We start from the raw sequence: 54949 nt of genomic DNA, 5'->3' as shown, positions 1-54949 counted from the left end.
CGCGCCGAGGATCGCGTTGAACAGCACCGCACCCAGCGGCACGGCAGCGAAGGCCAGCGCAGTGCCGGCCATCAGCATCGCCATGATCGTCCAGACCAGCAGCCGTTGCTCGGGCGAGGCAAACGGCGACATCACGAGGATCGGCAGCACCCAGACGATCGCCGCTGCCACCGTGCAGGTGGTGTGGCGGTAGGTTTCCTGCCGCGTCATCCGGCGGCGGTCGGCATCTTCCAGCGTGTGGTCGAAGTTGGCGCCCCACGCCAGCACCGCGGCCAGCACTGTGGCCCAGCCGAACAGAATGGCAAGATGGACCGCCCCCCACAGCGCCTGCACGACGAGTATCGCAGCCAGGCCATGGGCGGTGAGCCGCGGCCGGGTCAGGCGGGCAAGGCCGGAATATTGCAGGCCGCGCAGTCGGACCCAATCGCCTTCAGCCGAATCACTGAGGCCCAGCACAGCCATCGCCGGCAGGTCCCGCGGCAGCGCGGGCAAACTTTGGTCAGTCGTTCGGGTCACACCCTACGGCTTAGTGAAGAAACCTTGCGCAAAGGTAAGCGCTTGGAAATTTCCGCCCCGGAAAACACGTATTTTCCACTCCCACAAGATACTGATAAAAATAGCCAAATTGGCCCTATCAAGGACCTGTTTACCAAGTTGTTCCCGCGCTTGCCCTGCGGCCGTTGATCTGCTCCTCTAACGCTGCGCCGCGCACCGTGCTAGCGCAGCGAAAAGCCCTGCAAAGCGAGTTCAAGACTGACCATGAGCGCCCCTCTTCTGATCCTCGATGGCGGCACCGGCCGCGAACTCGCTCGCAGCGGTGCCCCTTTTCGCCAGCCCGAATGGTCGGCGCTTGCCCTGATCGAGGGGCCGCAATTCGTCAGCGCCGTTCACCGCGCCTATGTCGAGGCTGGGGCCGACGTGATCACCACCAATTCCTACGCCGTTGTCCCCTTCCATATCGGTGAGGCGCGCTTTGCCGATCAGGGCGGCGCGCTGGCCGCGCTTGCGGGCCGCCTCGCGCGCGAAGTGGCCGATGCGGCCCACGCAGCCTCGGGCCGCACGGTCCACGTCGCCGGCTCGCTCCCTCCGGTCTGCGGCTCCTACCGCCCGGACCTCGTCGATCTGGACCGCGCGCGCCCGGTGCTCGAAGTCCTCGTCGGCGCGCTTGCGCCCAGCGTGGATCACTGGCTTGCCGAAACCCTGTCCTCGCTGGCCGAGGCGCGCCTCGCCGCTGCGCTCACCGCGCCCACGGGCAAGCCGCTGTGGCTCTCCTTCACCCTGGAGGACGAACAGCCGACGGCAGAACCGGCCCTCCGCTCGGGCGAAAGCGTGGCCGAAGCGGTCCGGCTCGCGCACGAACTCGGTGCCGCGGCGCTGCTGTTCAATTGTAGCCAGCCTGAAGTGATGGAGGCCGCCGTCCGCGCGGCCGGGGCCGAACTGGGACCGGGCAGCGCGATCCGCATTGGCGTCTACGCCAATGCCTTCCCGCCCATGGCCGCCGATGCCGAAGCCAACTCCGCACTCTGCCCGATCCGCGAAGACCTGACGCCCGAAGGCTATGGCCGCTTCGCCGCCGCGTGGCACGGTGCAGGAGCCTCGATCCTCGGCGGGTGCTGCGGGATCGGGCCGGAGCATATCGCGGCGCTGCGCGAAGAAGCCTTGCATGCCTGAAGTCGGGGGCCGCGCCCAGCCTGCCACCACCAAACCGCCGGGCTGGCCCGACGAGGTGGCGCTGGGCGCGCTTCCGCCGGGCGAGAAGCTGATCGTCCACGCCCGCCATCTCGGCACCCGGATCGATACGCGCGGGCTCGCCGGCGATATCGTGCTGCGCGAACTGGCCGCCGCCGCCGGCCTCACGTTCGCCTTCCGCTACGGGGTCGCGGTCACCTTCTGCACCGCGGCGGAACGCATCCCTGCGCTCGACATCGCGCTGCGCGCCCATGTGCAGGAACCGGCCGAACATCAGGAAATCGAAACCGCCAGCGTGCTGCTGACAGGCGGCGGTAAGGAGCGCGTCGACGATGACGGGGTGATCCACCTCGCCGACGAGGCGGAGCCACGCCTGCTCCTCGTCGCCACCGTGCTGGCGCATTCGGTCATGCTCTCGCGTGACGAATTGCTCGTCTCCGAGGTGTTCGACACCAGCGTCCCCCTCGTCGCCGATCTCCAGATCAACGGCAAGGCGCGGCTCTCGATCCCCGAAGTGATGCGCATGGTCGGCGGCGTGCTGGCAGCGCGCCACCGCGTGATGGGCACCGCGCAGGCCGGCGAGCGGCCCGACCTCCTGTGGGACCACCCCGATCTTGACCGGCTCTACACCCGGCTCGAGGCCGAATACGAACTCGGCGAACGCGCCGAAGTGCTTGAGCGCAAGTTCGGCGCGCTGGGCGATTTCACCGAAGTCCTCCTCGATATCGCGCAGGACAAGCGCGCCGTCCGCCTCGAAGTCGCCATCATCGCGCTGATCGCGGTCGAACTGCTGCTCTCGATCGGCAAGGCCGTGATGGGATAAGGCTTTTCAGCATTTCGGGGCCCTCGCCGATCGGCGGCGCGAAACAAGGCTAGGTTCATCTGGCCTGCCGCATGAGAGCCTCGTCGCGGACCGCCATAGGGCGCTTGCGCGGATCACCCGATCACCGGGGCACCACAAAGAGTATCACCATGAAACGATCCATGCTGTCGGCAGGCATCTGCCTGACCATCGCCGGCGCTGGCCTGGCGACCGAGGCGCAGGCGCGCCACTATCGCCATCACAGCCACCAGTCTTCACAGTATCGCGATGCGCGCAGCGACCATGGCAATTGCCTGCGGTTCAACAAGACCACCGGCACCGTGGCCGGCGCGGTGGGTGGCGGTCTGCTGGGCAGGGCGATTTTCGGCGGCGCCGGCGGCACGCTGGGCGGCGCTGCGGTGGGCGGCATCGCCGGGCATGAACTGGCCAACAATCGCCGCAAGCGCTGCTGATCGCGGTTGAGCGCCGGTGCCGGGATGGCGCCGGTTGATCGCGCCGGTTCGATCAAGAGCGAACCGGCGCCGTCGTCCCCCGGGCGGGGATCACCCGCAGGCCCGCACCAGATACGTTACCGTCTTCCCGCGCCCTTCGAGCACCGCGCGGCCCACTTCGGCAAAGCCCAGCGCCTGGTGGAAGGCCTCGGAGGCCGGATTGGGCGGCTCGGCATTGACCTCGCAGGCAACCACGGTGTGCCTCGCCGCTGCGGCGGCCTCGAACAGCGCGGTGTAGAACCGCCGCCCCCAGCCCTTCTGCCGCTGCGCCGGGGCCACGATCACCCGGTCGATATAGACGAAGCGCGGATAGCGCGCGCGGAACCACTGGAAGTTGGGGCTTGCATAGTCCGCGTCCTGATCCACCGCGAGGAGGAAGGCCTCCGACCCGCCTGCCGCGCAGGTGCCGAGGTAGAACGCCTGATCGATCAGCGCCTGCATCCCCGCCAGATCGAGCGAAGAGGTCTCCAGCACATGCGCCAGGTTGAGCGCCAGCATGGCTCGCGCATCTGGCAAGCTCACTCCACCGTCACCGATTTCGCCAGATTGCGCGGCTGGTCCACGTCCGTGCCCTTGGCCACGGCCACGTGATAGGCAAGGAGCTGCACCGGCACGGCATAGACGAGCGGCGCGATCAGCGGGTGGACCTTGGGCATTTCGATGGTGGCGAGGCACCCCTCGCCCGCTTCCTCGATCCCCGCCGCGTCCGAGATCAGCACGACCTTGCCGCCGCGCGCCCGCACTTCCTGCATGTTGCTGACGGTCTTCTCGAACAGCGGCCCCGAAGGCGCGAGCACGATCACCGGCACCGCCTCGTCGATCAGCGCGATGGGGCCGTGCTTCATTTCGCCCGAGGCATAGCCCTCGGCATGGATGTAGCTGATTTCCTTCAGCTTCAGCGCGCCTTCCAGCGCCAGCGGATAGTCGGGCCCGCGCCCCAGATAGAGCACGTCGCGCGCCGGCGCGATAAGGTGCGCCATGGCCGCGATTTCCTCGTCATGGCTAAGCGCGGCGTTCAAGGCAGCCGGCGTCTCGGCCAGCTGGTTGACGATATCGGCCTCTTCCTCGCGATTGAGACGCCCGCGCTTGACGGCCAGATGCGCGGCAAGCGCCGCCAGCACGGCCAGCTGGCAGGTAAATGCCTTGGTCGAGGCGACGCCGATTTCCGGCCCGGCGTGGGTGGGCAGCAGCAGGTCCGCCTCGCGCGCCATCGAGCTGGTCGGCACGTTGACGACGACCGCGATGGTCTGCCCCGCCGCCTTGCAGTGGCGCAGCGCGGCCAGCGTGTCCGCCGTCTCGCCGCTCTGCGAGATGAACAGCGCAAGGCCGCCCGGCTCGAGCACGGGATCGCGATAGCGGAACTCGCTCGCCACATCGATGTCGACGGGCAGGCGCGCGAACTGTTCGAACCAGTACTTGGCGACCATGCCCGCATAGAAGCTGGTGCCGCAGGCGACGATGGTGACGCGGCTGATGCTGGAAAGGTCGAAATCGATCTGCGGCAGCGCCACGGTCTGGTCGATCCGGCGCAGATAGCTGCGCAAGGTCTGCGCCACCACGGTCGGCTGCTCGAAGATTTCCTTCTGCATGAAGTGGCGGAACTCGCCCTTCTCGATCGCCGCCGCCGTCGCGCCCGAGGCGACGATGGGCCGCGTGACGGGCTGGTTGTTCACGTCGAAGATCGCCGCGCCCTCGCGCGTGATCACCACCCAATCACCTTCCTCGAGGTAGGTGATCCGCTGCGTCAGCGGCGCCAGCGCCAGCGCGTCCGAGCCGAGGTAGGTCTCGCCCTCGCCATAGCCCACCACCAGCGGCGAGCCGAGCCGCGCGCCGATCAGCATGTCGTCGTGCTGGCGGAAGGCAATGGCTAGCGCAAACGCGCCGCGCAGCGTGGGCAGCACGGCCTTTACCGCATCCTGCGGGCTGAGGCCGGCCTCGACCTGTTCGGACACGAGATGCGCGACGACTTCGGTGTCGGTCTCGCTCTCGAAGGTGCGGCCCCGTGCGATCAGGGCATCGCGCAGCGGCTTGAAGTTTTCGATGATGCCGTTGTGGACGAGCGCCACTTCTTCCGTCGCATGCGGGTGCGCGTTGCTGGTGGTCGGCGCGCCGTGCGTGGCCCAGCGGGTGTGGGCGATGCCGATCAGCCCTTCGGCGGGATGGCGCACCAGTTCGAGCACGAGGTTATTGAGCTTGCCCTCCGCGCGCCGCCGCACCAGCTGACCATCCGCCACGAGGCAGATGCCCGCGCTGTCATAGCCGCGGTATTCCATGCGGCGCAGGCCATCGACCAGCCTGTCCGCCACCTGTTCCTTGCCGACAATTCCGATGATTCCGCACATGGGAGGCTGGGCTTTCTCTTAGAGAGTATAGGGGACGCGGATGCCCGGCATTTCGGCCGGAAAATCGCGGGTATTGCGGGTTACCAGGATCGCCCCGTTGATCTGCGCGGTCGCCAGGATCAGCGCATCGAGCAGCTTCATGCGGGTGCGGTGCCGGATATCCGCCGCCGCCTGCGCAATACGCCCGTCCACCTCGACGATTTCGAACGGGGCGATTAATTCGCGGACATGATCGCGGGTCTCGAGCGGCTCGCCCGCGAGGACTTCGGTCCAGGCGATGCGGCTGATGCGGTGGCGGTTGTAGCGCGCAAGCTCGGCGCGCGCCGGGGCCTTCCGGTTGAGCCAGTCGATGACGATATTGGTATCGAAGAAGGGGTCGGACATCAGGCCGCGGACGCCAGGGTCAGATGTCGTCGTAGGGGCGGCGATCCTCGCGGATGGCCTGCTGGTATTCCACCCCGTCGCCGATATCGGTGCGATCCTTCCAATAGCCGAAGCCGCGCTCGATCCAGTCCTTGTTGCCACCGCCGGGGCTCTGCGTCCGGTAGGTCGCCACCGCATCGCGCAGCACGGCCGCGCGCGATTTGCCCTGCTCCGCCGCACGGGCATCGAGCCAGCGGATATCGTCTTCAGGCAGATCGGCAAGAATGCGTGTCATGATGATATCGCGATATCATATCATGATATCATGTCAAGAGGAATGGTCGGGCCTTGCTACAACCAGAGCCCGCGATAGTCTCAAGGCGTAAACAAGTCCGTACAGCCGATGCGGAAAACTGGGGGCGTCCGATATGGCGAGCACACTCAAGGTCTATCACCTGCCTGGAGCATGGGGGCTGCCCACGGTCAGCCCTTTCTGCCTCAAGCTCGATGCCTGGCTGCGAATGACCGGGATCGAGCACGAAAGCGTGACCGTCGCCACGCCTTTCGCAGGGCCCAAGGGCAAGGCACCGTGGATCGAACAAGACGGACAGAAACTCGGCGATTCGACCTTCATCATCGCGCACCTTGCCGAGCGGTTCGGCGTCGATCCCGATGCACACCTCACGCCGGCGCAGCGCGGCCTGGCGGTGGCGATCCAGCGGCTGATCGACGAGAACCTCTACTGGACGATGGTCCATGATCGCTGGATGAACGATGCCAATTGGCAGCAATTCCGCGATGTCGTGCTCGGCGGCCTTGCCGTGCCGCTGCGCCGGGTGCTTGGCCCCATCGCCCGGCGCGGCGTGAAGAAGCAGCTCGAAGGCCACGGCATGGGCATCCACGGCGCCGCGGAAATTGCCGCCATCGGCCGCCGCGACGTGAACGCGCTGTCCGATATCCTCGGCGAGCAGGACTGGTTCTTCGGCGCCGAGCCCAGCTCGACCGATGCCGTCGTCTATGCCCAGCTCGTCAACATCTGGCGGGCGCCGTTCGAAAGCGAGGTCCGCCGCGCCATCGGCCAGACACCGAACCTCGTCGCCTTCATCGACCGGTTTGCGGCGCGGTACTATCCCTGACGGTTCTCGCGCCACCAGCGGAAGGTGAAGACAGCCGCGCTCGGCCCGTCGCGGCCCAGCTGCGCCAGCTTGTCGAGCGCCTCGACCACGCTCGGGATATGGCCCTCGGGCACTTCCCACAGCGCCAGCGAAGGCTCAATCGGCGCAAACCACTCGCCCCGCCGCGCGAGCACCGCGCGGTGATCGGCCTGCCGATAGGCGAAGGCTTCCAGCGCAGGCACATCGCGCCAGACCGAGAGGTTGACGATGAACTCGGCGTCCCCTGCCACCGCTTGAATCGCGGTGGCATCGTTGGCATCGCCCTCGCCCACCAGCCGCCAGATGAAGCCATCCGCCAGGTCGGCCTTGGCGTTCACATGGTCCAGCGCATCCATGAAGGGCTGGTTGGCGGGATCGGCCTTCGCGCGGCGAAAGCGGGCGACGTTGATCTGGGCGATAGGCATCGTCAGAGTTCCTGCCGGAAATAGACGACCCGCTCGGTCTCGGCAAACCCGGCGGCCAGATGGAAGGCGTGGCTGTCCCGGTCGTCGTGCCATGCGTCGGAGGCAAACTCGCGGCATCCCCGCGCCCGGCCCCAATCCGCCACCGCCGCCACCAGCCGCCGCGCAAGGCCCTGTCGCCGCACCTCGGGGGCGACGAAAATGCCCTCGAGGAAGAGTACCGGAGAGTCCTCGCAGCCGTTCACGTATTCGTGGCGGATCGAGGCCTCGGCAAACCCAACGACCGCGCCGTCGTGCAGCGCCACCAGATTGAGAAACCGCTCCGGAACGGTCAGCTGCTCCTCTGCCTCTTCCCGGTGTGCCACCACCGGCTCCTCATCCCACAAGGCATGGCGCAGCTTGGCCCAGCCATCGAGATGTTCGGGTCCGGCGAGGACGATCAGGGTCATTTCCGCTCGGCCTTCTTGCGCTTCATCGCATCGTGGAAGCGGTCGGCCCAGCCCGGCTTGACCAACTGCTCGGCGCGCACCAGCCGCAGTTCGCCATCCGCCACGTCGCGGCTGACCGCGCTGCCCGCCGCGACGATGGCGTCCGCGCCGATCTTGACCGGGGCGATCAGCGCAGAGTTCGAACCGATGAAGGCGCGCTCGCCGATCACGGTGCGATACTTGAAGTAGCCGTCATAGTTGCAGGTGATCGTGCCCGCGCCGATGTTCGCGCCCGCGCCCACGTCGGCATCGCCGAGGTAGGTGAGGTGGTTGGCCTTGGCCCCGGCATGGAGCACCGCGTTCTTCACCTCGACGAAATTGCCGACCCGCGCCTTCTCTTCCAGCACCGCGCCCGGCCGCAGGCGGGCGAAGGGGCCTACCGAAGTGCCGCTTTCCAGCCGCGCACCCTCGATGTGGCAGAAGGCGTGAATCACCACATTGTCCGCCACCGTCACGCCAGGGCCGAACACCACGTTCTGCTCAACGGTCACATCGCGGCCCAGCACGGTATCCCACGCGAACCACACCGTCTCCGGCGCGACGAGGCTGGCGCCGTCCGCCATCGCCTGAAGTCGGCGCTTTTTCTGCCAGCGGCTTTCCGCTTCGGCGAGTTCGGCGCGGCTGTTGATGCCGGCCACTTCGTCCGGATCGTCCGTCACCACCACGGCGCAGACGCGGCCATCGCCGTTCGCCACGTTGACGATATCGGTGAGGTAGTATTCGCCTTGCGCGTTGTCGTTGCCCACCCGCGCGAGCAGGCCGAACAGGTCATCACCGCGCACCGCCATGAGGCCCGAATTGCACAGGCGGCAGGCGCGCTCCTCGGGGCTGGCATCCTTGTGCTCGACCATCTTCGTCACGACGCCGCCCTGCGCGATCACCCGGCCATATTGCAGCGCGTCCTCGGGTTCGAAGCCCAGCACGACCACCGCCGGCCGGTCATCCCCGTGCAGCCGCTCCAGCATCGCGCGCATCGTCTCGGTGCGCACGAAGGGCACGTCGCCATAGAGGATCAGCACATCCCCCTTGAACCCGGCCAGCGAAGTCTCGGCCTGCTGCACCGCATGGCCCGTGCCCAGCTGCGGGTCCTGCACTGCCAGCTCCGCACTATCGCCCAGCGCCGCCGCCAGCTGTTCGCGCCCCGCGCCGACCACGACCACCTTGCGCTGCGGCTCCAGCGCATCGGCGCTGGCCAGCAAGTGCATTAGCATCGGCCGCCCGGCGATGGGATGCAGCACCTTGTGCAGATCACTTTTCATGCGGGTGCCCTTGCCGGCGGCAAGGACGACGAGAGCGAGCGGAGTGGCTGTTTCAGTCATGATGCGCGCTCCTTGCCAGCATTTCCTTGCAGTTTCCAGAATGCGCCGCCACGGAGCGGGGCATGACGGACTTTCCCTTCCAGATCGTCGGCTTCGACCTCGACGGCACCCTGCTCGATACCGCGACCGACCTTGCCCACGCCCTGAACCACGCGCTCACCCACATCGGCCGCCCTGTCGTCTCGATCGAGCGCGCCCGCACCTTCATCGGCGGTGGCACCGGCCAGATGCTTCGCGCGGCGCTGGCGGACAGCGGCGGGGATGCGGGCATCGACGTGGCCGCCCTGCAGGATGTGCTGGTGGGCTACTACGCCGAGAACATCGCCCGCCATACCGCGCTGTTCCCCGGGGGCGAAGCCATGCTGGAAGCGCTCGCGGCGCGCGGCGTCCACCTCGCCATCGCCACCAACAAGCGCGAGGATCTGGCCCGCCGCCTGTTTGGCGAACTCGGCCTCACGCCGCGCTTCGCCACGATCATCGGCGGCGACACCCTGGGCCCCGGCCGCACCAAGCCGGCGCCCGACATGCTCCACGAAATGGTGGCGCGCTGCGGCGGCGGAGCGGCAGCCTTTGTCGGCGATACCACCTTCGATGTCGGCGCGGCCCGCGCCGCCGGCCTGCCCGTGGTCGCCGTGCGCTTCGGCTTCAACGATCTGCCGGCAGAAGACCTCGGCGCAGACGCGGTGATCGGCCACTTCGACGAACTGGTCCCGGCATTGCAGGCACTCGCCGGGCGATAGAAAAACGTTAACCTGACGAACAAAATGTGCACCCCCTCGCCGCCTTGCCAACCGCGTCCGGCAGCGCCACTCTCAGACCAAACCCAACCTTCCCCAAGGAGAGTCTCATGTCCGAAGAATACGTGCCCCCCAAGGTCTGGGTCTGGGACAAAGCCAATGGCGGGGCCTTTGCGGGCGTCAACCGCCCCACCGCCGGCGCGCAGAAGGACGTGGAGCTTCCGGTCGGCGAGCATCCCTTCCAGCTCTATTCGCTCGGCACGCCCAACGGCCAGAAGGTCACCATCATGCTCGAGGAGCTGCTCGAGCTCGGCATCAAGGAAGCCGAATATGACGCCTGGCTGATCAAGATCTTCGAAGGCGACCAGTTCGGCAGCGGCTTTGTCGATCTCAACCCGAATTCCAAGATCCCCGCGATGCTCGACAAGAGCGGGCCCGAGCCGTTCCGCCTGTTCGAATCGGGCGCGATGCTGGTCCACCTTGCGGAGAAGTTCGGCCAGTTCCTGCCCGCCTCCGGCCCGGCGCGCGCCGAGGTGCTCTCGTGGCTGTTCTGGCAGGTCGGCTCGGCCCCCTTCATGGGCGGCGGCTTCGGCCACTTCTACGCCTATGCGCCGTTCAAGATCGAATACGCGATCGATCGCTATTCCATGGAAACCAAGCGCCTGTTCGATGTCGCCAACAACCAGCTGAAGAAGACCCGCTTCCTCGCCGGTGACGACTACACGATCGCCGATATGGCGGCCTATCCGTGGCTGGGGAACATCTACCGCGGCGAAGCCTATGGCGATGCGGCGACGTTCCTTTCGATGCACGAATACGAGGCTGTCGGCCGCTGGGTGGCGGAGATCGACGCGCGCCCGGGTGCGAAGCGCGGCCGGCTCGTCAACACCAACAAGGGCATCCTCGAACGCCACAGCGCCGCCGATTTTGCGGCGCTGCCCGAAGGCACGCTTTAAGTTTTAAAGCGGATGGGGCGAAATCCTGCCCCATCCGCCCCTTTTCATTCATGCACTCGCCGCTATAAGCGCGCGTTCCCGCTGGGGCGTCGCCAAGTGGTAAGGCACCGGTTTTTGGTACCGGCATCCGCAGGTTCGAATCCTGCCGCCCCAGCCAGCATTCTTTTGTTGCCGTGCAGGCCCTGCTGTTCAGGCCTTGCAGTTCAGGGCCACGCGCCGCTTCAGCAGCGCGATGTTCGCCTTGGCGTCGAGCCCGGTGATCAGCCCGCGCGCGGCAAGATCGTCATAGCGTCGCAGCGTCTCGCGGTCGGCCACGCAGGCCTCGGTCTTGCGCCCCGCCACGTCGAGCGTCTCGCCCAGCAGCGCATGATCGAACACCAGATCGCGCGAATGGAGCGGGCTGGGCTCGGCCTGAAGCAGCGCCTCGTCCTCGGCCCTGACCTGCGCGAGGAGCGCCAGCGCCGCATCGGTCTGCCCCGTCAGGCCCAGCGCCTGGGCATGGGCATTGCGCACGACACGCAGGCGGCGGCGTGCCTCATGATCGGCCGGATCGAGGCGCAGGGCCTCGCGCGCAGCCGCCTCCGCGCCGTCCAGCACCGCCAGCGCCTCGGCCGGACGTTTCAGTTCGGTCAGCGTCACGCCCAGGCTCCACGCCGCCACGCTTTCCGCGCCGGGCAGATAGGGGTGCGCGGGATAAAGTCGGCGCAGCGCCCGCAGTTCTCCGAGCGCGGCGCTATAGAGCGGCAGCGCCTCGGCAGGCTTGTCCTGATAATAGAGCGCCTCCGCCTTGCTGGCCATGAGGCGGTTGCGATCAAGGCTGTCGTCCCAGCGCGTGCCGGGCGGGATCAGCGCCAGCGCGGCGTCGGCCAGTTGCGCCTCCTCGGCAAAGCGGCCCTGCCAGCCGCGCAGTTCCGCCAGCACGGCCGCCCGGCTGCGCGCGAGCATCTGGTCCGGCGGCAGCGCAGCAATCAGCGCATCAGCCTCTTTGGCCAATGCCTCTGCCGCCGTGATGTCGGCCTGCATGAACGCGGCCAGCCGCACCCGCTCGAGCAGCACCCGCGCCCGCAACTGCCGCGCGCGGGCTGAGGCGATCGGCGCCAGCAGCGCATCGGCACGCCTGAGGTCGGCATCGGCTCGGTCCGGCTGGCCCAGATTGGGCCGTCCTGCGCCGGCCAGATGCTGTGCCAGGAGAAGCAGGCCTCCCGCCGCCTCGATCCGCACCGCCTCGGAACTTTCGGGGCTCGCCACCAGCCGGTCGAGATAGGCCTGCGCGGCCGCGGCGGTTTCGGCGCGCAAGGGCAGCGTGCCGGGCATGCTTTCCAGCCGGGGCAAGGTAGTGTGGAGCATCGTGTTCGCTGCGCCGCGCGCATCGGCGAAGCGCGCCTCTGCCTCGGCCCGCACCCGCTCCGCGCGCCACCACGAAAGGCTCGCCACCACGCTCGTCGCGGCCAGCATCGCAAACGCCGCCCCCGCCAGGGCCAGCCCGCGCCGATGCCGCCGGGCAAACCGCCCCGCGACATAGCCCCAGGGCGCGTTCTGCCAGGGCCCGGAAAGACGTGCCAGCACCGGCAGGCTGGCGCGGTGCCGCCGCAGGTCCGAAAGCAGCGCCGCCACATCGGGGTAGCGGTCCGCCAGATCCACCGCGAGGGCCTTGGCCGCGATCGCCGCAAGGTCGCCCTCCAGCCAGCCGGCGGGCAGCACAGAACCGGGCAGGACCGGCGCTGTCCCGTCGGCCAGCCGGCTTGTCAGCATCTGCACGAGCAGCATACCGAGCGAGAACACGTCGCTGGCCACGGTCGGCGCGGCGCCCCCGGTGCGCTCGGGCGCGGCATAGCCCTTGGTCAGCGGGGACGGAGCCGAAACACCGGCCCCGTCCGCCAGATCGCCGACAAGCCGCGCGATCCCGAAGTCGAGCAGATGGACCGCCCCGTCCGCGCCCATCAGGATATTGCTGGGCTTGAGATCGGCGTGGATCACCAGATTGCGGTGGGCGTGTGCCACGGCTTCGCAGATCGCCTCGAACGCATCGAGCCTCGTATCCCGCCCCGCCTTCGCCTGCTCCAGCGCCTCGGTCACCGGCAGGCCCTCGATCAGGTCCATCGCCAGCCAGGGCCGGTCCTCGTATTCGCCGCCATCAAGGATGCGCACGATCCCCGGATGCCGCAGCCGCGCCAGAAACCGCCGCTCCTCGGCAAAGCGCGCAAGGCCTGCCGCGCTTGCCAGGTCCGCGCGGATCAGCTTGATCGCCACCGTCTGGGCAAAGCGTCCGTCGTCGCGCTCGGCGCGCAGCACCTGCCCCATGCCGCCGCGCGCGATCTCGCCCGTCACGCGCCAGGGGCCGATCCGCTCGGCAATCACGTCCGTCAGGCCGAAGGCGCGGGCAAAGCTGGTGGTCTGCAGGAACGGGGCATCGCCGCCCTCCAGCGCGAGCAGTTCCGCCACCCGCGCGCGCAAGGCCGCGTCCTCGCCGCACGCCGCTGCCACAAACGCCGCGCGCGCGGCCGAATCTTCGATTCCCAGCGCCTCCTCGACCACGGCAAGCGCGCGGGCGTCCTGGGCGCTCACGCCATCAGTCCTTGAGTTCGGCCGCCAGCCAAAGCCGGGCCGCCTTCCACCGCCGCTTCACCGTACTTTCGGATTCCTGCCACAGCGCCGCGATTTCGGGCACTGAAAGCCCGGCGAAGAAGCGCAGTTCGACCAGCCGTGCCAGCTCGGGCGAGGCCGCCTCCAGCCGCACCAGCGCCGCATCGAGCGCCTCGATATCGATCGCCGCTTCGCCGTGCGCCGTGATCGCCACATCCGGTGCCTGCCGCTTGCGCGCCCGGCGCGCGCGGATCGCATCGATCATCGCCTGCCGCAGCACCCGCGCGCCCGTCGCGAAGAAGTGCTGCCGGTCGGCGAAGCTCATCCGCTCCAGCTTCATCAGCCGCAGCGCCGCCTCGTTGACCAGTTCGGTCGGCTGCAGGGTGAGATAGGGCGCATCGCGCCGCAGCAGCCGCGCCGCCGCCTGCCGCAACTCGTCGTAGACCGAGGCGAGCAGGGCATCGCGCGCGCCGGATGAAGTTGGACCAGCGGCCGCCAGGCCAGCAGCCATCGGGCCAGCACCCGTCGGTCCAGCTCCGGTCGGCTCCGCTTCCTCGTGCCCGCTGTTCCCGTCGCCCACGCCCCGCCGCTCCTTGCCGCAGCAAGAGGTGACGTGCGGGGGCCGCGATGGCAACCATGTTTACCGCCGGTCCGGCGCGGGCCACCGCTCAGATCATCACGATATCGCCGGCATCGAGCACCGGATTGCCCTGCAGATGGGCCAAGGCGATCTTCGCGCCTGCCCCGCTGCCGTCGGCGTCGTAATAGAGCACGCCTTCGCTCTGGTTGTAGATGAAGCGGTGGTCCGCCGTCGTCGCGGCCGTGCCCACGGTGAACTCGGCCACGCCCAGCGCCCCCGCCTCCGTCTTGACCGCGCCGTAGTAGTAGCGCTGGATCTCGATCCGATCAGTGCCGTGCACGAAGTCGACGATCTGGTCGAACCCGCCATCCTGCGCGCCCCAGTCGGCAAAGCGGAAAGCGTCCGCGCCCGCACCGCCGATCAGCGTATCGCGGCCCGCACCGCCCGACAGCACATCGTCCCCGCCGCCGCCCGCGAGCCGGTCGTTGCCGGCCATGCCTTCCAGCCGATTCGCGCCCGCGTTGCCGGCAATGCTGTTGACCAGCTCGTTGCCCTTGCCGTTGATCGCAGCCGATCCGGCCAGCACCATGCGCTCGACCTGCCCCGGCAGGGTGTAGGTGACCTTCGTCACGACGACGTCGTTCCCCTCGCCCGCGCTCTCGCCGATCTGATCATCGGCATTGTCGATGTAGTAGGCATCGTTGCCGGTGCCGCCATAGAGCACGTCGGCCCCGGTCCCGCCGATGAGGATGTCGTTCCCGCCCATGCCATAGAGCACATGGGTGCCGCCGGTCGCCGCACGCAGGATGTTCGCCTCGGCATTGCCCGTCGCGGTATAGGCCGTGCCCGTCAGCACCACCTGCTCCAGCCCCGCCGCCATCACATAGTTGTTGGCCGCGACATAAGCGACATCCTTGCCCCCGCCGGGTGCCTCGATCACCGTGTCGCCGGCATCGTCGATCAGGTAGCGGTCGTTGCCGCTGCCGCCGATCAGTGTATCCACACCGCCGCGTCCGTCGAGCCGGTCGTTGCCCGCACCGCCGGTCAGCGTGTTGGCACCGCCGTCCCCGGTCAGCGTGTCGGCATAGGCGGTTCCGGTGAGATTCTCGATGCCATTGAATGTGTCACCGCCAGCATCGCCGCCGCTGGCGCCGTGCACTGCAAGGCTTGCTGCCACGCCGCGTCCGCTGCCCTCATAGCTGACCGTGTCGGTGCCGTTGCCGCCAAAGAACCGGTCCGCCCCGGCGCCGCCCAGCAGCGTGTCGTTGCCCTCGCCCCCGGCGAGGACGTCTGCGCCATTCCCGCCAGAGAGCGTATCGTCACCGCGCCCGCCTTCGATCCGGTCGTTGCCGCCCGCGCCGCCCAGCACGTCATTGCCGTCCCACCCCGTGATGAGATCGTCGCCCGCCGTGCCGTTGTGGCTATCGTCGCCGGCCGTGCCGCCAAAGGTCTCGCCGGTCACGCCCGTGCCCAGCGAGAAGCGCTCGATCACGGTGTGGTTGAGGTTGAAGCCCGATCCATCGTCCCGCGGCCGTGCGTCGGTATAGGCCACGTCGAAGGTGCCGTCGCTGCGCACGGCGAGGTCGTAAATGCTGAAAGTCTGCGTGGCCACGGCCGCATCGGGATTGATCCGCTGGTGCTCGGCAAAGGTCGCCCCGCCCGCGCTCAGCACCCCGGCATAGGCATCGACCGCCGACGTGCCGTTCACCCCGGCGAGGCCGTCCTGCCAGGCCACTGCGATCCGTCCGTCGGGCAGTGCCTCGGCCCAGATGTACTTGGTGACATTGCCGAGGTCGGTGCCGCGCGTCAGGAACGTCAGCGCGTCCGTGGTGGCGTTGCCAGCCGCATCGAAATAGCGGATCTTGACGTCCCAGCCATCGAACGCATTGCCCGGCCCGCCGTAGCTGCTTTCCGACCAGATCACCGCAAAGCCGCCGGCCGGCAGCTTGACGACATTGGCGGCCGTCCCGCTGTCCAGCGTGTTGACCCCGGGGTCGCCGCCACCATTGCCTGTGTAGAAGGGAATCTGGTCGACCCGGATCGGCGTGCCCGGTGCGCCGCTCCCGGTCGAGACCTGCACGGTGAGCGTATCCTGCCCATGGATGCCGCCACCCACCGCCGCATCCTGCCCGACCTGCACGCGGTCGTAGTAGACGTAGGCGACCTGCCCACCGGTCAGCGTGTCGCTATCGTGGATATACTGGTTGTCGGCCTGCCGGTTGGTCGAAGCGCCGTTGATCGTGACGCTGTCGGTCGAAGCGATGCTGGATGGTCCCAACGCCTTCCCGGTCGCATCATAATAGCGGATGCGTACATCGCTCGCCTCATTGAGCTGGTAGGTCTGCGGCACACCGCCTTGTGAATAATGGAGCGCCACTTGCGTGCTCGAGGACGCGTCCGAGCTGTAGGTCACTGCAAACCCGCCGTTCGCGGTCGGCGTGACGGTGTAACCCGTGCCCGAAAGCGGATCGTCGCCCTGCTCCCGCATCGGCTGGATATCGGTGCCAATGGGCTTGCCGGATGCATCGTACATCTGGATCATCAACCCGCGGCCGCCGCCGCTGTAAATCGTGCCGTAGACCGCCCAGCCGCCACCGGTGAGCTGCTGGATCCCGCCGTAATTGTAGTTGCCCTGGGTGTAGTTCGCCGCAAGCGTGGTGCGCACGCCCTCGTCGGACAGGCGCGAGAGGAAGTTGCCGCCCTCGGCCGCGCGCACCAGCAGATCGCTGTTCGTCCCTGCATCGAACTGCACGTCGTATCCGCCGCCCAGGTCGAGGGCATTCATCCGCACCAGTGTCATCGCGCAAGGCTCCTTCGCTCCCGCAGGCCCGTGCGGCCTGTTCAGAAAGCAAAGGCGTCAGCGCGGCGGAAACCGGGTCAGCCGCGCAGGAAAAATTTTTTGCGTGCGGGCAGCGCCGGGCGCGCTAGCGTGTCGCGCGATGACCCAGCTTCACCTCAATCCGATCTACGCCGAAATGCCCGTCACCGTGTTCGAGCACATGTCGGGCCTCGCCCGCAGCCTCGGCGCGATCAATCTGGGGCAAGGCTTTCCCGACAGCCCGCCGCCCGCCGCGCTCACTGCCGCCGCCCTGCGCGCGATGGAAACGCGCTCGCAGCAATACCCGCCGAGCATGGGCGTGCCTGAACTGCGCGACGCGGTCTCGGCCTTCTACGCCCGCGAACAGGGCCTTGCCCTCACCCGCGATCAGGTTGTCGTCACCTCGGGCGCGACCGAGGCGATCGCCGCCGCGATCCTCGCCGTCGTCGGCGGCGGCGATGAAGTGCTCCTGTTCGCTCCGGCTTACGATGCCTATGCCCCGCTGGTCCGCCGCGCCGGCGGCGTGCCGGTCTTCGTGCCGCTCGCCCCGCCCGGCTGGCACTATGACGAAACCGCGATCCGCACCGCGATCACGCCCCGCACCCGCGCGCTGATCCTCAACGATCCGCTCAATCCCACCGGCTCGGTCGCCAGCCCCGAAGAGCTTGCCCTCCTCGCGGCCATCGCCTGCGAGCACGATCTTGTCGCCATCTGCGACGAGGTGTGGGAAGCCGTGCGCTTCGATGGCCGCGTCCACCGCTCGCTCATGGCGCAGCCGGGAATGGCGGAGCGCACTATCAAGATCGGCTCGGCGGGCAAGATCTTCGGCGCGACGGGCTGGAAGGTCGGCTGGATGATCGGCGATGCCGCACTCGCGGCGGTGCTCGCCAAGGCGCACCAGTTCCTCACCTTCACCACGCCGCCGATGCTGCAATGGGCCGCCGCCGAGGGCCTCGCCGACCCGGCGATCACCCAGGGGCTCCACGCCGAATGGTCCGCCTCGCGCATCGTGCTGATAGAGGGCCTTGCGGCGGCCGGTTTCGCCGTGCTCGAGAGCAACGCCACGTGGTTCGCCTGCATCGACCTCGCCGCGAGCGGTATCGCGCTTGATGATCGCACCTTCAGCGAACGCGCCGTGCGCGAGGCGGGCGTCGCCTCGATCCCGCTATCCGCGCTCTGGGAAGGTGATCGCGGCCCCACCACCATCGTGCGCCTGTGCCACTGCAAGCCGCCCGCAATGCTGGAAGACGCCGTCCTGCGCCTCAGCCGATGGCGCGCGGGGCTCTAGGCCGCGAGCCCAGCCAGCCACTCGGCGATCATCGCCCGCCCTGCCGCCACTGCTCCCGGCCCATGCGCCGCATGATCCGAACGCAGCGCATCCGGGCAGCGCCCGGCGGCGGCCAGATAGTCGCTGTCCTGCGCAATCCAGTCCTCGAAGCGCTCGTCCTCGCCCATTTCGGCATGGAACTGCAGCGCCAGCACGTTGTGCCCGCGCCGAAAGGCCTGGTGCGCGTAGAGCGAACTCGAAGCCAGCAGCTCCGCGCCTTCGGGCAAGGTGAAAGTATCGCCGTGCCAGTGCAGCACCGGCACCTCGGCCAGATGGCGCAGCGGCCCCGCCGCATCATGCACCGTCACCGGGCCGAAGCCGATCTCCTTCTCCGGCCCCGCAAAGACTTCGGCCCCCAGCGCCGCCGCGATCATCTGCGCGCCGAAACACACACCCAGCGTCGGCCGGTCCGCCGCCAACCGCCGCGCGAGCAATTTTAGCTGGCACGAAATCCACGGATGCGCCTCGCGTTCGTAGACCCCCATCGGCCCGCCCATCATCACGACGAGATCGGGCGCGACGAGGTCGAGCGCGTGGAAGTCCTGATCATCCACGTCGACCCGGTCGATCACATAGCCCGCCGCCTCGATCGGCGCGCGGAACCCCGCAACGCCTTCGCGCGGCACATGGCGAATGATCAGGGCAGTCTTCATGAACAAGCAGGCTCCCGAGTCGGCGAAGATATTCTACCAAAATGATAGACTATCGCCAGCGAGACGATCTTGGCCATGCCAAAGCGTGGCTTGGCCACTGCGTCAGAGGCCCAGCTTCTGCCAGAAGTCTTCGGCCGAAAGGGTGGCGCCGGCCGCCTCGGCCTCGCCGGAAAGCCGCCACGAAGGATGCGGCAAGCGCAGGTTGGCCGCAGCACGGCGCGGCGCTGGCTTGCGGGTACGGCGGGGTGGATTTGAAAGTCCGGACATATTCGCATCTCCATCATGGGAACACGAATCTGGCGAGGTCGCCCCGGTCCGTGCGCTTTAGCCGTTGGTGACGCGGAGCAAGCTGACATCCATCAAAAGCCGCGGTGCGCCGGGGACTTGGGAGAGGGGAGAGGATGCATCCCCGGCGCACGCAATTTCTCTACTAAATGAGTTGAGTATTGTCACATCAGGATTTCTGAAGCCCGCCCAAGTTTTCCTTGAACCGCCGACGAAAAAGGCCCGCCGCACGATCCGGTCGCACGGCGGGCCAGCTTTCCTCCCCAGGAAAGTGTCGTGTGGGGCGCGGGATGGGCCTTACCGGCCCATTGCGCTCCCGAGCCGGTGGTAGAGGTGCGAGAACTTCACCGATTCCGGCTGGTCCTCGATCACCTTGAGGTAGTGCAGCACCGCCTCGCGGATCAGCTTGAAATCTTCGGTGGAAAGGACCGCACGGGCCCGCGTCGGTTCAGCCATTGTCCTTGCTCCTCTCTAACTCTTACGCAGCGAACTGGTTCATGGTGTTATGCGCGCCGCCCGCCTTCAGGGCTGCCTCGCCGGCGAAGTATTCCTTGTGGTCGTCGCCGATGTCCGAACCGGCCATGTTCTGGTGCTTCACGCAGGCGATGCCCTGGCGGATTTCGGCGCGCTGGACGTTCTTGACGTAACCCAGCATGCCCGCCTCGCCGAAATATTCGCGAGCCAGATTGTCGGTGCTGAGCGCCGCGGTGTGATAGGTCGGCAGCGTGATCAGGTGGTGGAAGATACCCGCCTCACGCGCCGCATCGCGCTGGAAGGTGCGGATGCGCTCGTCGGCCTCGTCGGCCAGCGCGGTGCCGTCATAGTCCACGCTCATCAGGCGGGCGCGGTCATAGGCGCTCAGGTCCTTGCCTTCGGCGGCCCAGGCATCGAACACCTGCTGGCGGAAGTTGAGCGTCCAGTTGAAGCTCGGCGAGTTGTTGTAGACGAGCTTGGCGTTCGGGATCACTTCGCGGATGCGGCGGACCATGCCGCCGATCTGGCCGATGTGAGGCTTCTCGGTCTCGATCCAGAGCAGATCCGCGCCGTGCTGCAGGCTGGTGATGCCGTCGAGCACGCAGCGATCCTCACCCGTACCGGGGCGGAACTGAAAGAGGTTTGAAGGCAGGCGCTTGGGGGACATCAGCTTGCCGTCGCGGGTGATCAGCACCTGGCCGTGGCCCAGGTTCGCCGGATCGACTTCGTCGCAATCAAGGAAGCTGTTGTACTGGTCGCCGAGGTCGCCCGGCTCCTTCACGAAGGCGATCTGCTTGGTGAGGCCGGCGCCAAGGCTGTCGGTACGCGCCACGATAACGCCGTCGTCAACGCCCAGTTCCATGAACGCGTAACGGACCGCGCGGATCTTTGCGAGGAAGTCCTCGTGCGGCACGGTGACCTTGCCGTCCTGGTGCCCGCACTGTTTTTCGTCCGAGACCTGGTTCTCGATCTGGATGCAGCAGGCGCCCGCCTCGATGAACTTCTTGGCGAGGAGATAGGTCGCCTCGGCATTGCCGAAGCCGGCATCGATATCGGCGATGATCGGCACGATGTGGGTTTGGTAGTCGTCGATCTTGTGCAGGGTGCGGTGAATGCCGACCGCATCGCCGGCAGCCTTGGCGGTGTCGAGCTCGCGGAACAGCATGCCCAGCTCGCGCGCATCGGCCTGACGCAGGAACGTGTAGAGCTCCTCGATCAGCGCCGGAACGCTGGTCTTCTCGTGCATCGACTGGTCGGGCAGCGGGCCGAACTCGCTGCGCAGGGCGGCAACCATCCAGCCTGAAAGGTAGAGGTAGCGGCCCTTGGTCGTGCCGAAGTGCTTCTTGATGGAGATCATCTTCTGCTGACCGATGAACCCGTGCCAGCAGCCCAGCGACTGCGTGTACTTGGCCGGATCGGCATCATAGGCGGCCATGTCGGCGCGCATGATCTTGGCGGTGTACTTCGCGATGTCGAGACCGGTCTGGAAGCGGTTCTGCAGACGCATGCGCGCCACCGAAGCCGCGTCGATCCCGTCCCAGGGCTTGCCATTGGGCGCGATCGCCTTGGCGGCTTCGTTGATGGTCTGGGAGTAGGTCATGTCAGTCTCGCTTCCGTTGGGGGATAGGCTTGATGACCTCCAGCTAGACCCGCCATCGCACCTGCGAAACCCGCGGCGCAGTCATGTTGTCAAACTTTACAGAATATGCTTGTAAAGTTGTACAGGCCTTACTCCGGCTGCACTGGACCACACAGACCCATGGAATCGCGCCCGCTCTACCTCGGCCCTCGCCTGAAGCGCCTGCGCCGCGAACTCGGCCTCACCCAGGCCGTCATGGCAGATGATCTCGCGATCTCGCCCAGTTACATCGCGCTGCTGGAGCGCAACCAGCGCCCGCTCACCGCCGATCTCCTCCTCCGCCTCGCCAAGGCGTACAAGCTCGACGTCGGCGACCTCGCGGCGGACGAGCGCGACGATTATGCCCGCCGCCTTGCCGATGTACTGAGGGACCCGATCTTCGCGGAAATCGACTTGCCCGCGCTCGAAGTCGCCGACGTCGCCACCAGCTACCCGGGAATCACCGAGGCCATGCTGCGCCTCCACACCGCCTACATGCGCGAACAGCAGGCGCTGGCGTCTTTTCGCGGCACCGGCAGTACCGAGGCCGATCCACTAGCCGAAGCACGCCGCTTCGTCGCCCAGCGCCGCAACTACTTCCCCGCGCTCGACAGCAAGGCGGAGGCGCTGGCCGAAGAGATCGAAAAGCTCGGCGGCTTGCAGGAAGGGGGCCTCGCCGAATACTTGCGCAGTCAGGGCCTGCGCGTCCGCCTCATGCCGGCCGAGATCATGATGGACGCGCTCAGGCGCTATGACCGCCACGCCGAACAGCTCCTGATCGACGAGACGCTGGGCCCCCAGGCCCGCCGCTGGCAGATGGCGCTCCACATCGCCTACACCGCGCTGCGCCCCGAAATCGCCGCCCTCGTGCGCGGGGCCAGCTTCGCCAGCGAGACCGCCGCGCAGCTCGTCCGCCGCGCCGCTGCCGCCTATGGTGCTGCGGCCCTCATCATGCCCTACGACCGCTTCGCGCGCGCAGTCGAGGCCCGCGCCTATGACATCGAGGCGCTCTCCGGCCAGTTCGGCGCGAGCTTCGAACAGGTCGCGCACCGTCTCACCACTCTGAACCGCCCCGGGCAGGAACGCGTGCCCTTCTTCTTCATCCGCGTCGATGCGGCGGGCAACGTCTCCAAACGGCTCGACGGCGCGGGCTTCCCCTTCGCCGCCCACGGTGGCGGCTGCCCCTTGTGGAGCCTGCACGATTGCTTCCGCCGCCCCGGCGAAGTCCTCACCCAGTGGCTCGAACTCCCGGGCGGCGAGCGCTTCTTCAGCGTCGCCCGCTCCGTCACCTCGGGCGGCGGGGGCCACGGCAAGCCCGCCGTGCTGCGCGCCATAGCGCTGGGCTGCACCGCCGAACACGCACCCAAGCTCGTCTACGCGCGCGGCGAACAGCCGGCGGCCACCCCCATCGGCGTCACCTGCCGCCTGTGCAACCGCGCCACCTGCACGGCCCGCGCCGAACCGCCGCTCGGCCGCGAGATCCTGCCGGACGACTACCGCAAGACACCCGAGCCCTTCACGTTCGCGGAGAGTTGAGCGCTCCCTCCCTATCCAGCCGGATCGCCACCGGCATCGCGGCAAAGATCGCCAGCGCGCAGATCACCCCGCCGACCGGCCCGATCAGCGTATAGGCACCAAAGCCCTGCGCCATCGCCCCTGCGGCAAGGCTGCCAAGGCTCTGCGCCAGCAGCCAGGTGCCCGATGTCATCACAGCCAGCCGCTCGCCGGAGGCTTGCGCGTAGGCCAGCCGGATCAGCAGCGGGTACGTCAGGAACCAGCTGACCATGAACGCCACGAACGCCGCGCCGAATGCCGCCGCGCTGCCCACGGTCGTCAGCAGGCCGCACATCAGCGCGCAGACGCCGAGCGCCGCCGCCAGCGGCCACGCGCGGGGCAGGCGGCCGATCACCATGGCAAGGCCCGCATTGCCCACCGCGCTCGCGAGGACCGCGGCGCTCTGGTAGAGGCCAAACTGCGTCGCCGGAACGCCGATGGCGTGCGCGGTCCGCTCAATGAACGGCCAGATCGCCAGCGATCCGAATGCGAACAGTGCCATTGCGGCCAGCACGCGCCAGCCGTCCGCCCCGATGCGCGTCGGGCCGGCCGCCACAGCGTCCACAGCGCCCCTGCCCCCCGGCAGCAGCAGCGCACAGAGCCCGAACAGCACGGAAACGCCGGCAAGCGCGAGGAACATGCCCGCCGCGCCGTGATCGCGCCCGATCAGCGGCACGAAGACCGCGATCCCGGTGTAGAGCAGGGTCTGCACCGCGATGCCGAGCGAGATCCACCGCGCCGGATTGCCGGTGCGCCCCGCCGCCAGATTGAGCGCGCTGTTCATCAGGCCGAAGCCCAGCCCCGTGCCGATCCGCCCGGCAAAGAGCAGCGCATAGGCCCCGGTCAGCGCCGATCCGGCCTGCGCCGCGATCACCAGCGCGCTGGCCAGCATCGCCAGCACCCGCGCATCGAGCCCGCGCGCACGCGGCGCGACCAGGAACATCGCCGCTGCATAGCTCAAGGTCTCGGCCATGTTCCACGCGCCCATCGCAAAGGGCGTGAAGCCGAACCGGTCCATCAGACCGCCGACAAGGTAGGTGGTGAAATTGTTGCCGATATGCGCTGCTGCCGTCGCCGCGCCAATGCCGATCAGGGTGGGGAGAAAGGGGGCGGTATCCGCCTGCTGGCTGCCAGCCGTGCCGTGCGCTTGATCCATCAGGCGCAGGGGTGGCACGCCGTGCGGCAGGAGGCAATGCAGGCGGTGCCGGTTTTGTGCTTGTTGGCGCGGGGCCTCGGGCATAGTCTGCCGCCCCATGACCTTCTTCTGCCTCGATCTTGTCCATGGCCGGCGCCCCGCGTCGTTCCGCTATGGCAAGGTGCAGGACTGGCGCCCGCCGCCGCAGGCCTGATTCGCCCCACCAGCGATCACTCTTGCGATACGACGGGATTTTTCGATGAACCTGACTGGACTCGAGGTCCGGGCCGACGCCCTCCTCGCCACCTGGGCCGATGATGGTGCCCCGGTCACCTACCCCACGCTCTGGCTGCGCGACAATTGCCCCAGCGCCTTCCACCCGCAGACGGAGGAGCGCGTGCTCGATCTGCTCAGCCTCGCTGCGCAACCGGTCCTCACGCATGCCGAGCAAGGCCGGGAGACGGTGGTCCTGCACTACGCCGATGGCCATGTCAGCCACATCGCGCTGGCGCTGCTCGCCGCGCATCGCCCGGGCCGCCCTGTCAGCGATCCCGCCGCGATCCCACCCCGTCTGTGGCGCGGCGATCTTGCGCCGGGCGGCATTCCCCGCTTCGCCGCGGCAAGGCTTGCCGGCGATGATGCCGCGTTGGAGACATGGATGCGGCAGACCGCAGCCCTCGGCCTTTCAATCGTCGACGGCCTGGCCGACCGCGTCGATGCCGGGGTCGAGATCGCTTGCAAGATCGGCTTCCTGCGCGAAACCAACTTCGGGATGACCTTCGAGGTCGTCAGCAAGCCAGATCCCAACAACCTCGCCTATACCGCCGTCACCCTGCCGCTGCACACCGACCTGCCCAACCAGGAAGTGCCGCCGGGCTTCCAGTTCCTCCACTGCCTAGCCAACGAAGCGCAAGGCGGCGGTTCGCTTTTCGCCGACGGGTTTGCCCTTGCCGAGGATCTGCGCGCACGCGATCCCGAGGCGTTCCGCCTGCTCAGCGAAGTGGCCATCCCGTTCCGCTTCCACGATCGGCACGCTGATATCCGCACCCACGCCCCGGTGATCACGCTGGACCGGGTCGGCGCGGTCCGCGAAATCCGCTGGAATGCCCATATCGCCGCCACGTTCGACATGCCGGCCGATGTCATGCCCGCCTACTACCGCGCCTACCGCACCTTCATGGCGATGACGCGCGACCCGGCGTACCAGATCACCTTCAAGCTCGCGGCAGGCGAGATGATCGTGTTCGACAACCGCCGCGTGCTCCACGGGCGCGAGGCCTTCGATCCCTCGACCGGCTTCCGCCACCTCCACGGCTGCTATGTCGATCGCGGCGAGTTCAACTCGCGGCTGCGGTTGCTGGCACGGACTCCGGGCTGAAGGGGAAGGCGTGGCGGCTCGTCAGTCCACGGTGTTCGCCAGGAAGGGTGGTGGTTGGACACCGTCCCGCCCTTCGCATCCGCCATCCTTCACCGGCATCCAAGGTGTTGTGCCGGATGCCGGTCGAAGTGGTCGTCTGAACGCCGGGGCTTGCCCAGCCGCTTGCCCCCACCCCTCTCGCCCGCTATCGGCGCGCGTTCCTGCCCGCCACTGAAAGCCAGTCCGCCTTGGCCACGCTCATCCCGCTTGCCGATATCGACCCCGCGCTGATCGAGGATGTGCTCGATGCCGCCTTCGGGCCGGACCGCTTCGGCCGCACGGCCTACATGGTCCGCCAGGGCACCGAATGGCTCCCCGGCCTCAGCTTCGCCGCGCTCGATGAAGGCGAGCATATCGCCGGCACGATCCAGTGCTGGCCGGTCGCCCTGAATGATACCGGTGGCCGCGCCCATCCGATGATCATGGTTGGCCCTGTCGCCGTGCTGCCGGGCCTGCAAGGCAAGGGCTATGGCAAGGCACTCGTCACGGCCAGCCTCACCGCGATTGATCCGCGCGCACCGCTGCCGCAAGTGATGATCGGCGATGCGGACTATTACGGCCGCTTCTTCGGCTTCTCCGCCGCCCACACCGGCGGGTGGAAGCTGCCCGGACCTTGGGAGCCCGCGCGCCTGCTCTGCCGCACCGCGAATCCCGCTGTCTTGCCCCATGAGGGCATGCTCGGCCCTTGGCGCGGCTGATCCGATCTGGCATCGGCGATTTGTGCCTTATGAACCGCCTGCCGAACTCGCCGCGCTGACCCTTGCCGAACTGGCAGAGGCCGTTGCCGCGCGCCGTCTGCCTGCGGTCGATACCTGGTCTCCCGCCCGCACCGGCACAAGCCACATGCGCATCGCGGCGGACGGCACATGGTTCCACGAGGGCGGCAGGATCACCCGCCCGGCCATGGTCCGCGCGTTCTCCTCGCTGCTCACGCGCGACGCGGCGGGTCAGCACTGGCTGGTCACCCCCGCCGAAAAGCTCGCCATCGAAGTCGAAGATGCCGCCTTCATCGCGACCGACCTCGAAGTCCGCGCGGACAGCGCAGGCAGCCCGGTCATCGCCTTGCGCCTCAACACTGACGACGTGGTCCTCGCCGGTCCCGATCACCCGCTGATCGCGCGCGGCACGGCTGAAGTCCCCGCCTTCTACCTCGCCGTGCGCCACGGCACCGAAGCGCGGCTCAACCGCAGCACCTATGGCCAGCTGATCGACCACGCGCTGGCGGTCTCCCCCCCTGATGCGCTCGCGGTGGAAAGCCTCGGCGCTTCCTTCCCGCTGCTCCCTGCATGAGCCTGCGCGCACGCCTCGCCGATCTGTTCACGATAGGCCACGCCGATCCCGCCGCGCCCGCCTATGAAGACTGGCGCCCCCTCCCCGATACCCCGTTGCGCCCCGCCGCCGTGCTGATCGCCGTCACCGATCGTCCGGATCATCCCGAAGGTCCCGGCGTCCTTCTCATCCACCGCCCCTCGCACATGCGCGCGCACCCCGGGCAGGCCGCGTTCCCCGGCGGCAAGCTCGACGCAGGCGAAACACCCATCGAGGCCGCACTGCGCGAGGCGAACGAGGAGCTCGGCATCGACCCGGCCCTCGTCGACGTGATCGGCGCGACCGACCAGTACCGCACCGGCACCGGCTACGATATCACCCCCGTCCTCGCGATGGTCCCGCCCGATCTCCCGATCCAGCCCAATCCCGCCGAAGTGGCCGCCTGGTTCGAGCCGCCGCTTGCCTTCGTGCTCGATCCCGCAAACCACGTCCGGCGGGATGGTGAATGGTCAGGCCGCCGCGGCAGTTACATCGACATCCAGTGGAACGAGCACCGCATCTGGGGCGTCACCGCCGGGATCATCGCCAATCTGGCGCAGCGGATCCGCTGGCATGGCTGATACGCACCTCCCCGGCGCGCTCTGGACGCAGCGCGCAGACCTCGCCGCGCTCGTCGCCGCGCTTGACCCTGCGGGTGCGGGCCTCGTCCGCTATGTCGGCGGCGCGGTGCGCGATACGCTGCTCGGCATCGCCGTGAAGGACATCGACATGGCGACCCCGCTCGAGCCGCCTGCGGTGATCGAGCAGCTGGCGGCGGCAGGCATCCGCAGCGTGCCCACCGGCCTTGCCCACGGCACCGTGACCGCCCTCCTGGCAGGCGGCCCGGTCGAGATCACCACCCTGCGCCGCGACGTCTCGACCGATGGCCGCCACGCCACGGTCGCCTTCTCGCAAAGCTGGCAGGAAGACGCAGCGCGCCGCGATTTCACGATCAACGCGCTCTATGCCGATCCGCGGGACCTTGCCGTCCACGATTACTTCGGCGGTCTCGCTGATCTGGATGCCCGCCGCCTGCGCTTCATCGGTGATGCCGAGCAGCGCATCCGCGAGGATTACCTGCGCATCCTGAGGTACTTCCGCTTCCAGGCCCGGTTCGGCTCGCTGCCTGCCGATCCCGTGGCAGAAGCTGCCTGCAGCGCGCTTGCCCCCGGCCTCAAGGGCCTCTCGCGCGAACGCATAGCCAGCGAACTGCTGCTGCTCCTCGCCTTGCCCGATCCCGCGCCGACCGTGGCCCGCATGGCTGATCTGGGCGTGCTGGCGGTGATCCTGCCCGAAGCCGATCCTGCCACGCTCCCGCCGCTCATCGCGGCCGAAGCCGCGCACGGCATCGCGCCCGCTCCGCTTCGCCGCCTTGCCGCGCTGCTGCCTGCCGATCCGCCGCTCGCCGAACAGATCGCCGCGCGCCTGCGCCTCAGCATCGCCCAGCGCAAGCACCTCGCGCTCGTCGCCGCACGCACCATCCCCGAGGAAGCCGCCCGCCCGCTCGCCTACCGGGTCGGCCGCGAAGCCGCGCTGGATCGCCTGCTGATCGGCGGCGCGAGCATGGCTCCGCTGCAAGGCTGGGACATCCCGCAGTTTCCCTTGAAAGGCGGCATGATCGTCGCGCGCGGGGTCAGCGCCGGGCCGGAGGTTGCCCGCCTGCTCCGCGCGGTGGAGGCACGCTGGGTTGCGGAAGGCTTCCCCGATGAAGCGCGCGTGATGGTCCTGCTCGATGCCGAACTGGCAGGCCGGTCAGACCCCGTCTGAACCCTTCCACTCGCGCCGCTCCTCTGCCGCGCGCAGCACTTCATAGGCGGTCTGCAGCTTGAGGAACTCCGCCGCTGCGGCGGCATCCCCGGGGCGGACGTCGGGGTGGACTTCCTTGGCCCGGCTGCGCCACGCCTTGCGCACCGCCTCGAAATCGGCGTCGACGTCGAGGCCAAGCGCCTCCAGCGCCCGCATTTCGTCGCGGCTGCGGCTGCCGTCACCGGGCCCGGCCCAGGACTGGTAGGCCGATTGGGCATAACCCGAAGCCTCGCCGCGCTCGGCCTTCTCGCGCAGTTCGGCCTCTTCCTTGTCGAGCCCCTCGAAGTAGTTCCAGCCCTGATTGTATTCAGCGGCATGGGCCACGCAGAAATACCAGCGCTCCGGGCTGTTGGGCGATTTGGGGGCGGGGCATTCCCCCTTTTCGCTGCACCCGGCCCGGTCGCACAGGCGCACGGGCGCGGCCTCGCGCGCGCTTTCATAGCCGCGCCATCTGGGGAAACCCCAGTCTGCCGATCTGCCCTGCCGTGCCATGCTGCCTGTTCCTAAGCCCTCACTGCACCGTGATCGTCACGGCGCGGCGGTTCTTGGCCCAGCTTGCCTCGTCCGAACCCAGCGCCACCGGGCGCTCCTTGCCATAGCTCACCGTGGTGATGCGCGCGGCATCGACGCCTAGGCTCACGAGATAGTTCTTCACCGCATTGGCGCGGCGCTCGCCGAGAGCAAGGTTGTAGTCGCGGGTGCCGCGCTCGTCGCAGTGGCCCTCGATGGTCACCCGCGCCGCCGGATAGCGCGCCAGCCACTGCGCCTGGCTCTGCAGGATACCCTGATCCTCGCTGTCGATGTTGTAGCGGTCGGTGTCGAACAGGATGGTGTCCGCCAGCACGGAGGCCATGAAGTCGGCGCGCGTCCCGGGTGCCGGCCCCGCGGGCTGGCCCACCGGCGGCGGATTGATCGTGGTGGTGGAGGTCGTCACACCGCTCGGCTGCGGCGGCAGATCCTTTTCCTTCGGCACGGTGCCAGCGCAGCCGGCCAAAGCGAGGCCCGCGGAGAGCAGCAGGGCTGTGGTGATCTTGCGGTTCACGGAAACGGTCTCCTTGGTCATTTGGAACCAGACTGCCTTCTGCAGTCCGAATCGGCAAATTGTTTCATCCCTCCGGTCCGGACCAGCGCGGCCCGGCAAGGCGGGACCAGTCGGCGGCCCGAAGGGGCTTGGGCGCATTCAAGGCAGGATCAGGGCAGCACCGGTCCCCAGGCCGGGTCCGATGCGTCGACCGGGGTGTTCAGACGCCGCTCGTTGCGTCCGGTCAGGTCCACTTGCCAGATCGAGGTCTTGCCGGTGGTCTTCGCCGTGCGGAAGAACTGGACGATGCGGCCGTTGGGCGACCATGTCGGCGCCTCATCCTGCCAGCTGTCGGTCAGATAGCGCATGTCGCCGCCCGATGGGTTCATCACCGCGATGCGCAGGTTGCCGGCAATGTGGGTGAAGGCGATCTGGTCGCCGCGCGGGCTCCATTCCGGCGTCGCCGCGCGGCCGCCGAAGAAGCTGATGCGCTTCTGGTTCGTGCCGTCCGCGTTCATCACGTAGACCTGCTGGCTGCCTGATCGGTCGCTTTCGAACACGATCCGCTGCCCGTCGGGCGAATAGCTGCCGCCAACATCGATCCCTGGCGAATCCGTCAGCTTCACCGAATCGCCGCCGGTCGCCGGCACACGGTAGATGTCGGTGTTGCCCGCAATCGCCATCGAATACAGAATGTACTTCCCATCGGGCGACCAGCGCGGCGCGAAGGTCGGTCCCTTGCCCTCGGTCACCAGCCGCTGCTGCCCGGTGCCGATATCATAGACATAGATGCGCGGGGTACCGTTGAGAAAGCTGAGATAGGCGATCTTGGAATAGTCGGGCGAATAGCGCGGTGTCAGCGCGGTCGATTGACCGTTGGTGATGAAGCGGTGGTTCGCGCCATCGGAATCCATGATGGCCAGCTGTTTGCGGCGGTTCCCCTTGGGACCCGTTTCGGCGATATAGGCGATCTTGCTGTCGAAGAACGGGCTTTCGCCCGATAGCCGCGCATAGACCATGTCGGCGCACTTGTGCGCGGCGCGGCGCCATTCCTCGGGCTTCACCACATAGCCCTGCCGCGCCAGCTCGCTGCCCAGCGCCACGTCGTAGAGATAGCACCCGACTGTCAGCCGCCCGTCCGGCGCCGCCCTGACAAAGCCCTGCACCAGCATCTCCGCCGAACGCGCGCGCCAGTTCGGGAAGGTTGGCGCGGTCACCTCGCCATAGGCGATGCGCGGCAGCGCATCCGGCCCGACCGGGCGGAACAGCCCGTTGTTCTTGAGATCGCCGAAGATCACCCGCGCCAGATTGCGGCCCAGGGCTTCGGTGTTGCCGCCCTCGGCCGCCGTCGGCAACATCTCGTCGGTGGGGAACACCGGGATCGCGATGGCCGCGTCGTTGTTGATCGTGCCGACCACGTCCTCCTCGGGCGAGGAATCCACTGCGGGCGCGGGGGTTGCGGCGGGTTGCGGCCCCTTCGGCGCGGCCTGCTGCGCATGAACGGGCGGCGCGGAGAGGGCCAGGGGCGCGCACAGCAGCGCCGCGCAAAGCCCGGTAACGCGAAGTCCGGTAACTGGGGTGCTACGCACGGCTCTACTCTTTCCTGAAATTGAGCTTGTAGGTCTTCCAGAATTCGTATGATTCCGGCGGAAGGTTGAAGGGCGCCGCCGTCCTGATCGCGCGGACCGCACATTCGGTGAAGCGGCTGACCTGCGGCGTGTTGGCCGGAGTCTGGCCGGAAAGCACCGGCGGTGCAATGCTCGTGATATTGCCGCCGCGATCGAGCTGGAAGGTCACGCTGGCGCGCAGCTTCTCGATCTCCACGCCGTTCACCGGGCAGCTGTTCCACGGCGGCAGCACCTTGCGGTTGATCGTCACGCGGATCGCGGCCTTGACCTGCTCGCTCGCCGCATCGGCCGGATTGCCGGTGGCGCCGGGGCGCGTGCCGGTGTTGATGCCCTTCAGGAAGTCCGGACCCAGCTGGCTGGCCCCGCCCGGCGCATCGGATCGCCGGCGCTGCCGGGGGTCCGCCGGCGGCGATGCGGCTGCGGGCCTTGCCGCGGGCTTCGGCGGCGCTGCGGGCGCGGCGCGCGGCGGCGGCAGCGGAGCCGCCTTCGGTGCGGGCCTCGGCTGCGGTGCCGGCTTTGCCTGCGGCTGCTGCGCGGGCGCCGGCTTGGGCAGCGGCTGCGGCGGTGCCATCTGCGGCACCGGCTCGGCAGCCACGGGCTCGGGCGCCGGCTCGCCGATCACGGGGGCAACATCGGCCGCAGCCGCCTCGTTGGGATCGGGCGACGTCGAGGTATCGGCGGTCTCGTCGGCAAAGGTCACCGTCATCCGCTCGGGCGGCGACATGATCGTCCGCCCCGGCGGAGCCAGCGTCAGCGCCGCGATCAGCCCCGCATGGGCCGCCAGCGCGATGATGAGCGCACCAAACGGTAAGGGCGCTTCGTCGCGCGTGAGGCCTGGGGGGGAGGAAGTGGCACTCATCGCCATGGCGCTTAGGGGGCCGTGACTGAACCGTTGGTGACCAGCGAGATCGACTTGAAGCCCGCCGCGTTCAGCGCGCCCATCACCGCCACAACGCGGCCATAATCAAGGCCGCGGTCCGCGCGCAGCGTCACCAGCGGGGGCTTCCCGTCAGGCCCTGCCGCCGCAAGGCCTGTCAGCCGGTCCGAAAGTTCGCCGGGCGCGAGTTCCTGATCATCGAGGAAAATCCGCCCCTCGCCGTCCATGCTCACCGTCACCGTCTTGCGCTCGGTCTTGAGCGCTTCGGCGCGGCTGTCGGGCAGATCGATCGGCACGCCCGCCGTCAGCATCGGCGCTGTCACCATGAAGATGATGAGCAGCACCAGCATCACGTCGACCAGCGGCGTCACGTTGATCTCGCTCATCGCGCCGCTGCGCCGTCCCCGCCGCCCGCGCCGCCCGCCTCCGCCGGATGCCATGTTCATCGCCACGGCCCTACTGCTCCAGCTCGCGGCTCAACGTCGCGTGGAAGCGGTCGGCAAAGCGGAACAGACGCGTCTCAAAGCGGTTCACCCGGTGCGAGAAGCGGTTGTAGGCAATCACCGCCGGGATCGCGGCAAACAGGCCGATGGCCGTGGCGAACAGCGCCTCCGAAATGCCCGGTGCCACCACCGCGAGCGAGGAATTCTGCTGCGCGCCGATGTTGAAGAAGCTGTCCATGATGCCCCAGACCGTGCCGAACAGACCGACGAAGGGCGCGACCGCACCCACCGTGGCAAGGAAATTGAGGCGGCCGGCCAGCCGGTCGGTCTCAGCCGTCACCACGCTTTCCATCGCCGAGTTGAGCCGCTGGCGCGTGCCTTCGCGGTCGATCGTCTTGCCCGAGGTGGAGCGCCGCCATTCGCTGAGCGCCGCCGTCACCACGCGCGCGCTCGGCACGTCCTTGTCGCCATTCTCTTTGTGGTAGGCGTCGATATCGCGCGCTTCCCAGAAGCCCGTTTCGTAGCGGTTGCATCCCCGCTGCATGCTGCCCATCCGCAGCGAAAAGGCGAAGATGATCGTCCACACCCAGACCGAGGCAAGCACCAGCGCGCCCATCACCACCTGCACCACGATATCGGCATGGAGGAACAGCGCGACGGGGTTGAGCCGGGTCGGCATGCCGGCGGTCACACCGCCAACGACACCGGGGGCAGCGGCAGCAGCAAGAACGGAAAGCATCATGATCGAACGGGACCTTCCTGAGGCGGCACAAGCAGCGAAGTGAAAGCGGTGATGAAGGGCGCTGGCAGGCGCATCGCGCGCCCAGCGGGTGAAACAAACGCGACGCGGACCTGCGCCTCGGCAAGGAGCTCATCCCCGCGCAGGGCCTTCTGGACGAGCGTGCACGTCACGCGTGTCACCGCAGAGACGGTGCTGACGATCAGCACATCGTCGTCGAGCCGGGCCGGCCGCTGGTACTTCAGCGCAAGGTCGGTCACCGCAAAGGCGCCCTGCCCCGCTTCGTGCGCCCCGCGCTGGTCGATGCCCAGCAGTCGCAGCATGTCGGACCGCGCACGCTCGAACCAGCGTAAGTAGTTGGCGTGATAGACCACGCCTGAAAGATCCGTGTCCTCAAAGTAAACACGTACCGAATAAAAGTGGCGATCGGCGTCGAAACAGCCGGAGGGAGGACACGGAACAGGAAACGGGGGGCTTGGCATGCGGGGCCTGTCCTAGCCTTGCCGCGACTCGCGAGGCAAGGCCAAACACGGCCATCGCGGGCGGCAGCGCCGGGGTTTCAGTCCACCCGCGCCAGCAGCGGGCCAAGCTGACGCCCGGCAAACACGTGCACATGCAGATGCGGCACTTCCTGGTGGCTGTTGGTGCCGGTGTTGGCGAGCAGCCGGTACCCCGGTGCCACCAGCCCCGCCTCGCGCGCGACATGGCCCACCGCGCGGACGAACCCGGTGATCTCGGCGTCCGAAGCCTTCGCAGAAAAGTCGTCCCAGCTCACATAGGCACCCTTGGGGATCACCAGAATATGCGTCGGCGACTGCGGGTTGATATCGTGGAAGGCGAGGCTCCACTCGTCTTCGTAGACGCGCCGGCAGGGGATTTCCCCGCGCAGGATCTTTGCGAAGACGTTCTGGTCATCATAGGGCTGGGTGGCATCGACCGCCATGGCTCAACTGCTCCTGCTGGCTTTCTCGGCAATTCCGGAGATGCCCTCGCGCCGCTCCAGTTCCGCGGTCACATCGGCCAGCGAAACCCCGCAATCGCCTATGAGAACTAGCAGATGGAACAGGAGGTCCGCCGCCTCGCCGACCAGCGCCTCAGGCGCGCCGGTCAACGCCGCGATCACCACTTCGGTCGCTTCCTCGCCTACTTTCTGCGCGATCTTGCCGCGCCCCTTGGCATGGAGCCGGGCGACATAGCTGCTTTCAGGACCAGAAACGGAAGCACCCGCGCGGCGCGCCGCAATCGTGGCTTCCAGCCGGGACAGGATGGTGGTCGGGTCTGTCGGGTTTGGCATCGCAGCGGGCATGGCGCGCCGCCGGTGCGAGGTCAAGCGGGCAAGGCGCCCCTCAGGCCCTCAGTCGTCCTTGCGCCGCGCCACCCGGCGGCCGATGATCAGGCCGGCGAGGCCGATGGCAAACAGCGCGCCGTCGGTCGGCTCGGGAATGGCCGTGCCCCCGCTCGCCTGCGCAAGCGCGGTTCCAGCAGTGGTGGCAAGAGCCACAATGGCAATGGGAAGAAAGCGGAACACGCGCGGGATTTCCAATACAAGACCTTGCCAAAGAGTTAATGCAAACCCTGTGCCATCGCGCTGAATATCAAGAAGATACGGGTATTTCGCTAGTTAATATCCGTAGGTTTTCAGCGGCAAGTGTCAAAAATTCCGACAGCTGCGTGCCTTATCCCCGCGCCGGAATTCCCGCCGCGCGCAGCGCCGCATGGGCCTCGGCGACGGAATGCGTGCCGAAGTGGAAGATCGAGGCCGCCAGCACGGCGCTCGCATGGCCCTCGCGCACGCCCGCTACGAGATGGTCAAGCGTGCCGACACCGCCGCTGGCGATCACCGGCACCGGGACCGCATCGGCAATGGCCCGCGTCAGCGCAAGGTCATAGCCGGCCTGCGTCCCGTCCCCGTCCATCGAGGTGACGAGCAGCTCGCCCGCGCCCAGTTTCGCAAGGGTCTCGGCATGGGCCAGCGCATCGATCCCCGTCGGACGCCGCCCGCCATGGGTGAAGATTTCCCACTTGCCGGGCGCCACCCGCCGCGCGTCCACCGAACCCACCACGCACTGCGCGCCGAACCGCTCGGCAATATCGCGCACCAGTTCGGGCCGCGCGACCGCGGCGGAATTGACCGCCACTTTGTCCGCGCCTGCCAGCAGCAGCGCCCGCGCATCCTCTGGCGTCCGCACCCCGCCGCCCACGGTCAGCGGCATGAAGCAGACCTCGGCCGTGCGCGCGACGACATCAAGCAGCGTCCCGCGCCCCTCATGCGTCGCAGAGATATCGAGAAAGCACAGCTCGTCCGCGCCCGCCTTGTCATAGGCCCGCGCCTGCTCGACCGGATCGCCCGCATCGCGCAGATCGACAAAGTTCACGCCCTTCACCACGCGTCCATCGCGCACATCAAGGCAGGGAATGACACGGACGCGGACGGTCATGCTTCCGCCATCGCAATAGCCGCCGCCAGATCGAGCCGCCCCTCGAACAGTGCGCGGCCGGTGATCACGCCCTCGATCCCGTCCGCCTCGTGGATCTTCAGCATCCGAATATCGTCGATGCCCTTCACCCCGCCGCTCGCGATCACCGGCAACCGGGTGCTGCGCGCAAGATCGAGCGTCGCATCGATGTTGCAGCCTTTCAGCAGCCCATCGCGGCCCACGTCAGTAAACAGGATCGAGGCCACACCCGCATCCTCGAACCGCCGTGCCATGTCGACAATCGAAACGTCGGAAACCTCGGCCCAGCCCTCGGTCGCGACCATCCCGTCGCGCGCATCGACCGCCACCACGATCCCGCCGGGATAGGCCTTCGCCATGTCCTTCACGAATTGCGGGTCCTTCAGCGCCGCCGTGCCGATCACCACGCGGCTCACGCCCAGATCAAACCAGCCATCGACGGCAATCGGATTGCGGATGCCGCCGCCCAGCTGCACGTGCCCCGGAAACACCTTGAGGATGCCCTCGACTGCCGCGCGGTTCACTGCCTCACCGGCGAACGCGCCATCAAGGTCCACGACATGGAGGTACTGCGAGCCGGCATCCGCAAACAGCATCGCCTGCGCCGCCGGATCATCGCCATAGACCGTCGCGCGCGCCATATCGCCCTCGGCCAGCCGCACGACCTGTCCGCCCTTGAGATCGATTGCCGGGAATACGATCAAGCCACATACTCCTTCAAGGGCGCCACTCCAGAAAACGCCCCAGCAGGGAGAGCCCGTAGTCCTGGCTCTTCTCCGGGTGAAACTGCACGCCCAGCACATTGTCCCGGCCCACCGCCGCGACGAGCCCGCCGCCATGGTCGGTCATCGCCGCCACATCCGCGCCGTCCTCGGACACGAAGTGGTAGGAATGGAGGAAATAGGCCTCACCCGGCACGATCAACGGGTTGTGGTGCATGGGCTCCACATCGTTCCAGCCCATGTGCGGCACCTTGATGCTCGCATCGCTCGGCTCGATCGCGCGCACTTCGCCGCCGATCCAGCCCAGCCCTTCGGTCACGCCGAATTCGATGCCCCGGTCCGCCAGCAGCTGCATCCCCACGCAAATGCCCAGGAACGGCGCGCCGCCCACCAGCACGCGCTCGCGCATCGCCTCGACCAGCCCCGGCACGCCGCGCAGCGCCTCGATGCAGGCCTTGAACGCGCCGACACCCGGCAGCACGATCCGGTCTGCCGCGCGCACCACATTGGGGTCCGCCGTCACGGAAACGCCTTCCGCCCCCGCCGCCTTCAACGCATTGGCAACCGAGCGCAGGTTCCCCGCGCCATAGTCGACCAAGGCAATGACTTCAGCCACCCAGGATGCCCTTGGTGCTGGGCACGGCATCGCCCTTGCGCGGGTCGATCTCCACCGCATCGCGCATCGCCCGGGCAAAGCCCTTGTAGATGCCCTCGATGATGTGGTGGTTGTTCGAGCCGTAGAGGCACTCGATGTGCAGCGTGATCCCGGCGGCCTGCGCAATCGACTGGAACCAGTGCTCGAACAGCTCGGTATCCATCTCGCCAAGGCGGGCTTGCGTAAAGCTCGCCTTCCAGATCAGCACCGGCCGCCCAGAGATGTCGAGCGCGACGCGGGCCAGGGCCTCGTCCATCGGCGAATAGGCCGTGCCGTAGCGGGTGATGCCCTTCTTGTCGCCCAGCGCCTGCGCAATCGCCTGCCCCAGCGCGATGGCGCTGTCCTCGGTCGTGTGGTGCTGGTCGACATGGAGGTCGCCCTTCACGTGGCAGGTCACGTCGATCAGCGAGTGGCGGCTGAACTGCTCGATCATGTGATCGAGAAAGCCGATCCCGGTGCTGACATCGAACGTGCCGGTGCCGTCGAGATTCACCGAAACCTTGATATCGGTTTCGTGCGTGGTGCGGGCGATCGATCCGGTGCGCATGGCGCTTGCCTATAGGCCGCTTCCGCACAGAATCAATCGCCTGCACCTCAGAGCCCCTTGACCCGCGCGCGGCTCCAAGCCACCCTAGAGCAGATGAGCGATGCACCCGACAGCCTGATCCCCTACGACGAGATCGTGCAGGAAGCCCTGCGCGCGGTGGTCGGCCGCGTGCTTGGCCAGATCGAAACCACGGGCGGCACGCTCCCCGGTGCGCACCATTTCTACATCACTTTCAAGACCGGCGCGCCCGGCGTATCCATTCCGCCGCGCCTCAAGGAACGCTTTCCGGACGAGATGACCATCGTCCTGCAAAACAAGTTCTGGGATCTGAAAGTCACGCCCGAAGGCTTCAGCGTCGGCCTCTCGTTCAACCAGATTCCTTCGACGCTGGTCGTCCCGTTCAGCGCGATCACGGCCTTCGTCGATCCCGCCGTCGATTTCGGCCTCCAGTTCCAGACCGCGGGCGATGTCGAGGAAGACGAGCCGCTCCACGACGCGGAAAATGATTCGCCCGAAGCCGGCGAGCCGGCGGGCGCCGATGATGGCTCGAACGTCGTCACCGTGGATTTCGGTCGCAAGAAGTGACCACGCCCGGCAAGCCGGTTCCAGCATTGACGCAAGCGGCACCTGAATCGCCGGTTGATCCAGTCAGCCCGCTCACCCGTACCATCCTTGCCGGCATCGCCATGCGCGCTGGCTCCTCGCTGCTGAAGCGCGGCGTCGATCGCGGCATCCTCGGCGCCGCGCCCGATGCCCTGAAAGCTGCCGCGAAAGCCGCCGGTGTGAAGGCCGCCCAGCAGGCCGCAAAGGCCCCGAAAGTCAAACGCGGCATCGGCGCGCGTATCCTCACGGCTGCCGCCACCCGTATCGCCACCCGCTCGGTGCCCGGCGCCATCGTCGTCGGCGGTGCGCTGCTCGCCAAGACGCTCCACGAACGCCGCAAGAACCGCCAGCGTTGACCAAGCGCCCTTGACCTTCCCGGCCGCCATGCGCCAACAGCGCGCATGGTCCAGCCGACTCCCCCATCCTCCGACGCACTCCACCGCCGCGGGCTGATGTTCATCATGTCCTCGCCCTCGGGCGCGGGGAAGACAACCATCTCGCGTATGCTGCTCGAGGCCGATCCCGCCATCCGCCTCTCGGTCTCTGCCACCACGCGGCCGATGCGCCCTGGCGAGGTTGACGGGAAGGACTATCACTTCGTCACGCAAGGGCGCTTCGACGAAATGGTCGAGAACGAGGAGTTCCTCGAATGGGCGCACGTCTTCGGCAACAGCTACGGCACGCCCAAGGCGCAAGTGAAGGCGGGCCTGCGCGAAGGCCAGGACTTCCTCTTCGACATCGATTGGCAGGGTACGCAGCAGCTTTACCAGAAGCTCGAAACCGATGTCGTGCGCGTGTTCCTCCTGCCCCCCAGCATCGATGAGCTGCGCCGCCGCCTCACCGGGCGCGGCACCGACAGCGCCGAGGTCATCGCCGCCCGCATGGAACGCGCCCGCGCCGAAATCAGCCACTGGGACGGCTATGACTACGTCGTCGTCAACGACGATATCGACGAGTGCTTTGCGAAGGTCCGCGAAATCCTTCACGCCGAACGCATGAAACGCGCGCGCCAGACCGGCCTGATCGGCTTCGTGCGCGAACTGATGCGGCCCTGAGAGCCGGTCAGCCCGGGTCTTCAGACCGCCAGCAGCGCTGCCAGCTGGTCCAGCTGTCCCGGCAGCGCCATGGCGGATGTCTCCAGAGCCTCGTCGCGCGCGGCCCGCGTCGGATAACGCTCGTGATAGGTCACCAAGGTCCCGCCAGCCGCGTCTGCGAACGTCACGGTCGTGATGGCTCCCTCCGGGTCTTCCGCGTTGGTCCAGACGATCCGCTCGCCCGCCACCACGTCGGGATAGGTGCCATGGAACGTGAGCGTGTCCGCCTGGCCCATGCCATAGACCAGTCGGTAGGAACCGCCGGAGCGTACGTCCATCTCGCAGGCGAGCAAGGTGATGCCGAAGCCTTCGGGGGCCCACCATTGGCGGAACTGCGCCGGATCGGACCAGGCACCGAACACGCGTGACGGTGCCGCCGCGAACCGCCGTCTGATCGCAAGCTCGCAATCTCCGATGGCCTGCGCCGCTTCCGTCTCGTTCACGTCATGCTCCCGCAAACGATCCCGGGTGCCCCTCACTCCCCCAAAGGGTTGATATGGCTCTCTGGGATATAGGCGTTCACGATGCCGCCATCGATCGGCAGCGGCGTGCCGATCACATAGTCGCCCGCGCGGCTCGCGAGGAAAATCGCGCCGCCCGCCATGTCTTCCAGATTGCCAATGCGCTTCAGGGGGATGCCCCGCGCCGAGCCTTCCGGATTGTTCGCTGCTGCCTTGTTCATTTCCGAGGCAAATGCCCCCGGGCAGATCGCGTTGACGATGATGTTGTCCTTCACCAGCCGCGCCGCCATGCGCCGGGTGAGGTGGATCAGCCCGGCCTTCGAGGCCTGATAGCTGTAGGTCTCCCAGGGGTTCACGCGCAGCCCGTCGACTGAGGCGATGTTGATCACCTTGGCCGCATGGTCCTTCGCCCCGGCCTTCAGCAGCCCGTGCAGCTTCTGCGTCAGGAAGAAGGGCGTCTTGACGTTGAGGTTCATCACCTTGTCCCAGCCCATCTCCGGGAAATCGTCGAACTCCGCGCCCCAGGCCACGCCCGCATTGTTCACCAGAATGTCGATATGGCTCTCGCGCTGCGCGAGATCCTCGACCAGTGCCTCGATCCCTGCGAACGTCGAGATATCGCCCGGCAGCGCGATACACTTGGGGCCCAGTTCGGCGGCGGTCGCTTCCACCACGGCGGCCTTGCGCGCCGTGATGTAGACCCGCGCGCAGCCCGCCGCGATGAAACCCTCGGCGATCATCCGCCCAATCCCGCGCGAACCGCCCGTCACCACCGCAACGCGGCCTTCCAGGCTGAAAAGCTTGGCAAAATCCATCTGTCTGTTCCTCAATAGCCGCTGAGCTGCGCCACACGCTCGGCATGGTAGTTGGCATCGCCCATGAACTCGGTCAGCGCGCGCTCGCGCTTCATGTAAAGCCCGATGTCGTATTCGTCGGTCATGCCCACGCCGCCGTGCATCTGCACGCCCTCGCGCACCGCGAGGTTGCAGGCACGCGCCGCCTTGGCCTTGGCGACCGAGACCATCAGCTCCGCCCGCTCGGACCCGCCATCGAGCAGCTGCTGCGCCTTGATCACCACCGCCTCGGCAATCTCGAGCTCGGAATAGAGGTGCGCCGCGCGGTGCTGCAGCGCCTGGAACTCGCCAATCAGTTTGCCGAACTGCTTGCGCGTCTTGAGATAGCCGGTCGTCATCGCGAAGGCGCCGGCGCCCACACCGGTCTGCTCCGCCGCCGCGCCGATCCGGCCCGCGCTCAGAACCTTGTTCAGCACCGCGCGCCCGCCATCGACTTCGCCAATCACCGCCGAACCATCGAGCTCCACACCGTCAAACCGCACATGGCTGGCGATGGAGCTGTCGACCAGCCGCACCGCATTGTGCCCGATGCCCGCCGCATCCTTCGGCACCGCAAACAGCGTCACGCCATCGGCATCGCTGTCGCTGCCCGAGGTGCGCGCCGCGACGATGATCGCATCGGCCGAGGTGCCGTGGATCACGAAGTCCTTGGCCCCCGTCAGGCGGAACCCGTTGCCCGCCCGCTCGGCGCGGCAGGCGATCTTCTCGGGCTTGTGCTTGGCGCCTTCGTCGATGGCCATGGCCAGCACGGTCTCGCCGGCGATGATCCCTGGCAGCCAGCGCCCGCGCAGCTCGTCCGAGGCGTCCTTCAGCGCGGTCACGCCCATGACCGAGGTCGTCAGGAACGGCGAGGGCGTCAGGTTCCGCCCGATCTCGGCCAGCACGATCCCCGCTTCGACATGGCCCATGGCAAGCCCGCCATCGGCTTCCGCCGCGAGCATGCCGGTGAGGCCCATTTCGGCAAACTGCTTCCACAGCCCGTGTCCGAAGCCGTCCTTGCAATTCGTGTCGCGCCAGTGGCGCAGCTGCTTCTTGATCCCGCCTTCATCGGCCATGAAGCCGGTGACGCTTTCGGCCAGCATGGCCTGATCTTCAGTATGATACAGCGGCATGGGATCAGGCTCCCGGCAGTTCGAGAATGCGCTTGGCGACGACGTTGAGCATGACCTCGCTCGTGCCGCCCTCAATCGAATTGGCCTTGGTGCGCAGCCAGCTGCGTGCCGGTGCGCCGCCGCGGGTTTCCTCGCTTTCCCACTCCAGCGCCGTGCTCCCGCCCGCCGCCATCAGCAGTTCGTGCCGCCGCTTGTTGAGTTCGGTCCCGGCGTACTTCATCATGTTGGGCTTGGCCGGATGGGCGCGCCCCACCTTGATCTCGTCGAGGAACTTTTCCCCGCACGCTGCAAAGGCCAGCGCATCGATATCGAACTGCGCCAGCTCCGCGCGCAGCATCGGATCATCCAGACCATTGCGCGTCAGCACCTTGCCGATCGTGCTCGTCTGCTCGCCGCCACCCGCGCCCGAGATCATCTCGCGCTCGTGGCCAAGGAGGTACTTCGCCACGTCCCAGCCCCGGTTGAGCTGGCCGACGATCTGGTGCTTGGGCACCACCACGTTGTCGAAGAAGGTCTCGCAGAACGGCGAGGCACCGCTGATCAGCTTGATCGGCTTGGTCGTCACCCCCGGCGTCGTCATGTCGAACAGCAGGAACGAAATCCCCTGATAGACATTGGTCTTGTCGGTGCGGACGAGGCAGAAGATCCAGTCCGCCTTGTCGGCATAGCTCGTCCAGATCTTCTGGCCGTTGACGACCCAATGGTCGCCCTTGTCCTCGCCGAAGGTCTGCAGGCTCACGAGGTCAGACCCCGAACCCGGCTCCGAATAGCCCTGGCACCAGCGGATTTCGCCGCGCGCGATCTGGTTCAGATAGAGCACCTTCTGCTCTTCGGTGCCGAACTTGAGGAGCGCGGGCCCGAGCATCCAGATGCCGAAGCTCGACAGCGGCGGCCGCGCCCCGGCGCGCGCCAGCTCCTCGCGCCATACTTTGGCCTCGGCCGGGCTCATGCCCGCGCCGCCATAGGCGACCGGCCAGTCCGGCACGGTATACCCCTTGGCCGCGCAGACCTCCATCCAGGCTTTCTGGCCCTCGTTCTTGAAAACGAAATTGCGCCCGCCCCAGCAGATGTCGCCCTCGTCCTGTACGGGCTTGCGCATCTCTTCCGGGCAGTTCGCCTCGATCCAGCTGCGGATTTCCGCGCGGAACGCCTCAAGCTCTGACATGGCTTTTGCTCCTCTCTTAATCGAGAGGTTAAGGCGACTCGCCGCGCGCTGGCAAGCGCCGATTTTGCCAAGGTTTTCCGCCAATCGCGCAGCCCCCGCATGCCGTAGCGTCAACCCGATCGGCATTGACGAAGGGGCGCAGCAGCCTAAGCTCACGCCAAAATCAAAAGCAGATGGAGAGGTTCCCATGCGATTCCACAACAAGACCGTCGTCGTCACCGGGGCAGCCTCCGGCATCGGCCGTGCAACCGCGATCCTGTTCGCCGCCGAAGGCGCGAAGGTCTACGCCGCCGACATCGACGAAGCCGGCCTTGCCGCGACCGCTGCCGAATCGAACGGCGAAGTCCACACCGTGCGCTGCGACGTCACAGTCTGCGAGGACATCAAGGCCCTGATGGACCGCGCCGCTGCGGAAACCGGCGGGATCGACGCCGTATTCAACAACGCAGGTGCCGGCGGCGACATGGCCAAGATCGACGAGATCGAGCCCGAGGGCTGGGACCGCACGATGCACCTCCTGCTCCGCTCGGTCGCCTTCGGCATCCGTTATGCTGTCCCGCACATGATCGGCCGCGCCGGTGCCGCCATCGTCAACACCTCCAGCGTCGCCGCGGTCGGCCCCGGCTACTCGCCCAATGCCTATGCCGTCGCCAAGGCGGGCGTGCTCCACCTCACCAAGACCAGCGCCGCCGATCTCGCCCGCCACCAGATCCGCGTGAACGCCGTCCAGCCCGGCTTCATCAACACCAACATCTTCACCACCTCGCTCGACGTGCCGCCCGAACTCGAAGCGCAGGCCAAGGGCGCCATCGCGATGATGAGCCAGGCCGCCCAGCCTGTCGCCCGCGGCGGCCAGCCGCGCGACATTGCCGAGGCCGTGCTCTACCTCTGCAGCGAGGCGGCCAGCTTCGTGAACGGCACCTCGATCATCGTCGATGGTGGCCTCACCATCGGCCCTCGCCATTCATGGGATCCCGAAGTGCCGGACCTGTTCGAAGCCCTGCGCCAGATGAAGGCCGCCGCCGAGGCCGCCGGCTGAGAAAACACAGCGTGATCAATCTCCCTGCTTGATCTCGCGCAAGGTTTAACCGACAGATTAAATCAAGAAACACAAGCGGTGCCACACGCCCGCACCGCGAGGAGAGCCAACATGGATTTCGAACCCACCGAACGGCAGGTCTACTGGCGCAACCGCGTCCGCGATTTCATCGAGACCAACGTCCGCCCGCGCCACAAGGACTACAAGGCCGAGCAGGCCACCGGCGATCGCTGGAAGGTGCTCCAGGTGGTCGAAGAGGAAAAGGCCCGCGCCAAGGCCGCCGGGATCTGGAACCTGTTCATGCCTCCGCGCAACGGCGGCCACCACCATGTCGATGAAACGTTCGAGTTCGAAGGCCCTGGCCTCACCAACCTCGAATACGCGCTCTGCGCCGAGGAAATGGGCCGCATCTCGTGGGCCAGCGAAGTGTTCAACTGCTCGGCGCCCGATACCGGCAACATGGAAGTGTTCCACCGCTACGGCACGCGCGAGCAGAAGGAGCAGTGGCTCCGCCCGCTGATGAACGGCGAGATCCGCTCCGCTTTCCTGATGACCGAGCCGCTCGTCGCTTCCTCGGACGCGACCAACATCGAAACCCGCATGGTGCGCGAAGGCGACGAATACGTCATCAACGGCCGCAAGTGGTGGTCCTCGGGCCTCGGCGATCCGCGCTGCAAGATCGCCATCGTCATGGGCAAGACCGACACCAGCGCCAAGCGCCACGCTCAGCAGTCGCAGGTTCTCGTCCCCATGGACGCGCCGGGCGTCAACATCCTGCGCCACCTGCCCGTCTTCGGGTATGACGATGCGCCGCACGGCCACATGGAAGTGCTGCTCGAAAATGTCCGCGTCCCCGTTTCCAACGTCGTGCTCGGCGAAGGCCGCGGGTTCGAGATCGCGCAGGGCCGCCTCGGGCCGGGCCGCATCCACCACTGCATGCGCACCATCGGCGTGGCCGAAGAAGCGCTGTCCAAGATGGCCCGCCGCCTCCAGTCGCGCGTCGCCTTCGGCAAGCGGATTTCCGAGCAGTCCGTTTGGGAAGAGCGCATCGCCCGCGCCCGCATCGATATCGAGATGACGCGCCTGCTCTGCCTCAAGGCGGCAGACATGATGGACAAGGTCGGCAACAAGGCCGCCGCGCTCGAAATCGCGATGATCAAGGTGCAGGCCCCCAACATGGCGCTGCGCATCATTGATGACGCGATCCAGGCCCACGGCGGCGGCGGTGTCTCGGAAGACTTCGGCCTTGCCGAAGCCTACGCCCACCAGCGCACCCTGCGCCTCGCGGACGGTCCGGACGAAGTCCACGCCCGCGCTGTCGCCCGCATCGAATACGCGCGCCACACCGATCTCCCCAGCGACCCGGGCTTCACCTCGGGCGACATGGCGATCTCGCGCTAGGACGATCAGACCCGCTCCGGCCTTCCCCCTCTCCGTGAGGGCAGGGCCGGGGAAGGCGCTCGACGTCTCGGCACGGCAGTACGCCCCCACCCAGCCTCCCCCTCACGGGGGAGGAGCCGCACAGTCGGAGAACACGACAATGAAAGCCGCCATCCTCGAAGCCGCCGGCCAGCCGCTGGTCATCGACCAGCTCACCGTGTCCAAGCCCGGCCCGCACGAAGTCCTGATCCGCACCGCCGCCTGCGGCCTGTGCCATTCGGACCTGCACTTCATCGAGGGCGCCTATCCCCACCCGATGCCCTGCGTCGCGGGCCACGAAGCCGCCGGCATCGTCGAGGAAGTCGGCAGCGAGGTCCGCACGGTCAAGAAGGGCGATGCCGTCGTCACCTGCCTTTCCGCCTTCTGCGGCCACTGCGAATTCTGCGTCACCGGCCGCATGTCGCTCTGCCTTGGCGGCGATACGCGCCGCCGTCCCGGCGAGGCCCCGCGCCTCACCCGCTCCAGCGATGGCAGCGTCGTCAACCAGATGCTCAACCTTTCGGCCTTTGCCGAAATGATGCTGATCCACGAACACGCCTGCGTCGCGATCAACCCCGATATGCCGCTGGATCGCGCCGCCGTGATCGGCTGCGCCGTCACCACCGGCGCGGGCACGATCTTCAACGCCTGCAAGGTCACGCCGGGTGAAACCGTGGCGGTGATCGGCTGCGGCGGGGTTGGCCTTGCCACGATCAACGCCGCCAAGATTGCCGGTGCGGGGCGCATCATCGCCGCCGATCCGATGCCCGAAAAGCGCGAACTCGCGATCAAGCTGGGCGCGACCGACGTGATCGACGCGCTCGATCCCGATGCCGCCAAGCAGATCCAGGAAATGACCAAGGGCGGCGTCCACCACGCCATCGAAGCCGTAGGACGTCCCGCCTCGGGCGATCTCGCGGTCGCCTCGCTGCGCCGCGGCGGCACCGCCACGATCCTCGGCATGATGCCGCTCGCCCACAAGGTCGGCCTATCCGCGGTCGATCTGCTCTCGGGCAAGAAGCTCCAGGGCGCGATCATGGGCGGCAACCACTTCCCGGTCGATCTCCCGCGCCTCGTCGATTTCTACATGCGCGGCCTGCTCGATCTCGACAGCATCATTGCCGAACGCATCCCGCTCGAAGGCATCAACGAGGGCTTCGAGAAGATGAAGGGTGGCCACGCCGCCCGCTCGGTCATCGTCTTCGACCAGTAAGGCCAGCCAGCATGACCGACGCACCCATCGACGCGCAGGCCGCTTTCACCGGCACCGTCGCCCCCGAAGGCGCGGACAAGCTCGACGAAGCCAAGCTCACCGCATGGTTCGAAGCCAACGTCGCGGGCTTTCAGGGCCCGCTTACGGTCTCGAAGTTCAAGGGCGGCCAGTCGAACCCCACCTACCGGATCGACGCGCCCTCGGGCCCCTATGTCCTGCGCCGCAAGCCCTTCGGCAAGCTGCTCCCCAGCGCCCACGCGGTCGACCGCGAATACAAGGTGCAGGCCGCCCTCGCCCCCACCGGCTTCCCTGTTGCCCCGCAATATGGCCTGTGCACCGATGACGACGTCGCCGGCTCGTGGTTCTATGTCATGGGCTGCGTCGATGGCCGCACGATCTGGGACGGCGCGATGCCCGGCGCGACCCCGGAAGACCGCCGCGCCACCTACTTCGCCATGGTCGATACCCTCGCCGCGCTCCACAGCGTGGATGTGGACTCCGTCGGCCTCTCCGAATTCGGCAAGCCCGGCAACTACTTCGGCCGCCAGGTCGATCGCTGGACCAAGCAGTACCGCCTCTCCGAAACCGAGCGCATGGAGCCGATGGAGCGCCTCATCGAGTGGCTCCCGCGCACCCTGCCCGAACAGACCCGCATGAGCGTCGTCCACGGCGACTACCGCATCGACAACATGATCTTCGCCCACGGCGAGCCCAAGCCGCTCGCGGTGCTCGACTGGGAACTTTCAACGCTCGGTGATCCGCTGGCCGATTTCACCTATTTCGCGATGGCCTGGTCCACCGAGAACGGCGGCCGCTCCGGCGTCATGGACCTCGACCGCGCAGCGCTCGGCATCCCCGAACTCGACGAAGTGATCGCCCGCTACTGCGAGAAGACCCAGCGCGACGGCATCGCCGGCATGGACTGGTACCTCGCCTACAACTACTTCCGCCTTGCCGGGATCATCCAGGGCATCAAGAAGCGCTACCTCGACGGCACCGCCTCCAGCGCCCACGCTGCGGCCATGTCCGACCGCGTCGGCCCGCTGGCAGACATGGCCTGGAATTATGCGGTGAAGGCGGGGGCTTGATCCGGTTGCTCCCCGAGCTGGTCTCGGGGAGGTAGCAGCCTGACGGGGCTCACGGAGGGGTTCTTCCCCTTGCCCGCACCAGCCAATCCGCTAACGCCGCGGGCATGGCCCTCACCGTCGCCGCGCTTTATCGCTTCGCCCGGTTCGCCGAGCCGGCGGCCCTGCGCGCCCCGCTCCTCGCACTCTGCGAGGCGCAAGGCATCAAGGGCACCCTGCTTCTCGCCCGCGAAGGCGTGAACGGCACCATCGCCGGCAGCGCGGAAGGCATTGCCGCCGTGCTCACCCACATCCGCGCGCTCCCCGGCTGCGCCGATCTCGACGTCAAGTATTCCAGCGCCGCGGCCATGCCCTTCGGCCGCATGAAGGTGCGGATCAAGCGCGAGATCGTGACCATGGGAGAGCCCGACATCGACCCGCTCGCCAGCGTGGGCACCTATGTCGCCCCGCACGACTGGAACGCGCTGATAAGCGATCCCGAAACCATCGTGATCGACACCCGCAACGATTACGAAGTCGCCATCGGCACTTTCGCAAACGCCATCAACCCGCAAACCCGCAGCTTCCGCGAGTTCCCCGCATGGTTCCGCGCCGAACGCGAACGCCTGATGGGTAGCGGCAAGGCACCCAAGGTCGCGATGTTCTGCACCGGTGGCATCCGCTGCGAAAAATCGACCGCTTTCCTCAAGGCCGAGGGGGTGGAGGAGGTCTACCACCTCAGGGGCGGCATCCTGCGCTACCTTGAAGAAGTGCCCGCCCAGCAGAGCCTGTGGCAAGGCGAATGCTTCGTGTTCGACGAACGCGTCGCCCTCGGCCACGGCCTCGCCGAGGGCGAACACGCCCTTTGCAAAAGCTGCGGCCGCGCCGTGGCGGCGGGCGAAAGCTGCATCTGCAACAATAGCTGACCTGCCCTTCCCCCGTTCGGGGGGAGGCTGGGTGGGGGTGCCCGGCGCTTGCCGGCAAGGCCGCCCCCTCCCCCAACCCCTCCCCGGCAGGGAGGGGGGAATCAGCGGGGTGTCACCCCACCACGAACGTCAGCGCGCCGTCGCCTTCATCGATCTTCACCGAACTGCCATCGGGGATCTCGCCCCCCAGCAACCGCTCGGCCAGAGGATCCTGCACATAGCGCTGCACCGCGCGCTTCAAGGGCCGCGCGCCATAGACCGGATCGTAGCCCACCCGGCCCAGCCAGCGCTTTGCCGCATCGGTCAGGTCGATCACGATCTTGCGGTCCTTCAGCAGCGCCTGCACGCGCGCCACCTGCAGGTCGACAATCGGCGCCATGTGCTCGTGGCCCAAGCGGTGGAACAGGATGATCTCGTCCAGCCGGTTCAGAAACTCCGGCCTGAAGTGCGCGCGCACCACGTCCATCACCTGCGGCTCGACCGTCGAGACGTCCTGCCCCTCCTCCAGATTGGCGAGGTACTGGCTGCCAAGGTTCGAGGTCAGCACGATCAGCGTGTTGGTGAAGTCCACCACGCGGCCCTGCCCGTCGGTCAGGCGGCCATCATCCAGCACCTGCAGCAGCACGTTGAATACGTCCTGGTGCGCCTTCTCCACCTCGTCGAACAGCACGACCTGATAGGGCCGCCGCCGCACCGCCTCGGTCAGCACGCCGCCTTCGTCATAGCCGACATAGCCCGGAGGCGCGCCGATCAGCCGGCTCACGGAATGCTTCTCCATGAACTCCGACATGTCGATGCGCACCATCGCGTTGTCATCGTCGAACAGGAAGCCCGCCAGCGCCTTGGTCAGCTCGGTCTTGCCGACGCCCGTGGGGCCGAGGAACAGGAACGAGCCCAGCGGCCGGTTCGGGTCCTGCAGCCCGGCACGCGCGCGCCGCACGGCCTTCGAGACCGCCACCACTGCATCGCGCTGCCCGATCACCCGCTTGCCGATGGTCTCTTCCATCTTGAGCAGCTTCTCGCGCTCGCCCTGCAGCATCCGCTCGACCGGCACGCCGGTCCAGCGGCTGACGACGCCCGCGATGTCGTCCGCGGTCACTTCCTCGCGCAGCAGCGCGTTCTCCGCCATGCCCTGCGCTTCGGCCAATTGCTTCTCCAGCTCGGGAATCCGCCCATAGGCCAGCTCCCCGGCCTTGCCGAGGTCGCCCTGCCGCTGCGCCTGCTCCAGCTCGATCCGCGCCGCATCGAGCGCTTCCTTGATCTTGCCTTCGGCGGCGATCTTGTCGCGCTCGTTCTGCCAGCGCGTCGTGAGTTCGCTCGACTGCTGCTCCAGATTGGCAAGCTCCTCGCGCAGTGCGGCCAGCCGGTCCTTAGAGGCAGAATCGCTTTCCTTGGCGAGCGCCATTTCCTCGATCTTCAGCTGGATAATCCGCCGGTCGAGGTTCTCGATCTCCTCGGGCTTCGATTCCACTTCCATGCGCAGCCGGCTGGCGGCTTCGTCCATCAGGTCGATGGCCTTGTCCGGCAGGAAGCGGTCCGCAATATAGCGATTGGAGAGCGTCGCCGCCGCGACAATCGCGCCGTCGGTGATCCGCACGCCGTGGTGCAGCTCATACTTCTCCTTGAGGCCGCGCAGGATCGAGATCGTGTCCTCCACGGTCGGCTCGCCCACGAACACCGGCTGGAACCGCCGCTGCAGCGCGGGGTCCTTCTCGACGTACTTCTGGTACTCATCGAGCGTCGTCGCGCCGATGCAATGCAGCTCGCCGCGCGCCAGCGCGGGCTTCAGCAGGTTGCCCGCATCCATCGCGCCTTCCGATTTGCCCGCGCCGATCAGCGTGTGCATCTCGTCGATGAACAGGATGATCTCGCCCTCGGCGCCCTTCACCTCGTCGAGCACGGCCTTGAGGCGCTCCTCGAACTCGCCGCGATACTTGGCGCCCGCGATCAGGCTGCCCATGTCGAGCGCCATCAGGCGGCGGTGCTTGAGGCTGTCGGGCACGTCGCCGTTGGCAATGCGCAGCGCAAGGCCTTCCGCGATCGCGGTCTTGCCCACGCCGGGTTCGCCGATCAGCGCCGGGTTGTTCTTGGTCCGCCGCGCCAGGATCTGGATCGTCCGGCGGATTTCCTCGTCGCGCCCGATCACGGGGTCGAGCTTGCCCTCGCGTGCGGCTTCGGTCAGGTCGCGGGCATACTTCTTCATCGCCTCGTAGGCGTTCTCAGCCCCGGCGCTGTCCGCCGTCCGCCCGCCGCGCAGCGCGGTGATCGCCGCCTCCAGCGCCTGCGCCGTCACATTCGCGGTCTTGAGCGCCTGCCCCGCCGCCGTGGTCGTCGCCAGCGTCAGCGCCACCAGCATCCGCTCGACGGTCACGTAGGCATCGCCGCTCTTCGCCGCGATCTGCTCGGCTGCGTCGAGCACGCGCACGGCATCGTTGTCGAGGCCCGGCGTCTGCTGCGCCCCGCCGCCGGAGACGGCCGGGATCTTCGCAAGCGCCTTGTCCACTTCGGCCAGCGCGACAGACGCCGTGCCCCCCGCGCGCTGGATCAGCCCGGATGCCATGCCCTCGCTGTCCTCCAGCAAGGCCTTCAGCACGTGCTCGGGCGCGATCCGCTGGTGGCTGTTGCGGATGGCAACGGTTTGCGCCGCCTGCAGAAAGCCCTTGGCGCGGTCGGTGAATTTCTCGAGGTTCATTAGGGTATTTCCTCCTGATGCCCCGAAGGTAGTGTGTCATTTCGGCCACACAAGGACATGGATCAAATTTCGCCCCCACAACAGACACTCCGCCGCCGCCACTCCGCCGCACCGGTCCGTTCTGGACGCGATTCTAGGTCCTTTTACTTGTATGCCCGGCGCGCATGGGCAGACTGCCTGGCTGCAGGGAGACGAAGCGCATGACCACCATCACCGGCACCAACGGCATCGACAGCATTTCCGGCACCGATGCTGCCGATACGATCTCCGTACTCGGCGGCAATGATACGGTGTTTGCCGGAGGCGGCGATGATGTGCTCATCGGCGGCGCGGGCAACGATACGCTCGCTGGCGGGGAAGGCACCGATACCGCGCGCTACGCGGGCAAATCCAGCGACTACCGCGTGATCCACCTCGGCAACGGCAACTACGAAGTCCTCTCGCTGGTGCGCCCCGTCTTCACCGGCGAACGCGAAGCCGCCATCTGGCAGGGCGGACCGCACGGCGTGGGCGGTGTGATCGACAGCGCCGGGATCTACGGCAACGATCACCTATCCGGCATCGAGAAGCTCCAGTTCGCCGATGGCAGCTTCGATCCAGCCGCGCTCGCCGGCTATATCGGCACGCTGGTCCACACCGCGACCGACAGCGAATACCAGTACTTCGACAGCAACATCCTTGCCGACAGCCCCATCGCCACCTCCGGGGATGACACGATCACCTCGGACGCTGGCAACGATATCATCGTCACCGGTGCGGGCTCGGACACCGTCCACGCCGGTGCGGGTGACGATATCATCGCCGGCAGCATCGGCGGCAGCAGCTACAATGCCGATGGTGCCACGGTGATCGATCCCGATGGCAACGATGGCGATGCCTTCCAGGTCATCGGCCGCGATGCGCTCTACGGCGATGACGGCAACGACAGCATTTATGCGGGCTACGGTTCGCTGGTCGATGGCGGCACCGGGATCGATACCGTCCATCTCGACCTTTCGATCCACTGGGAACCGTGGGTGGCCCACACCATCCTCACCTGGTTCAACGGTCTCGGGCTGACAGTCGATCTGCGCGCCGCCGCGAAAGGCGCGGTCGATCTCGCCATCGACGGGCTGGGCGATCTCCACACCACACTCACCCATGTCGAGCGGTTCGACATCGTGTTCGGGCACGGCAATGAGCACATCACCGGCGGCCTCTTTGATGATCACCTCGATGGTTCGAAGGGCAACGACTGGCTCTACGGCTTTACAGGCGACGACACCCTGATCGGCGGCGATGGGGCCGATACGCTGTCCGGCGGCGCCGGAAACGACCGGCTCCAGGGCGATTGGGGCTCCGACCGGCTCCTCGGCGGCGTCGGCGACGACTACCTCGATGGCGGCGATGATCGCGATATCCTCGATGGCGGGGCCGGCAACGACCGGATCATCGGCGGCGATGGCGCTGACCGGCTGACCGGCGGTGCGGGCGCGGATACCTTCGCGTTCGGCAACCTGCCCGCCAGCAGTTCCAGCCGGGATGTCGTCACCGACTTCGAACACGGCGTGGACAAGATCGAGATTTCGATCTCGGGCTTTGGCAGCCCGGCAGGCTTTGGCAATCCCGGCACTGTCGTCATATCAGGCACAACCGCGCACGCGCCGTCCGATCATCTTCTCTATGATTCCGGCACTGGCATTCTCTGGTTCGACGCCGACGGCAATGGCTCTGGCCGAGCCATCGCTTTCGCGCAGTTCGCCAACAAGCCGGTACTCGATGGCGGTGACTTCACGTTCGTCCTCTGAAGCGCAGCAGCGCGCATACCTATCGCCGGCGGGGCGCACTTGCCGCCCGCCAAGCCGGCAGGCATCACTCGGGCTGGGGATAACACGCCCGCGCCGCCCCACGGCAGGCAGCGGGCCGGGGAAAGGACACGCGATGGGCGAATCCGGCGCAGAAGCCGCCAACGCCGCTGGCACGGCAGCAGCACCGCAACGTATCGCGCTGTGGTCGGCCACCGCCGCGCTCGCCGGTCTGCTGTTCGGCTTCGATGTCGCGGTCATTTCCGGTGCGGAGAAGGCCATTCAGGCACACTGGTCGCTCACCCCCTTCGCCCACGGCCTCGTCCTTTCCGCCGCGCTCTGGGGCACGGTCATCGGCGCGCTGGGCGGTTCGTGGCCGACCGACCGGCTCGGCCGCCGCCCCACCCTCGTCGGGCTCGGCCTTGCCTATGTCGCCGCCTCATTGGGCTCGGCACTCGCGGTCGGCCCCGTCGATTTCGCCGCGTTCCGCCTGCTCGGCGGGCTGGCCATCGGCGTCTCCTCGATCGCGGTGCCGGCCTATATCAGCGAGATCGCACCCCCGGCCCGGCGCGGCCAGCTCGGCGCGCTCTACCAGTTCAACATCGTGCTCGGCATTCTCGTCGCCTACTTCTCCAACTGGGTGATCGGCTCAGGCACCACGAACGCAGCCGGAGACGCCCAATGGCGCTGGATGCTGGGCATTCAGGCGCTTCCTTCCGCGATCTACCTTCTCGCCAGCCTCGGCCTGCCCGAAAGCCCGGTCTGGCTGGCCACACGCGGCTCCATCGGCAGGGGCGCTTCCGTGCCATGGTCGGGTTTCCTGCGCACGCCCCTTCTGCGCCCCGCCAGCCTCGCCTTTACCATCGCCCTGTTCAACCAGCTTTCCGGCATCAACGCGGTGATCTATTTCGCCCCCCGTCTGTTCGAGGAAGCCGGTCTCGGCAACGCGGCCGCGCTCCTCGCCTCGCTCGGGATCGGCGTGGTCAATCTCCTCGCGACGGGCATTGCAGTCCTGCTGATCGACCGGCTCGGGCGGCGCACGCTGATGGTGATCGGCTCGGTGGGGTATTGTGTCTCGCTCGCGGCCATTTCTGCCGCCTTCGCCGCCCATGCCGGTGGGCTCGTGGCCCCGCTCGTGTTCCTGTTCATCGCCGCCCACGCGGTAGGGCAAGGCGCGGTGATCTGGGTGTTCATCGCCGAAGTCTTCCCCGCCGAGGCCCGCGCCCGCGGCCAGACCATCGGCTGCGGCACGCACTGGCTCCTCGCCGCGCTCGTCTCGCTGCTGATGCCGCCGGCGCTCGCCGCGTTCCCGCCGGCCGCGATCTTCGCCTTCTTCCTTGCGATGATGCTGCTGCAGCTCGTCTGGGTCCTGCGCGCCATGCCCGAAACACGCGGGATGTCCGTCGATGCCGGCATGGTATTCGTCGGGCACTGACTGTCCTACAGGACAGCTTTCCGCTAGGCTTGGTGGCGATGAAGGCACGCTCGTTCCCGCTCCGACCGGTAATCGACCGGATCGATCAAAAGCGACCAACTGATCGAATGCAAGTATTCCTCAGGACAGTGTCAACTGTGTCAACCTGCGGCCCGGAGCAACACCCATCGGGGCAATCCGCCGGTTCGGCCCATTTTGATTCTGTTCAGCCCCGCCATGCTCTGGAACAAGGCGACCATTACTTTCCGCGCGGCCGCCAACCGGCGCGCCGCCCCAGCCGCAGGATCACCATGCCCCGTTCGCACTCCCGGTCGTTTCTGGCCACCCTGCTTGCGTTTCCCGTCCTCCTCGCCGCGGTACCCGCGCTGGCCGCCGATCCCGCTGCCCCGCAGATCACGGCCGCGCCGGTCGCCGATCTGGTGAAGGCGGTCGATATTCCCTACGAACGCTTCACCCTGCCCAACGGCCTCACCGTCCTCGTCCACACCGATCGCAAGGCGCCCGTCGTCGCGGTATCCGTGTGGTACAAGGTCGGCTCCAAGAACGAACCGCGCGGCAAGACCGGCTTTGCGCATCTGTTCGAACATCTGATGTTCAACGGCTCGGAAAACGCACCGGGGGATTTCTTCCTTCCGCTGAAGGAAATCGGGGCGACCGA

Annotated in this window: 59 protein-coding genes and 1 tRNA gene (2 of these 60 running past the window's edge); 25 read left to right on the top strand and 35 right to left on the bottom strand. The window is 67.5% G+C overall.

Translation table 11 applies throughout. The annotated features are described in order from the left end of the window. Positions 1-462: the 5' portion of a putative bifunctional diguanylate cyclase/phosphodiesterase gene (locus AQZ52_RS14785; protein ID WP_067912630.1), read on the bottom strand. It extends 1845 nt beyond the left edge of the window; the window shows 462 of its 2307 coding nt (coding positions 1-462); the start codon lies at positions 460-462; its stop codon lies beyond the left edge, outside the window. A 297-nt stretch (positions 463-759) separates the two neighbouring features. Between AQZ52_RS14785 and AQZ52_RS14780 the strand changes: the two genes are divergently transcribed. The 3 genes from AQZ52_RS14780 to AQZ52_RS14770 all read left to right on the top strand — a co-directional run bounded on the left by AQZ52_RS14780 (position 760) and on the right by AQZ52_RS14770 (position 2964). Next, positions 760-1671: a homocysteine S-methyltransferase family protein gene (locus tag AQZ52_RS14780; RefSeq protein ID WP_067912627.1), complete on the top strand. Its 912-nt coding sequence runs from the start codon at positions 760-762 to the stop codon at positions 1669-1671. Continuing rightward, on the top strand, positions 1664-2512 hold the full coding sequence (locus tag AQZ52_RS14775; RefSeq protein WP_082698079.1) for an RMD1 family protein: 849 nt from the start codon (positions 1664-1666) through the stop codon (positions 2510-2512). The genes AQZ52_RS14780 and AQZ52_RS14775 overlap by 8 nt, the downstream gene beginning before the upstream one ends. 149 nt (positions 2513-2661) lie before the next feature. Continuing rightward, positions 2662-2964 (top strand): glycine zipper 2TM domain-containing protein, encoded by a 303-nt coding sequence (locus AQZ52_RS14770; RefSeq protein WP_156424972.1) that lies wholly within the window; start codon positions 2662-2664, stop codon positions 2962-2964. 90 nt (positions 2965-3054) lie between these two features. On the opposite strand, the gene AQZ52_RS14765 is transcribed toward AQZ52_RS14770, so the two are convergent. The 4 genes from AQZ52_RS14765 to AQZ52_RS14750 are packed head-to-tail and all read right to left on the bottom strand — an operon-like array spanning position 3055 to position 6003. Then, complete coding sequence (locus AQZ52_RS14765) at positions 3055-3501, bottom strand: GNAT family N-acetyltransferase (RefSeq protein WP_067912622.1); 447 nt, start codon at positions 3499-3501, stop codon at positions 3055-3057. A 20-nt stretch (positions 3502-3521) separates the two neighbouring features. After that, entirely contained in the window at positions 3522-5345 is a 1824-nt protein-coding gene (gene glmS, locus AQZ52_RS14760) for a glutamine--fructose-6-phosphate transaminase (isomerizing) (RefSeq protein WP_067912619.1), read from the bottom strand. Positions 5346-5363: 18 nt separating this feature from the next. After that, positions 5364-5729, bottom strand: coding sequence for a type II toxin-antitoxin system VapC family toxin (locus AQZ52_RS14755; protein WP_067912616.1), 366 nt, complete (start codon positions 5727-5729; stop codon positions 5364-5366). 19 nt (positions 5730-5748) lie between these two features. After that, complete coding sequence (locus AQZ52_RS14750; RefSeq protein ID WP_067912613.1) at positions 5749-6003, bottom strand: ribbon-helix-helix domain-containing protein; 255 nt, start codon at positions 6001-6003, stop codon at positions 5749-5751. Positions 6004-6136: 133 nt separating this feature from the next. On the opposite strand from AQZ52_RS14750, the gene AQZ52_RS14745 reads away from it, so the two are divergent. Continuing rightward, positions 6137-6844 (top strand): glutathione S-transferase family protein, encoded by a 708-nt coding sequence (locus tag AQZ52_RS14745; RefSeq protein WP_067912610.1) that lies wholly within the window; start codon positions 6137-6139, stop codon positions 6842-6844. Here AQZ52_RS14745 and AQZ52_RS14740 read toward each other — a convergent pair. The 3 genes from AQZ52_RS14740 to glmU are packed head-to-tail and all read right to left on the bottom strand — an operon-like array spanning position 6835 to position 9091. Next, entirely contained in the window at positions 6835-7287 is a 453-nt protein-coding gene (locus tag AQZ52_RS14740) for a DUF3291 domain-containing protein (protein ID WP_067912607.1), read from the bottom strand. The two genes, AQZ52_RS14745 and AQZ52_RS14740, sit on opposite strands and share 10 nt — an antisense overlap. 2 nt (positions 7288-7289) lie before the next feature. Beyond that, positions 7290-7733 carry an aminoglycoside 6'-N-acetyltransferase gene (gene aac(6') / locus AQZ52_RS14735; protein WP_067912604.1) on the bottom strand — a complete coding sequence of 148 codons (444 nt, stop codon included), beginning with the start codon at positions 7731-7733 and terminating at the stop codon, positions 7290-7292. Further along, positions 7730-9091 (bottom strand): bifunctional UDP-N-acetylglucosamine diphosphorylase/glucosamine-1-phosphate N-acetyltransferase GlmU, encoded by a 1362-nt coding sequence (glmU, locus tag AQZ52_RS14730; RefSeq protein WP_067912601.1) that lies wholly within the window; start codon positions 9089-9091, stop codon positions 7730-7732. Before glmU ends, aac(6') begins: the two co-directional genes overlap by 4 nt. Positions 9092-9153: 62 nt before the next feature. On the opposite strand from glmU, the gene AQZ52_RS14725 reads away from it, so the two are divergent. The 3 genes from AQZ52_RS14725 (at position 9154) to AQZ52_RS14715 (ending at position 10941) form a co-directional block, all read left to right on the top strand. Next, entirely contained in the window at positions 9154-9831 is a 678-nt protein-coding gene (locus tag AQZ52_RS14725; protein ID WP_067912598.1) for an HAD-IA family hydrolase, read from the top strand. A 107-nt stretch (positions 9832-9938) separates the two neighbouring features. Next, a complete protein-coding gene (gene yghU, locus AQZ52_RS14720) occupies positions 9939-10784 on the top strand; it encodes a glutathione-dependent disulfide-bond oxidoreductase (RefSeq protein ID WP_067912595.1) in 846 nt (281 codons plus the stop codon). An 82-nt stretch (positions 10785-10866) separates the two neighbouring features. After that, positions 10867-10941 (top strand) — tRNA-Gln (locus AQZ52_RS14715). Positions 10942-10973: 32 nt separating this feature from the next. Here AQZ52_RS14715 and AQZ52_RS14710 read toward each other — a convergent pair. From AQZ52_RS14710 to AQZ52_RS18605, 3 genes are all read right to left on the bottom strand, one after another. Next, the gene (locus AQZ52_RS14710; RefSeq protein ID WP_067912592.1) at positions 10974-13349 is read right to left on the bottom strand and encodes a serine/threonine-protein kinase; all 2376 of its coding nucleotides are present in this window, start codon (positions 13347-13349) and stop codon (positions 10974-10976) included. Positions 13350-13353: 4 nt separating this feature from the next. Then, positions 13354-13947: an ECF-type sigma factor gene (locus tag AQZ52_RS14705; RefSeq protein ID WP_067912590.1), complete on the bottom strand. Its 594-nt coding sequence runs from the start codon at positions 13945-13947 to the stop codon at positions 13354-13356. A gap of 88 nt (positions 13948-14035) precedes the next feature. After that, on the bottom strand, positions 14036-16747 hold the full coding sequence (locus AQZ52_RS18605) for a calcium-binding protein (RefSeq protein WP_067912587.1): 2712 nt from the start codon (positions 16745-16747) through the stop codon (positions 14036-14038). Between the two features lie 139 nt (positions 16748-16886). Here AQZ52_RS18605 and AQZ52_RS14695 point away from each other — a divergent pair, with 139 nt between their 5' ends. After that, positions 16887-18053 (top strand): aminotransferase, encoded by a 1167-nt coding sequence (locus AQZ52_RS14695; RefSeq protein ID WP_067912584.1) that lies wholly within the window; start codon positions 16887-16889, stop codon positions 18051-18053. On the opposite strand, the gene AQZ52_RS14690 is transcribed toward AQZ52_RS14695, so the two are convergent. From AQZ52_RS14690 to AQZ52_RS14685, 4 genes are all read right to left on the bottom strand, one after another. Then, positions 18050-18745 (bottom strand): glutamine amidotransferase, encoded by a 696-nt coding sequence (locus AQZ52_RS14690; RefSeq protein WP_067912581.1) that lies wholly within the window; start codon positions 18743-18745, stop codon positions 18050-18052. The genes AQZ52_RS14695 and AQZ52_RS14690 overlap by 4 nt on opposite strands. 102 nt (positions 18746-18847) lie before the next feature. Beyond that, positions 18848-19012 (bottom strand): hypothetical protein, encoded by a 165-nt coding sequence (locus tag AQZ52_RS18600; protein WP_156424971.1) that lies wholly within the window; start codon positions 19010-19012, stop codon positions 18848-18850. Positions 19013-19327: 315 nt separating this feature from the next. Next, positions 19328-19486 carry a hypothetical protein gene (locus tag AQZ52_RS18770; protein WP_169793754.1) on the bottom strand — a complete coding sequence of 53 codons (159 nt, stop codon included), beginning with the start codon at positions 19484-19486 and terminating at the stop codon, positions 19328-19330. 22 nt (positions 19487-19508) lie between these two features. After that, positions 19509-21104 carry an isocitrate lyase gene (locus AQZ52_RS14685; protein ID WP_067912578.1) on the bottom strand — a complete coding sequence of 532 codons (1596 nt, stop codon included), beginning with the start codon at positions 21102-21104 and terminating at the stop codon, positions 19509-19511. 159 nt (positions 21105-21263) lie between these two features. Between AQZ52_RS14685 and AQZ52_RS14680 the strand changes: the two genes are divergently transcribed. Continuing rightward, positions 21264-22658 carry a helix-turn-helix domain-containing protein gene (locus AQZ52_RS14680; RefSeq protein ID WP_067912575.1) on the top strand — a complete coding sequence of 465 codons (1395 nt, stop codon included), beginning with the start codon at positions 21264-21266 and terminating at the stop codon, positions 22656-22658. Here the strand turns inward: AQZ52_RS14680 and AQZ52_RS14675 are convergent. Beyond that, complete coding sequence (locus AQZ52_RS14675; protein WP_240481682.1) at positions 22639-23931, bottom strand: MFS transporter; 1293 nt, start codon at positions 23929-23931, stop codon at positions 22639-22641. The genes AQZ52_RS14680 and AQZ52_RS14675 overlap by 20 nt on opposite strands. Positions 23932-24070: 139 nt before the next feature. Here AQZ52_RS14675 and AQZ52_RS14670 point away from each other — a divergent pair, with 139 nt between their 5' ends. The 5 genes from AQZ52_RS14670 to AQZ52_RS14650 all read left to right on the top strand — a co-directional run bounded on the left by AQZ52_RS14670 (position 24071) and on the right by AQZ52_RS14650 (position 28303). Then, positions 24071-25189, top strand: a complete 1119-nt coding sequence (locus AQZ52_RS14670) for a TauD/TfdA family dioxygenase (protein ID WP_067912569.1) — start codon at positions 24071-24073, stop codon at positions 25187-25189. Positions 25190-25416: 227 nt separating this feature from the next. Next, a complete protein-coding gene (locus tag AQZ52_RS14665) occupies positions 25417-25926 on the top strand; it encodes a GNAT family N-acetyltransferase (RefSeq protein WP_067912564.1) in 510 nt (169 codons plus the stop codon). Positions 25927-25948: 22 nt separating this feature from the next. Beyond that, positions 25949-26518 (top strand): DUF1285 domain-containing protein, encoded by a 570-nt coding sequence (locus AQZ52_RS14660; protein WP_067912561.1) that lies wholly within the window; start codon positions 25949-25951, stop codon positions 26516-26518. Further along, positions 26515-27117 carry a CoA pyrophosphatase gene (locus AQZ52_RS14655; RefSeq protein ID WP_067912559.1) on the top strand — a complete coding sequence of 201 codons (603 nt, stop codon included), beginning with the start codon at positions 26515-26517 and terminating at the stop codon, positions 27115-27117. The genes AQZ52_RS14660 and AQZ52_RS14655 overlap by 4 nt, the downstream gene beginning before the upstream one ends. Next, positions 27110-28303 carry a CCA tRNA nucleotidyltransferase gene (locus AQZ52_RS14650; protein WP_067912556.1) on the top strand — a complete coding sequence of 398 codons (1194 nt, stop codon included), beginning with the start codon at positions 27110-27112 and terminating at the stop codon, positions 28301-28303. The genes AQZ52_RS14655 and AQZ52_RS14650 overlap by 8 nt, the downstream gene beginning before the upstream one ends. On the opposite strand, the gene AQZ52_RS14645 is transcribed toward AQZ52_RS14650, so the two are convergent. The 14 genes from AQZ52_RS14645 to hisB all read right to left on the bottom strand — a co-directional run bounded on the left by AQZ52_RS14645 (position 28289) and on the right by hisB (position 37430). Continuing rightward, positions 28289-28834, bottom strand: coding sequence for a J domain-containing protein (locus AQZ52_RS14645; protein WP_067912553.1), 546 nt, complete (start codon positions 28832-28834; stop codon positions 28289-28291). The genes AQZ52_RS14650 and AQZ52_RS14645 overlap by 15 nt on opposite strands. Positions 28835-28853: 19 nt before the next feature. Further along, entirely contained in the window at positions 28854-29405 is a 552-nt protein-coding gene (pal, locus tag AQZ52_RS14640) for a peptidoglycan-associated lipoprotein Pal (protein WP_067912550.1), read from the bottom strand. A gap of 128 nt (positions 29406-29533) precedes the next feature. Then, positions 29534-30952 carry a Tol-Pal system beta propeller repeat protein TolB gene (gene tolB, locus AQZ52_RS14635; protein ID WP_067912547.1) on the bottom strand — a complete coding sequence of 473 codons (1419 nt, stop codon included), beginning with the start codon at positions 30950-30952 and terminating at the stop codon, positions 29534-29536. 4 nt (positions 30953-30956) lie between these two features. Further along, entirely contained in the window at positions 30957-31850 is an 894-nt protein-coding gene (locus AQZ52_RS14630; RefSeq protein WP_082698077.1) for a cell envelope integrity TolA family protein, read from the bottom strand. Between the two features lie 11 nt (positions 31851-31861). Beyond that, a complete protein-coding gene (locus AQZ52_RS14625) occupies positions 31862-32320 on the bottom strand; it encodes an ExbD/TolR family protein (protein ID WP_067912544.1) in 459 nt (152 codons plus the stop codon). A gap of 4 nt (positions 32321-32324) precedes the next feature. Then, positions 32325-33053, bottom strand: a complete 729-nt coding sequence (gene tolQ / locus AQZ52_RS14620) for a protein TolQ (protein ID WP_067912541.1) — start codon at positions 33051-33053, stop codon at positions 32325-32327. Then, the gene (locus tag AQZ52_RS14615) at positions 33050-33532 is read right to left on the bottom strand and encodes a YbgC/FadM family acyl-CoA thioesterase (RefSeq protein WP_067912538.1); all 483 of its coding nucleotides are present in this window, start codon (positions 33530-33532) and stop codon (positions 33050-33052) included. Before AQZ52_RS14615 ends, tolQ begins: the two co-directional genes overlap by 4 nt. Positions 33533-33609: 77 nt before the next feature. Next, a complete protein-coding gene (locus tag AQZ52_RS14610; RefSeq protein ID WP_067912535.1) occupies positions 33610-33993 on the bottom strand; it encodes a histidine triad nucleotide-binding protein in 384 nt (127 codons plus the stop codon). Positions 33994-33996: 3 nt separating this feature from the next. Then, positions 33997-34356 (bottom strand): phosphoribosyl-ATP diphosphatase, encoded by a 360-nt coding sequence (locus tag AQZ52_RS14605; RefSeq protein WP_240481680.1) that lies wholly within the window; start codon positions 34354-34356, stop codon positions 33997-33999. A 48-nt stretch (positions 34357-34404) separates the two neighbouring features. Beyond that, positions 34405-34578 carry a PEP-CTERM sorting domain-containing protein gene (locus tag AQZ52_RS14600; protein ID WP_156424970.1) on the bottom strand — a complete coding sequence of 58 codons (174 nt, stop codon included), beginning with the start codon at positions 34576-34578 and terminating at the stop codon, positions 34405-34407. Between the two features lie 148 nt (positions 34579-34726). Further along, a complete protein-coding gene (gene hisF / locus AQZ52_RS14595; protein WP_067912529.1) occupies positions 34727-35488 on the bottom strand; it encodes an imidazole glycerol phosphate synthase subunit HisF in 762 nt (253 codons plus the stop codon). Beyond that, positions 35485-36210 carry a 1-(5-phosphoribosyl)-5-[(5-phosphoribosylamino)methylideneamino]imidazole-4-carboxamide isomerase gene (gene hisA / locus AQZ52_RS14590; RefSeq protein ID WP_067912526.1) on the bottom strand — a complete coding sequence of 242 codons (726 nt, stop codon included), beginning with the start codon at positions 36208-36210 and terminating at the stop codon, positions 35485-35487. The genes hisF and hisA overlap by 4 nt, the downstream gene beginning before the upstream one ends. Before the next feature lie 13 nt (positions 36211-36223). Continuing rightward, the gene (gene hisH / locus AQZ52_RS14585) at positions 36224-36844 is read right to left on the bottom strand and encodes an imidazole glycerol phosphate synthase subunit HisH (protein ID WP_082698075.1); all 621 of its coding nucleotides are present in this window, start codon (positions 36842-36844) and stop codon (positions 36224-36226) included. Then, complete coding sequence (gene hisB / locus AQZ52_RS14580) at positions 36837-37430, bottom strand: imidazoleglycerol-phosphate dehydratase HisB (protein WP_067912520.1); 594 nt, start codon at positions 37428-37430, stop codon at positions 36837-36839. The genes hisH and hisB overlap by 8 nt, the downstream gene beginning before the upstream one ends. 93 nt (positions 37431-37523) lie before the next feature. Here hisB and AQZ52_RS14575 point away from each other — a divergent pair, with 93 nt between their 5' ends. From AQZ52_RS14575 to gmk, 3 genes are read left to right on the top strand one after another with little or no spacing between them, the layout of a single operon-like run. Then, complete coding sequence (locus tag AQZ52_RS14575; RefSeq protein ID WP_067912517.1) at positions 37524-38015, top strand: SspB family protein; 492 nt, start codon at positions 37524-37526, stop codon at positions 38013-38015. Continuing rightward, positions 38012-38389, top strand: coding sequence for a hypothetical protein (locus tag AQZ52_RS14570; protein ID WP_156424969.1), 378 nt, complete (start codon positions 38012-38014; stop codon positions 38387-38389). The genes AQZ52_RS14575 and AQZ52_RS14570 overlap by 4 nt, the downstream gene beginning before the upstream one ends. A 45-nt stretch (positions 38390-38434) precedes the next feature. Beyond that, a complete protein-coding gene (gene gmk, locus AQZ52_RS14565; protein WP_067912511.1) occupies positions 38435-39088 on the top strand; it encodes a guanylate kinase in 654 nt (217 codons plus the stop codon). Positions 39089-39108: 20 nt separating this feature from the next. Here the strand turns inward: gmk and AQZ52_RS14560 are convergent, their stop codons facing one another. Genes AQZ52_RS14560 through AQZ52_RS14545 form a run of 4 tightly spaced genes read right to left on the bottom strand, consistent with a single transcriptional unit; the run spans position 39109 to position 42719 of the window. Then, a complete protein-coding gene (locus AQZ52_RS14560) occupies positions 39109-39570 on the bottom strand; it encodes an SRPBCC domain-containing protein (RefSeq protein WP_082698073.1) in 462 nt (153 codons plus the stop codon). A gap of 32 nt (positions 39571-39602) precedes the next feature. Further along, positions 39603-40403 carry an SDR family oxidoreductase gene (locus tag AQZ52_RS14555; protein WP_067912506.1) on the bottom strand — a complete coding sequence of 267 codons (801 nt, stop codon included), beginning with the start codon at positions 40401-40403 and terminating at the stop codon, positions 39603-39605. A gap of 11 nt (positions 40404-40414) precedes the next feature. Next, a complete protein-coding gene (locus AQZ52_RS14550) occupies positions 40415-41554 on the bottom strand; it encodes an acyl-CoA dehydrogenase family protein (RefSeq protein ID WP_067912502.1) in 1140 nt (379 codons plus the stop codon). 4 nt (positions 41555-41558) lie between these two features. Continuing rightward, a complete protein-coding gene (locus AQZ52_RS14545; RefSeq protein ID WP_067912500.1) occupies positions 41559-42719 on the bottom strand; it encodes an acyl-CoA dehydrogenase family protein in 1161 nt (386 codons plus the stop codon). A 187-nt stretch (positions 42720-42906) separates the two neighbouring features. On the opposite strand from AQZ52_RS14545, the gene AQZ52_RS14540 reads away from it, so the two are divergent. The 5 genes from AQZ52_RS14540 to trhO all read left to right on the top strand — a co-directional run bounded on the left by AQZ52_RS14540 (position 42907) and on the right by trhO (position 48380). Next, positions 42907-43758 (top strand): SDR family NAD(P)-dependent oxidoreductase, encoded by an 852-nt coding sequence (locus AQZ52_RS14540; RefSeq protein WP_067912497.1) that lies wholly within the window; start codon positions 42907-42909, stop codon positions 43756-43758. Between the two features lie 111 nt (positions 43759-43869). Continuing rightward, on the top strand, positions 43870-45159 hold the full coding sequence (locus tag AQZ52_RS14535) for an acyl-CoA dehydrogenase family protein (RefSeq protein WP_067912494.1): 1290 nt from the start codon (positions 43870-43872) through the stop codon (positions 45157-45159). A 139-nt stretch (positions 45160-45298) separates the two neighbouring features. After that, positions 45299-46390 carry a Zn-dependent alcohol dehydrogenase gene (locus AQZ52_RS14530; protein WP_067912491.1) on the top strand — a complete coding sequence of 364 codons (1092 nt, stop codon included), beginning with the start codon at positions 45299-45301 and terminating at the stop codon, positions 46388-46390. Between the two features lie 11 nt (positions 46391-46401). Next, on the top strand, positions 46402-47478 hold the full coding sequence (locus AQZ52_RS14525; RefSeq protein WP_067912488.1) for a phosphotransferase family protein: 1077 nt from the start codon (positions 46402-46404) through the stop codon (positions 47476-47478). Between the two features lie 104 nt (positions 47479-47582). Then, positions 47583-48380 carry an oxygen-dependent tRNA uridine(34) hydroxylase TrhO gene (trhO, locus tag AQZ52_RS14520; protein ID WP_082698071.1) on the top strand — a complete coding sequence of 266 codons (798 nt, stop codon included), beginning with the start codon at positions 47583-47585 and terminating at the stop codon, positions 48378-48380. 112 nt (positions 48381-48492) lie between these two features. Here trhO and clpB read toward each other — a convergent pair whose 3' ends face one another. Next, positions 48493-51072, bottom strand: coding sequence for an ATP-dependent chaperone ClpB (clpB, locus tag AQZ52_RS14515; RefSeq protein WP_067912485.1), 2580 nt, complete (start codon positions 51070-51072; stop codon positions 48493-48495). A gap of 200 nt (positions 51073-51272) precedes the next feature. Here clpB and AQZ52_RS14510 point away from each other — a divergent pair, with 200 nt between their 5' ends. The 3 genes from AQZ52_RS14510 to AQZ52_RS14500 all read left to right on the top strand — a co-directional run. Next, positions 51273-52859, top strand: coding sequence for a calcium-binding protein (locus AQZ52_RS14510; protein ID WP_067912484.1), 1587 nt, complete (start codon positions 51273-51275; stop codon positions 52857-52859). A 133-nt stretch (positions 52860-52992) separates the two neighbouring features. Then, on the top strand, positions 52993-54291 hold the full coding sequence (locus AQZ52_RS14505) for an MFS transporter (protein WP_067912481.1): 1299 nt from the start codon (positions 52993-52995) through the stop codon (positions 54289-54291). 290 nt (positions 54292-54581) lie between these two features. After that, a protein-coding gene (locus AQZ52_RS14500) for a M16 family metallopeptidase (protein ID WP_067912478.1) crosses the window boundary here: on the top strand, positions 54582-54949 show its 5' end (the start). It continues 2503 nt past the right edge of the window; the window shows 368 of its 2871 coding nt (coding positions 1-368); it begins with the start codon at positions 54582-54584; its stop codon lies beyond the right edge, outside the window.

The sequence above is a fragment of the Novosphingobium fuchskuhlense genome, assembly GCF_001519075.1.
Classification (GTDB): Bacteria; Pseudomonadota; Alphaproteobacteria; order Sphingomonadales; family Sphingomonadaceae; genus Novosphingobium; species Novosphingobium fuchskuhlense.
Note: the sequence above shows the minus strand (reverse complement) of the source record. Positions and strands in the feature narration are given on the sequence as shown.

Coding starts and splice junctions, on each gene's coding strand:
- AQZ52_RS14780 (WP_067912627.1), top strand. CDS start 760: ATGAGCGCCCCTCTTCTGATCCTCGATGGCGGCACCGGCCGCGAACTC.
- AQZ52_RS14775 (WP_082698079.1), top strand. CDS start 1,664: ATGCCTGAAGTCGGGGGCCGCGCCCAGCCTGCCACCACCAAACCGCCG.
- AQZ52_RS14770 (WP_156424972.1), top strand. CDS start 2,662: ATGAAACGATCCATGCTGTCGGCAGGCATCTGCCTGACCATCGCCGGC.
- AQZ52_RS14765 (WP_067912622.1), bottom strand. CDS start 3,501: ATGCTGGCGCTCAACCTGGCGCATGTGCTGGAGACCTCTTCGCTCGAT.
- glmS (WP_067912619.1), bottom strand. CDS start 5,345: ATGTGCGGAATCATCGGAATTGTCGGCAAGGAACAGGTGGCGGACAGG.
- AQZ52_RS14755 (WP_067912616.1), bottom strand. CDS start 5,729: ATGTCCGACCCCTTCTTCGATACCAATATCGTCATCGACTGGCTCAAC.
- AQZ52_RS14750 (WP_067912613.1), bottom strand. CDS start 6,003: ATGACACGCATTCTTGCCGATCTGCCTGAAGACGATATCCGCTGGCTC.
- AQZ52_RS14745 (WP_067912610.1), top strand. CDS start 6,137: ATGGCGAGCACACTCAAGGTCTATCACCTGCCTGGAGCATGGGGGCTG.
- AQZ52_RS14740 (WP_067912607.1), bottom strand. CDS start 7,287: ATGCCTATCGCCCAGATCAACGTCGCCCGCTTTCGCCGCGCGAAGGCC.
- glmU (WP_067912601.1), bottom strand. CDS start 9,091: ATGACTGAAACAGCCACTCCGCTCGCTCTCGTCGTCCTTGCCGCCGGC.
- AQZ52_RS14725 (WP_067912598.1), top strand. CDS start 9,154: ATGACGGACTTTCCCTTCCAGATCGTCGGCTTCGACCTCGACGGCACC.
- yghU (WP_067912595.1), top strand. CDS start 9,939: ATGTCCGAAGAATACGTGCCCCCCAAGGTCTGGGTCTGGGACAAAGCC.
- AQZ52_RS18605 (WP_067912587.1), bottom strand. CDS start 16,747: ATGACACTGGTGCGGATGAATGCCCTCGACCTGGGCGGCGGATACGAC.
- AQZ52_RS14695 (WP_067912584.1), top strand. CDS start 16,887: ATGACCCAGCTTCACCTCAATCCGATCTACGCCGAAATGCCCGTCACC.
- AQZ52_RS14690 (WP_067912581.1), bottom strand. CDS start 18,745: ATGAAGACTGCCCTGATCATTCGCCATGTGCCGCGCGAAGGCGTTGCG.
- AQZ52_RS18600 (WP_156424971.1), bottom strand. CDS start 19,012: ATGTCCGGACTTTCAAATCCACCCCGCCGTACCCGCAAGCCAGCGCCG.
- AQZ52_RS18770 (WP_169793754.1), bottom strand. CDS start 19,486: ATGGCTGAACCGACGCGGGCCCGTGCGGTCCTTTCCACCGAAGATTTC.
- AQZ52_RS14685 (WP_067912578.1), bottom strand. CDS start 21,104: ATGACCTACTCCCAGACCATCAACGAAGCCGCCAAGGCGATCGCGCCC.
- AQZ52_RS14680 (WP_067912575.1), top strand. CDS start 21,264: ATGGAATCGCGCCCGCTCTACCTCGGCCCTCGCCTGAAGCGCCTGCGC.
- AQZ52_RS14675 (WP_240481682.1), bottom strand. CDS start 23,931: ATGGGGCGGCAGACTATGCCCGAGGCCCCGCGCCAACAAGCACAAAAC.
- AQZ52_RS14670 (WP_067912569.1), top strand. CDS start 24,071: ATGAACCTGACTGGACTCGAGGTCCGGGCCGACGCCCTCCTCGCCACC.
- AQZ52_RS14655 (WP_067912559.1), top strand. CDS start 26,515: ATGAGCCTGCGCGCACGCCTCGCCGATCTGTTCACGATAGGCCACGCC.
- AQZ52_RS14650 (WP_067912556.1), top strand. CDS start 27,110: ATGGCTGATACGCACCTCCCCGGCGCGCTCTGGACGCAGCGCGCAGAC.
- AQZ52_RS14645 (WP_067912553.1), bottom strand. CDS start 28,834: ATGGCACGGCAGGGCAGATCGGCAGACTGGGGTTTCCCCAGATGGCGC.
- pal (WP_067912550.1), bottom strand. CDS start 29,405: ATGACCAAGGAGACCGTTTCCGTGAACCGCAAGATCACCACAGCCCTG.
- AQZ52_RS14630 (WP_082698077.1), bottom strand. CDS start 31,850: ATGAGTGCCACTTCCTCCCCCCCAGGCCTCACGCGCGACGAAGCGCCC.
- tolQ (WP_067912541.1), bottom strand. CDS start 33,053: ATGATGCTTTCCGTTCTTGCTGCTGCCGCTGCCCCCGGTGTCGTTGGC.
- AQZ52_RS14615 (WP_067912538.1), bottom strand. CDS start 33,532: ATGCCAAGCCCCCCGTTTCCTGTTCCGTGTCCTCCCTCCGGCTGTTTC.
- AQZ52_RS14610 (WP_067912535.1), bottom strand. CDS start 33,993: ATGGCGGTCGATGCCACCCAGCCCTATGATGACCAGAACGTCTTCGCA.
- AQZ52_RS14605 (WP_240481680.1), bottom strand. CDS start 34,356: ATGCCCGCTGCGATGCCAAACCCGACAGACCCGACCACCATCCTGTCC.
- hisF (WP_067912529.1), bottom strand. CDS start 35,488: ATGACCGTCCGCGTCCGTGTCATTCCCTGCCTTGATGTGCGCGATGGA.
- hisB (WP_067912520.1), bottom strand. CDS start 37,430: ATGCGCACCGGATCGATCGCCCGCACCACGCACGAAACCGATATCAAG.
- AQZ52_RS14575 (WP_067912517.1), top strand. CDS start 37,524: ATGAGCGATGCACCCGACAGCCTGATCCCCTACGACGAGATCGTGCAG.
- gmk (WP_067912511.1), top strand. CDS start 38,435: ATGGTCCAGCCGACTCCCCCATCCTCCGACGCACTCCACCGCCGCGGG.
- AQZ52_RS14555 (WP_067912506.1), bottom strand. CDS start 40,403: ATGGATTTTGCCAAGCTTTTCAGCCTGGAAGGCCGCGTTGCGGTGGTG.
- AQZ52_RS14550 (WP_067912502.1), bottom strand. CDS start 41,554: ATGCCGCTGTATCATACTGAAGATCAGGCCATGCTGGCCGAAAGCGTC.
- AQZ52_RS14545 (WP_067912500.1), bottom strand. CDS start 42,719: ATGTCAGAGCTTGAGGCGTTCCGCGCGGAAATCCGCAGCTGGATCGAG.
- AQZ52_RS14540 (WP_067912497.1), top strand. CDS start 42,907: ATGCGATTCCACAACAAGACCGTCGTCGTCACCGGGGCAGCCTCCGGC.
- AQZ52_RS14535 (WP_067912494.1), top strand. CDS start 43,870: ATGGATTTCGAACCCACCGAACGGCAGGTCTACTGGCGCAACCGCGTC.
- AQZ52_RS14530 (WP_067912491.1), top strand. CDS start 45,299: ATGAAAGCCGCCATCCTCGAAGCCGCCGGCCAGCCGCTGGTCATCGAC.
- AQZ52_RS14525 (WP_067912488.1), top strand. CDS start 46,402: ATGACCGACGCACCCATCGACGCGCAGGCCGCTTTCACCGGCACCGTC.
- trhO (WP_082698071.1), top strand. CDS start 47,583: ATGGCCCTCACCGTCGCCGCGCTTTATCGCTTCGCCCGGTTCGCCGAG.
- clpB (WP_067912485.1), bottom strand. CDS start 51,072: ATGAACCTCGAGAAATTCACCGACCGCGCCAAGGGCTTTCTGCAGGCG.
- AQZ52_RS14510 (WP_067912484.1), top strand. CDS start 51,273: ATGACCACCATCACCGGCACCAACGGCATCGACAGCATTTCCGGCACC.
- AQZ52_RS14505 (WP_067912481.1), top strand. CDS start 52,993: ATGGGCGAATCCGGCGCAGAAGCCGCCAACGCCGCTGGCACGGCAGCA.